General features: G+C 48.5%; 54 protein-coding genes (1 of these 54 cut by a window edge). 31 read left to right on the forward strand and 23 right to left on the reverse strand.

Annotated features, from left to right (window positions below; all coding sequences use genetic code 11):
* Positions 1-127: 127 nt before the first annotated feature.
* The 6 genes from ACN0TT_RS13910 to ACN0TT_RS13935 form a co-directional block, all read right to left on the reverse strand.
* Positions 128-1,270 carry a JmjC domain-containing protein gene (locus ACN0TT_RS13910; protein WP_417762751.1) on the reverse strand — a complete coding sequence of 381 codons (1,143 nt, stop codon included), beginning with the start codon at positions 1,268-1,270 and terminating at the stop codon, positions 128-130.
* Positions 1,271-1,335: 65 nt separating this feature from the next.
* Entirely contained in the window at positions 1,336-2,706 is a 1,371-nt protein-coding gene (gene purB, locus ACN0TT_RS13915) for an adenylosuccinate lyase (RefSeq protein WP_417762752.1), read from the reverse strand.
* A 26-nt stretch (positions 2,707-2,732) separates the two neighbouring features.
* Complete coding sequence (hflD, locus tag ACN0TT_RS13920; protein ID WP_417762753.1) at positions 2,733-3,350, reverse strand: high frequency lysogenization protein HflD; 618 nt, start codon at positions 3,348-3,350, stop codon at positions 2,733-2,735.
* Positions 3,351-3,358: 8 nt separating this feature from the next.
* Positions 3,359-4,474: a tRNA 2-thiouridine(34) synthase MnmA gene (mnmA, locus tag ACN0TT_RS13925; RefSeq protein WP_417762754.1), complete on the reverse strand. Its 1,116-nt coding sequence runs from the start codon at positions 4,472-4,474 to the stop codon at positions 3,359-3,361.
* A 101-nt stretch (positions 4,475-4,575) separates the two neighbouring features.
* On the reverse strand, positions 4,576-5,061 hold the full coding sequence (locus ACN0TT_RS13930; RefSeq protein WP_417762755.1) for an NUDIX hydrolase: 486 nt from the start codon (positions 5,059-5,061) through the stop codon (positions 4,576-4,578).
* Between the two features lie 27 nt (positions 5,062-5,088).
* Entirely contained in the window at positions 5,089-5,802 is a 714-nt protein-coding gene (locus ACN0TT_RS13935; RefSeq protein WP_417762756.1) for a pseudouridine synthase, read from the reverse strand.
* A gap of 256 nt (positions 5,803-6,058) precedes the next feature.
* On the opposite strand from ACN0TT_RS13935, the gene ACN0TT_RS13940 reads away from it, so the two are divergent.
* Positions 6,059-8,284, forward strand: a complete 2,226-nt coding sequence (locus ACN0TT_RS13940) for an NADP-dependent isocitrate dehydrogenase (RefSeq protein ID WP_417762757.1) — start codon at positions 6,059-6,061, stop codon at positions 8,282-8,284.
* Between the two features lie 102 nt (positions 8,285-8,386).
* Here ACN0TT_RS13940 and cspD read toward each other — a convergent pair whose 3' ends face one another.
* Positions 8,387-8,593, reverse strand: coding sequence for a cold shock domain-containing protein CspD (gene cspD / locus ACN0TT_RS13945; protein WP_417762758.1), 207 nt, complete (start codon positions 8,591-8,593; stop codon positions 8,387-8,389).
* Between the two features lie 609 nt (positions 8,594-9,202).
* Here cspD and clpS point away from each other — a divergent pair.
* Together clpS and clpA are read left to right on the forward strand one after the other, a co-directional pair.
* Positions 9,203-9,511 (forward strand): ATP-dependent Clp protease adapter ClpS, encoded by a 309-nt coding sequence (clpS, locus tag ACN0TT_RS13950; protein ID WP_417762759.1) that lies wholly within the window; start codon positions 9,203-9,205, stop codon positions 9,509-9,511.
* A 34-nt stretch (positions 9,512-9,545) separates the two neighbouring features.
* Complete coding sequence (clpA, locus tag ACN0TT_RS13955) at positions 9,546-11,807, forward strand: ATP-dependent Clp protease ATP-binding subunit ClpA (protein WP_417762760.1); 2,262 nt, start codon at positions 9,546-9,548, stop codon at positions 11,805-11,807.
* A gap of 135 nt (positions 11,808-11,942) precedes the next feature.
* On the opposite strand, the gene infA is transcribed toward clpA, so the two are convergent.
* From infA to aat, 3 genes are all read right to left on the reverse strand, one after another.
* Positions 11,943-12,161: a translation initiation factor IF-1 gene (gene infA, locus ACN0TT_RS13960; RefSeq protein WP_037439960.1), complete on the reverse strand. Its 219-nt coding sequence runs from the start codon at positions 12,159-12,161 to the stop codon at positions 11,943-11,945.
* 77 nt (positions 12,162-12,238) lie between these two features.
* Complete coding sequence (locus ACN0TT_RS13965; RefSeq protein WP_417762761.1) at positions 12,239-12,952, reverse strand: arginyltransferase; 714 nt, start codon at positions 12,950-12,952, stop codon at positions 12,239-12,241.
* Entirely contained in the window at positions 12,942-13,652 is a 711-nt protein-coding gene (gene aat, locus ACN0TT_RS13970; RefSeq protein ID WP_417762762.1) for a leucyl/phenylalanyl-tRNA--protein transferase, read from the reverse strand. The genes ACN0TT_RS13965 and aat overlap by 11 nt, the downstream gene beginning before the upstream one ends.
* Positions 13,653-13,704: 52 nt before the next feature.
* Between aat and ACN0TT_RS13975 the strand changes: the two genes are divergently transcribed.
* Complete coding sequence (locus ACN0TT_RS13975; protein ID WP_417762763.1) at positions 13,705-14,181, forward strand: glycine zipper 2TM domain-containing protein; 477 nt, start codon at positions 13,705-13,707, stop codon at positions 14,179-14,181.
* A 36-nt stretch (positions 14,182-14,217) separates the two neighbouring features.
* On the opposite strand, the gene ACN0TT_RS13980 is transcribed toward ACN0TT_RS13975, so the two are convergent.
* Positions 14,218-14,568, reverse strand: coding sequence for a hypothetical protein (locus ACN0TT_RS13980; protein ID WP_417762764.1), 351 nt, complete (start codon positions 14,566-14,568; stop codon positions 14,218-14,220).
* Between the two features lie 193 nt (positions 14,569-14,761).
* On the opposite strand from ACN0TT_RS13980, the gene ACN0TT_RS13985 reads away from it, so the two are divergent.
* Positions 14,762-15,514: a Nif3-like dinuclear metal center hexameric protein gene (locus ACN0TT_RS13985; RefSeq protein ID WP_417762765.1), complete on the forward strand. Its 753-nt coding sequence runs from the start codon at positions 14,762-14,764 to the stop codon at positions 15,512-15,514.
* A 44-nt stretch (positions 15,515-15,558) separates the two neighbouring features.
* On the opposite strand, the gene ACN0TT_RS13990 is transcribed toward ACN0TT_RS13985, so the two are convergent.
* A complete protein-coding gene (locus ACN0TT_RS13990; RefSeq protein WP_417762766.1) occupies positions 15,559-17,160 on the reverse strand; it encodes a putative bifunctional diguanylate cyclase/phosphodiesterase in 1,602 nt (533 codons plus the stop codon).
* Positions 17,161-17,530: 370 nt separating this feature from the next.
* On the opposite strand from ACN0TT_RS13990, the gene ACN0TT_RS13995 reads away from it, so the two are divergent.
* Genes ACN0TT_RS13995 through ACN0TT_RS14015 form a run of 5 tightly spaced genes read left to right on the forward strand, consistent with a single transcriptional unit; the run spans position 17,531 to position 21,097 of the window.
* Positions 17,531-18,313: a DUF4198 domain-containing protein gene (locus ACN0TT_RS13995; protein ID WP_417762767.1), complete on the forward strand. Its 783-nt coding sequence runs from the start codon at positions 17,531-17,533 to the stop codon at positions 18,311-18,313.
* A 9-nt stretch (positions 18,314-18,322) separates the two neighbouring features.
* Positions 18,323-18,991, forward strand: coding sequence for a cobalt transporter CbiM (gene cbiM / locus ACN0TT_RS14000; RefSeq protein WP_417762768.1), 669 nt, complete (start codon positions 18,323-18,325; stop codon positions 18,989-18,991).
* Positions 18,975-19,577: a hypothetical protein gene (locus ACN0TT_RS14005; protein WP_417762769.1), complete on the forward strand. Its 603-nt coding sequence runs from the start codon at positions 18,975-18,977 to the stop codon at positions 19,575-19,577. The genes cbiM and ACN0TT_RS14005 overlap by 17 nt, the downstream gene beginning before the upstream one ends.
* Positions 19,577-20,341, forward strand: coding sequence for a cobalt ECF transporter T component CbiQ (gene cbiQ / locus ACN0TT_RS14010; RefSeq protein WP_417762770.1), 765 nt, complete (start codon positions 19,577-19,579; stop codon positions 20,339-20,341). Before ACN0TT_RS14005 ends, cbiQ begins: the two co-directional genes overlap by 1 nt.
* Entirely contained in the window at positions 20,342-21,097 is a 756-nt protein-coding gene (locus ACN0TT_RS14015; protein WP_417762771.1) for an energy-coupling factor ABC transporter ATP-binding protein, read from the forward strand.
* 200 nt (positions 21,098-21,297) lie between these two features.
* Here ACN0TT_RS14015 and aguA read toward each other — a convergent pair whose 3' ends face one another.
* Together aguA and aguB are read right to left on the reverse strand one after the other, a co-directional pair.
* Positions 21,298-22,392, reverse strand: coding sequence for an agmatine deiminase (gene aguA / locus ACN0TT_RS14020; RefSeq protein ID WP_417762772.1), 1,095 nt, complete (start codon positions 22,390-22,392; stop codon positions 21,298-21,300).
* A 14-nt stretch (positions 22,393-22,406) separates the two neighbouring features.
* Positions 22,407-23,291: an N-carbamoylputrescine amidase gene (aguB, locus tag ACN0TT_RS14025; RefSeq protein WP_417762773.1), complete on the reverse strand. Its 885-nt coding sequence runs from the start codon at positions 23,289-23,291 to the stop codon at positions 22,407-22,409.
* A gap of 263 nt (positions 23,292-23,554) precedes the next feature.
* Between aguB and ACN0TT_RS14030 the strand changes: the two genes are divergently transcribed.
* Genes ACN0TT_RS14030 through ACN0TT_RS14040 form a run of 3 tightly spaced genes read left to right on the forward strand, consistent with a single transcriptional unit; the run spans position 23,555 to position 25,329 of the window.
* Complete coding sequence (locus tag ACN0TT_RS14030; protein WP_417762774.1) at positions 23,555-24,463, forward strand: LysR family transcriptional regulator; 909 nt, start codon at positions 23,555-23,557, stop codon at positions 24,461-24,463.
* Between the two features lie 34 nt (positions 24,464-24,497).
* Positions 24,498-25,001: a GNAT family N-acetyltransferase gene (locus ACN0TT_RS14035; RefSeq protein WP_417762775.1), complete on the forward strand. Its 504-nt coding sequence runs from the start codon at positions 24,498-24,500 to the stop codon at positions 24,999-25,001.
* A 1-nt stretch (position 25,002) separates the two neighbouring features.
* A complete protein-coding gene (locus ACN0TT_RS14040; protein WP_417762776.1) occupies positions 25,003-25,329 on the forward strand; it encodes a hypothetical protein in 327 nt (108 codons plus the stop codon).
* Between the two features lie 179 nt (positions 25,330-25,508).
* Here the strand turns inward: ACN0TT_RS14040 and ACN0TT_RS14045 are convergent, their stop codons facing one another.
* Genes ACN0TT_RS14045 through ACN0TT_RS14060 form a run of 4 tightly spaced genes read right to left on the reverse strand, consistent with a single transcriptional unit; the run spans position 25,509 to position 29,929 of the window.
* A complete protein-coding gene (locus ACN0TT_RS14045) occupies positions 25,509-25,829 on the reverse strand; it encodes a YdbL family protein (RefSeq protein WP_417762777.1) in 321 nt (106 codons plus the stop codon).
* A 27-nt stretch (positions 25,830-25,856) separates the two neighbouring features.
* Positions 25,857-26,054, reverse strand: a complete 198-nt coding sequence (locus ACN0TT_RS14050; RefSeq protein ID WP_417762778.1) for a YnbE family lipoprotein — start codon at positions 26,052-26,054, stop codon at positions 25,857-25,859.
* 15 nt (positions 26,055-26,069) lie between these two features.
* Positions 26,070-29,045, reverse strand: a complete 2,976-nt coding sequence (locus ACN0TT_RS14055; RefSeq protein ID WP_417762779.1) for an intermembrane phospholipid transport protein YdbH family protein — start codon at positions 29,043-29,045, stop codon at positions 26,070-26,072.
* 32 nt (positions 29,046-29,077) lie between these two features.
* Positions 29,078-29,929: a D-hexose-6-phosphate mutarotase gene (locus tag ACN0TT_RS14060; RefSeq protein ID WP_417762780.1), complete on the reverse strand. Its 852-nt coding sequence runs from the start codon at positions 29,927-29,929 to the stop codon at positions 29,078-29,080.
* 145 nt (positions 29,930-30,074) lie between these two features.
* Here ACN0TT_RS14060 and ACN0TT_RS14065 point away from each other — a divergent pair, with 145 nt between their 5' ends.
* From ACN0TT_RS14065 to ACN0TT_RS14095, 7 genes are all read left to right on the forward strand, one after another.
* Positions 30,075-30,530 carry an HIT family protein gene (locus tag ACN0TT_RS14065; RefSeq protein WP_417762781.1) on the forward strand — a complete coding sequence of 152 codons (456 nt, stop codon included), beginning with the start codon at positions 30,075-30,077 and terminating at the stop codon, positions 30,528-30,530.
* Positions 30,531-30,795: 265 nt separating this feature from the next.
* The gene (locus ACN0TT_RS14070) at positions 30,796-31,206 is read left to right on the forward strand and encodes a type IV pilin protein (RefSeq protein ID WP_417762782.1); all 411 of its coding nucleotides are present in this window, start codon (positions 30,796-30,798) and stop codon (positions 31,204-31,206) included.
* Positions 31,185-31,661 (forward strand): pilus assembly FimT family protein, encoded by a 477-nt coding sequence (locus tag ACN0TT_RS14075; protein WP_417762783.1) that lies wholly within the window; start codon positions 31,185-31,187, stop codon positions 31,659-31,661. Before ACN0TT_RS14070 ends, ACN0TT_RS14075 begins: the two co-directional genes overlap by 22 nt.
* Positions 31,639-32,052, forward strand: coding sequence for a PulJ/GspJ family protein (locus ACN0TT_RS14080; RefSeq protein ID WP_417762784.1), 414 nt, complete (start codon positions 31,639-31,641; stop codon positions 32,050-32,052). Before ACN0TT_RS14075 ends, ACN0TT_RS14080 begins: the two co-directional genes overlap by 23 nt.
* Positions 32,030-32,824 (forward strand): type IV pilus modification PilV family protein, encoded by a 795-nt coding sequence (locus tag ACN0TT_RS14085; RefSeq protein WP_417762785.1) that lies wholly within the window; start codon positions 32,030-32,032, stop codon positions 32,822-32,824. The genes ACN0TT_RS14080 and ACN0TT_RS14085 overlap by 23 nt, the downstream gene beginning before the upstream one ends.
* 14 nt (positions 32,825-32,838) lie before the next feature.
* Entirely contained in the window at positions 32,839-34,692 is a 1,854-nt protein-coding gene (locus ACN0TT_RS14090; RefSeq protein WP_417762786.1) for a hypothetical protein, read from the forward strand.
* A 107-nt stretch (positions 34,693-34,799) separates the two neighbouring features.
* On the forward strand, positions 34,800-35,048 hold the full coding sequence (locus tag ACN0TT_RS14095) for a hypothetical protein (RefSeq protein WP_417762787.1): 249 nt from the start codon (positions 34,800-34,802) through the stop codon (positions 35,046-35,048).
* A gap of 162 nt (positions 35,049-35,210) precedes the next feature.
* Here ACN0TT_RS14095 and ACN0TT_RS14100 read toward each other — a convergent pair whose 3' ends face one another.
* Positions 35,211-35,765, reverse strand: a complete 555-nt coding sequence (locus ACN0TT_RS14100; RefSeq protein ID WP_417762788.1) for a flavodoxin family protein — start codon at positions 35,763-35,765, stop codon at positions 35,211-35,213.
* A 151-nt stretch (positions 35,766-35,916) separates the two neighbouring features.
* On the opposite strand from ACN0TT_RS14100, the gene ACN0TT_RS14105 reads away from it, so the two are divergent.
* On the forward strand, positions 35,917-36,348 hold the full coding sequence (locus ACN0TT_RS14105) for a winged helix-turn-helix transcriptional regulator (protein WP_417762789.1): 432 nt from the start codon (positions 35,917-35,919) through the stop codon (positions 36,346-36,348).
* Positions 36,349-36,397: 49 nt separating this feature from the next.
* Here the strand turns inward: ACN0TT_RS14105 and ACN0TT_RS14110 are convergent, their stop codons facing one another.
* Positions 36,398-38,440 carry a bifunctional 2',3'-cyclic-nucleotide 2'-phosphodiesterase/3'-nucleotidase gene (locus tag ACN0TT_RS14110; protein WP_417762790.1) on the reverse strand — a complete coding sequence of 681 codons (2,043 nt, stop codon included), beginning with the start codon at positions 38,438-38,440 and terminating at the stop codon, positions 36,398-36,400.
* A gap of 331 nt (positions 38,441-38,771) precedes the next feature.
* Here ACN0TT_RS14110 and ACN0TT_RS14115 point away from each other — a divergent pair, with 331 nt between their 5' ends.
* The 6 genes from ACN0TT_RS14115 to ACN0TT_RS14140 all read left to right on the forward strand — a co-directional run bounded on the left by ACN0TT_RS14115 (position 38,772) and on the right by ACN0TT_RS14140 (position 46,315).
* Positions 38,772-40,919 (forward strand): M3 family metallopeptidase, encoded by a 2,148-nt coding sequence (locus ACN0TT_RS14115; RefSeq protein WP_417762791.1) that lies wholly within the window; start codon positions 38,772-38,774, stop codon positions 40,917-40,919.
* Between the two features lie 651 nt (positions 40,920-41,570).
* Positions 41,571-42,170 carry a hypothetical protein gene (locus tag ACN0TT_RS14120; protein WP_417762792.1) on the forward strand — a complete coding sequence of 200 codons (600 nt, stop codon included), beginning with the start codon at positions 41,571-41,573 and terminating at the stop codon, positions 42,168-42,170.
* A gap of 114 nt (positions 42,171-42,284) precedes the next feature.
* On the forward strand, positions 42,285-42,788 hold the full coding sequence (locus ACN0TT_RS14125; RefSeq protein ID WP_417762793.1) for a restriction endonuclease: 504 nt from the start codon (positions 42,285-42,287) through the stop codon (positions 42,786-42,788).
* A gap of 477 nt (positions 42,789-43,265) precedes the next feature.
* Positions 43,266-44,189, forward strand: coding sequence for a DnaJ C-terminal domain-containing protein (locus tag ACN0TT_RS14130; RefSeq protein ID WP_417762794.1), 924 nt, complete (start codon positions 43,266-43,268; stop codon positions 44,187-44,189).
* Positions 44,190-44,224: 35 nt separating this feature from the next.
* On the forward strand, positions 44,225-45,127 hold the full coding sequence (locus tag ACN0TT_RS14135; protein WP_417762795.1) for a zinc metalloprotease HtpX: 903 nt from the start codon (positions 44,225-44,227) through the stop codon (positions 45,125-45,127).
* A gap of 186 nt (positions 45,128-45,313) precedes the next feature.
* Complete coding sequence (locus tag ACN0TT_RS14140; RefSeq protein WP_417762796.1) at positions 45,314-46,315, forward strand: family 43 glycosylhydrolase; 1,002 nt, start codon at positions 45,314-45,316, stop codon at positions 46,313-46,315.
* A 77-nt stretch (positions 46,316-46,392) separates the two neighbouring features.
* Here ACN0TT_RS14140 and ACN0TT_RS14145 read toward each other — a convergent pair whose 3' ends face one another.
* Positions 46,393-46,563 carry a hypothetical protein gene (locus tag ACN0TT_RS14145; protein WP_417762797.1) on the reverse strand — a complete coding sequence of 57 codons (171 nt, stop codon included), beginning with the start codon at positions 46,561-46,563 and terminating at the stop codon, positions 46,393-46,395.
* Between the two features lie 136 nt (positions 46,564-46,699).
* Here ACN0TT_RS14145 and ACN0TT_RS14150 point away from each other — a divergent pair, with 136 nt between their 5' ends.
* From ACN0TT_RS14150 to ACN0TT_RS14160, 3 genes are all read left to right on the forward strand, one after another.
* Positions 46,700-49,507 carry a hypothetical protein gene (locus tag ACN0TT_RS14150; RefSeq protein WP_417762798.1) on the forward strand — a complete coding sequence of 936 codons (2,808 nt, stop codon included), beginning with the start codon at positions 46,700-46,702 and terminating at the stop codon, positions 49,505-49,507.
* 27 nt (positions 49,508-49,534) lie between these two features.
* Positions 49,535-50,224 (forward strand): hypothetical protein, encoded by a 690-nt coding sequence (locus ACN0TT_RS14155; protein ID WP_417762799.1) that lies wholly within the window; start codon positions 49,535-49,537, stop codon positions 50,222-50,224.
* 152 nt (positions 50,225-50,376) lie between these two features.
* The gene (locus ACN0TT_RS14160) at positions 50,377-51,531 is read left to right on the forward strand and encodes a hypothetical protein (RefSeq protein WP_417762800.1); all 1,155 of its coding nucleotides are present in this window, start codon (positions 50,377-50,379) and stop codon (positions 51,529-51,531) included.
* A gap of 146 nt (positions 51,532-51,677) precedes the next feature.
* Here ACN0TT_RS14160 and ACN0TT_RS14165 read toward each other — a convergent pair whose 3' ends face one another.
* Complete coding sequence (locus tag ACN0TT_RS14165; protein ID WP_417762801.1) at positions 51,678-53,834, reverse strand: M3 family metallopeptidase; 2,157 nt, start codon at positions 53,832-53,834, stop codon at positions 51,678-51,680.
* Between the two features lie 343 nt (positions 53,835-54,177).
* On the reverse strand, positions 54,178-56,049 hold the full coding sequence (locus tag ACN0TT_RS14170; RefSeq protein ID WP_417762802.1) for a methyl-accepting chemotaxis protein: 1,872 nt from the start codon (positions 56,047-56,049) through the stop codon (positions 54,178-54,180).
* A 452-nt stretch (positions 56,050-56,501) separates the two neighbouring features.
* On the opposite strand from ACN0TT_RS14170, the gene ACN0TT_RS14175 reads away from it, so the two are divergent.
* Positions 56,502-56,974 carry the beginning of a dipeptidyl-peptidase 3 family protein gene (locus tag ACN0TT_RS14175; protein ID WP_417762803.1) on the forward strand. 1,183 nt of this gene lie beyond the right edge of the window, so 473 of the gene's 1,656 nt are visible here — the first part of the coding sequence; the start codon lies at positions 56,502-56,504; its stop codon lies beyond the right edge, outside the window.

Consider the following 56,974-nt stretch of genomic DNA (forward strand, 5'->3'; position numbering starts at 1 on the left):
CGTGAGCCTTCAAATCAACTCACTTCATTAGATCAAAGTCCTAGATTGACGTCCAGGACTTTGTCAGCAGTCTGAAACCGCTCATTTGAGCGGTTTTTATTTGCCTAACGCTGGCTGAACTTGTGGTTTACTCGTCCGCATCAGCCAAGTAGAACCAACCTTTTTCTAGCAGCGAGAGCAATAGGGGTTGCAGACTGCTCGATTGATTTAGCGCTTGTAGTGCCGCACCGCTAAATTCAGTGTTGTCACTCAATTGCTGCGCCAGTTCAGCATCTTGCGCGTCAAACGCAAATGCTTCGCCATTGATAAATAAGCGTTGTTGCAGGTCGTTTTCCAGCAGCAGTACTTTTAAGCCGCCAATACGTTTGAGAACTGCACCTTGGTCAATGGCATCATTGAGGTCGTCGGCAGTGACGGGTTCGCCTTCGCAGATATCTAACTCAAAACGGTTTTGACTGAGCAGTTTACCCAACATGGTTTGGTAGTATTGCGGCTCTTCTGCCAACTGCTTAAGTAACGCCATCATGCCGAGTTGTTGCGCTTCTGCCACTAGGCCTTTGCCTGCAGTATCGGTTGTTGAGGTAAAGCGGCGATGGCCGACGTTTTCATCAATCAGATAATCTGCCAGTTGGTTCATCAGCTCTTGCTGACTTGGCGCGCGGAAACCGATGGAATATGACAGCGCTAAGGTCAGGGTAAAACCTTGGTGTGGGAAGCCTGGTGGAATGTATAACATGTCACCGGGTTCCAAAATGTCATCAATGATTGGGCTGAAGTTTTCAATCAACGGTGACGTGAGGTTACCGCCGCGTTGTTGATGGCTACCGATGTCACCTACCGTCCAACGGCGGCGACCTTCGCCTTGAATGATGAATACATCGTATTGGTCGATATGCGGGCCAACACCGCCGCCCGGTGTGGCAAATGACACCATCAGATCGTCAAAGCGCCAATCCGGCAGAAAGCGGAACGCTTCCACCAAAGGTTGGCTTTCGGGATACCAATGGTTTACGGCTTGTACCAACAACTGCCAGTTTTCTTCGCCGTATTGGTCGTAATCTTCAAATGGGCCATTGACCACTTGCCAATCTTTGCCATCGTTTTGGGTCACGACGATACGTGAGGCCACTTCCTCTTCACAAGCAAGGCCCGCCAGTTCATCGGCAGCGATTGGGTCGGCGAAGTTCTTAAACGCCTGACGGAAAATCATCGGCTTTTTCTGCCAGATGTTGTTAAGAAAATCTTGCTTATCCAGCGTGAGTTGGTACATATTTCTTCCTACAATGAAAAAGGCGGCCACTAAAAGTGCCCGCCCAAGATCTTATTCCGTGACGCTTATTTCAAGTCGTCAACGAAGGCTTCAGCGCGGCCTATATAAGTGGCAGGCGTCAGCTGTTTGAGCTCAGTCTTCACCGTTTCTGGCAGCTCCAGCGTGTCGATAAAGGCGGCCAGCTGTGCGCCATCAATGCGTTTACCGCGAGTCAGCTCTTTCAACTTTTCGTATGGCTTTTCGATACCATAACGACGCATCACGGTTTGTACTGGCTCTGCCAATACTTCCCAGTTGTGATCTAACTCGTCGCGCAGATGTTGTTCGTTCACTTCCAGTTTGCTGATGCCTTTCAATGTGGCTTGATAAGCAATCAGTGAGTGAGCAAACCCGACACCTAAGTTACGCAGCACAGTAGAGTCAGTCAGATCACGCTGCCAACGAGATACTGGCAGTTTGCTGGCTAAGTGTTGCATCAATGCGTTAGCAATCCCCAAGTTACCTTCAGAGTTTTCGAAGTCGATTGGGTTAACTTTGTGCGGCATAGTCGATGAACCGATTTCGCCAGCAATGGTTTTTTGCTTGAAGTGACCCAGTGCAATGTAGCCCCAGATATCACGGTCGAAGTCGATCAAAATGGTGTTGAAGCGGGCAACCGCGTCAAACAGCTCAGCAATATAATCGTGCGGTTCAATCTGGGTGGTGTATGGGTTCCAGTTCAAACCTAGGCTAGTCACAAAGCGTTGTGACAGCGCGTGCCAGTCAACTTCTGGATAGGCAGACAAGTGAGCGTTGTAGTTACCTACGGCACCGTTGATTTTGCCCATGATTTCGACGTTAGCAATCTGCTTCAGTTGACGCTCTAAACGTACAGCAACGTTCGCCATCTCTTTACCTAAGGTAGAAGGTGAGGCGGGTTGACCATGAGTACGTGACATCAATGGCACGGTTTTGTAGTTGTGTGCCAGCGCTTTTACGCCATCAAGGATTTTGTTGAGGTATGGCAGCAATACGTGATCGCGCGCTTCGGTCAACATCAGCCCGTGTGACAGGTTGTTGATGTCTTCAGAGGTACAAGCAAAATGAACGAACTCACCAACAGCGCTCAGTTCAGCGTTATCAGCGATTTTTTCTTTAATGAAGTACTCCACCGCTTTCACATCGTGATTGGTGGTGGCTTCAATGGTTTTTACGCGCTGTGCGTCGTCTACACTGAAGTTGTCGCGAATGTTATCCAGCAGTGCCAATGCGCTTTCGCTAAATGGTGGCACTTCTTCGATTTCTGGGCAGCTAGACAGCAGCTTCAACCAGTTAATTTCGACCTGTACGCGATACTTGGTTAGACCGTACTCGCTGAATATCCCCCGAAGCTCGGTGGTTTTACTACCATAGCGCCCGTCAACCGGGGAGATAGCAGTCAGTGCGGAAAGATCCATTGTAAGCTCCTTGATGAACTCGTTTTTTAATGTAGGGTAAGAAATTTTGTCGCCGCATCGACAATCGCTTTACGGGTGAACACCAGTTGACGGCGTTTACCGCCCAGCTGACGCCAAAGCACGGCGCTGCGCATTGCTGCAAGCAACAAGGCGCGGATTTTATGTTGTACTAAAGGTTGTTTCAGCACGTGTGGATTGCCAGAAATTTGGATTTTCGGGCCAATGTTACTGATCACGTCGCTGTAAATGCTGGCGAAATTATTGATGACTTGTTCATCAGTAATTGAAAAGTGTTGCAGTTGGCGATGAACCTGATTGATGCGCTCTGACAGCACATTGAGCGCGCCATTATTGCGACTGAGTTTGCGCTCTAGCGATAGCAAACCGACGAGATAGCGGGTGATTTCCACATCTTTTTGCTGGCTATCGCCGAGTTGATTAAGCACCCAGCGAAAGCCGTTAGCCAACACTTGTTTGTCGGGATAGATATCGTCAATGGAGTCGGGTTCCGTCACTAGAATGGTATTGAGCGCGGCGGCCAACTGTTGCTCGTCGGTCTCGCCGTGCCGAGCAATATACTGAACTTGGGCGATGGCTTGCAGCGTGGCCGCCAGCGCCATGGTTCTGTTTTCGATACTATCCATTGCGTCCTTTACTCTTTGATTAAGCGGTCAATAATGCCACCGCCAAGACAGACTTCACCGTCATAAAATACTGCTGATTGCCCAGGTGTTACCGCCGCCACAGGCTCATTAAAGCTGACTAATAATTCACCGGCTTCGTTATATTGTACTTGGCAAGGCACATCGGCTTGGCGGTAACGGGTTTTCACCGTGATACGGCTACCTGCTTCCGGGCCTTGGCGATCAACCCAATCAAGTTGATTGGCGACTAACCCGTTGGACATCAACCGCGGGTGATGGCCGCCTTGTGCAACAATCAACACATTACGGGTTAAATCTTTATCAACGACGTACCATGGATCATCGTTGCTGTCTTTCATGCCACCGATACCTAAGCCTTTACGTTGGCCTAGGGTGTGGTACATCAGCCCTTGGTGTTTACCAATCTCTTCGCCGTCCACGGTTTCAATCACACCGGGTTGCGCGGGAAGGTAGCGGCTGAGAAATTCGGTAAACTTGCGCTCGCCGATAAAACAGATTCCGGTGCTATCTTTTTTCGCCGCAGTGACCAAACCTTGCTCAAGTGCGATTTCACGCACACGAGGTTTTTCTAAGTCACCGACTGGGAATAAGCTGCGACCCACTTGCTCATGACTCAAAGTATAGAGGAAGTAGCTTTGATCTTTGTTACCATCGACGCCGCGTAACAGCGTGGCTTTGCCATTGAGTTCACCGCGGCGCACATAGTGGCCCATGGCGATATAGTCGGCATCGAGAATATCTTCAGCAAAGTCGAGAAACGCTTTAAATTTGATCTCTTTGTTGCACATGATATCGGGGTTAGGTGTGCGACCCGCTTTGTATTCTGCCAAGAAGTATTCGAATACGTTGTCCCAATATTCGGCAGCAAAGTTAACTGTGTGCAGTTTGATCCCCAGACGGTTACATACCGCTTGCGCATCTTTCAAATCTTCAGCCGCTGAGCAATATTCGGTGTCATCGTCTTCTTCCCAGTTCTTCATGAACAGGCCTTCCACTTGATATCCTTGCTGCTTTAATAGATACGCAGAGACTGAGGAATCAACACCACCGGACATACCGACGATGACTTTTTTAGCGGATGGATTGGGATCAGTAAAATTCATATGAGGCTAACAACCATTGAACAGCAAATATTAATAGCAACAGGCCAGAACAGTTTGTTCTTAAAAATGACCAATCGCCCGACTTTATTAGGGCGCGTATTCTAGCACGCATCGGCCGCTGGAGCTAATGTCAGAAAGCGTGAATTTAAGTAATCGAGTGGCAATTTTTCCCCACGCAGATAAGCATCAATGGTATCGAGCACGAGCGGGCTGCGTAGTTGGGCGTGCCGTGCAGTTATTTCATCATACGTTAGCCAGTGAGCGGCGCTGATATCGCTATCTTGTGGCTGTGTTGGTTGCGGCTCAGTTAACGAACAGCAAAAGGTAAAACGCAGAAAGGCTAAATCGGCACTGGCGGAGAATTGGTCGATACGTACCAACGCTGCGGGGGTGAGAGTCAAGCCTGTTTCTTCTAGCACTTCGCGTTCACAGGCCATCACTAAACTTTCGTGCGCTTCCAAGTGCCCAGCCGGTTGATTGAATCTTTGCTCGCCGTTGATCCATTCCTCAACCAATAAAAATTTACCCGCAGCTTCAATCACACATGCCACGGTAACATTGGGGCGATAACGTTGTTTTTCGGCCATGATAGGGTCCTGTTCACTTGTTATTAGTTAGCTTTGTAGCAGTTGCGCAATCTCGGCTTGGCTCAGTTCACAATAGCCGCCATTAGCAAGCATGGCACCGTGTTGCAGCAATGATGTGTTACCGATACTAAAGCGGATCAGTCGCAAGGTTGGATAACCTACGTGCGCTGTCATGCGTCTCACTTGACGGTTGCGCCCTTCACGGATGGAGATTGCCAGCCAAGTGGTAGGAATATTGGCGCGTTCGCGAATCGGCGGATTGCGTGGCCAAACATTTGGTGGACTGATACGTGTTACTGTCGCGGGCAAGGACATGCCGTCTTTTAGCTCGACGCCTGTTTCAAGTGCGGTGATGGCGCTATCACTGACATCACCTTCCACCTGCACCCAATAGGTCTTGTAGGTGTGTTTATTGGGGGCGGTGAGTTTCGCTTGTAGTTGACCGTTATTGGTCAATAGCAGTAATCCTTCGCTATCTCGATCAAGCCGACCCGCAGCATAGATATTTTCAATCTCGATAAAATCTTTCAATGTTTGCCGCCCCTGTTCATCAGTGAACTGACACAGCACATCAAACGGCTTGTTAAACAGCATCACACGAGTATCTGTAAGGCTTGGTGGTTTGCTCTGCCGACGACGAGAGGACGCTGGACGGGCGCGCGCCCTTGACGAATTGATAGTTGGTCGTTGGGAGTGACTACGGTTAGTTTTTGATTTTATTGCGGGCTTTTTGGCTGGCATGCTTATCGGTGCTTTCGCTGGTTCGTTTTAAATAAGGGATTTCAATCGGACAATAGTCTAGCGCGATAAAGCATAATGCGGAATTTGAATCTTTGAAAGAATGCACTATGATGATTGCCAAAATGTGATCTATACCCCGCAGTTGATAGGTGTTTTATATATCTAACTTATTGAATCTTAAATCATAAATATTTATGACCAAGTTCTCGGGGCGTAGTTCCTACTTTGTTTCTTGCATGTACGCATAGGACTGAAAATGACTGACAAAACCCCAACTATCATCTACACGGAAACAGATGAAGCGCCTGCGCTGGCCACCTTGTCATTGCTGCCAATCATCAAAACCTTCGTTAAACCTGCCGGTATTGCGGTGGATACACGCGATATCTCTCTGTCAGGCCGCGTCATTGCCGCGTTCCCTGAGCGTCTGACTGATGCGCAAAAAATTGGTGACCATCTGGCTGAGTTGGGCGAACTGGCCACTAAGCCAGAAGCAAATATCATCAAACTGCCGAACATCAGTGCTTCTATTCCGCAGTTGCGCGCCTGTATTAAAGAGTTGCAAGCACAAGGTTACGATCTGCCTAACTATCCTGAAGAGCCTGTAACGGCTGAAGAGAAAGAAGCCAAAGCACGCTACGACAAGATCAAAGGTAGTGCAGTAAACCCTGTGCTGCGTGAAGGTAACTCTGATCGTCGTGCGCCTTTATCAGTTAAAAACTACGCGCGTAAGCATCCACATTCAATGGGCGCTTGGAGCAAAGATAGCAAAACTCACGTATCGCACATGGACGATGGCGATTTCTACGCTAGCGAGCAATCGGTAACGTTAGCTGATGCTGATAGTGTCAATATCGTGCTGGAGCCAACTGCGGGTGCCCCCGTCCGTTTGAAAGCGGATTTAAAACTGTTAGCGGGCGAAATCATCGACGCATCAGTAATGAGTGCGGCAAAATTGCAGGCATTTTTCGAACGAGAAATCGAAGCGGCGAAATCGCAGGATATTTTGGTATCGCTGCACTTGAAAGCCACCATGATGAAAGTATCAGACCCAATTATGTTTGGTCTGGCAGTTAAAGCTTATTATAAAGCGCTGTTTACTAAATATGGCGAGACCTTCAAATCACTGGGCGTGGATGTGAAAAACGGCTTTGGTGATGTGGTTGCGAAAATTGCGGAACTGCCAGCGGCAGAAAAAGCAGCGATTGAAGCTGATATTGCCGCGGTTTATGCGGCACAACCGCCACTGGCAATGGTGAACTCTGATAAAGGTATCACCAACCTGCACGTGCCAAGTGACGTGATCATTGATGCGTCAATGCCAGCAGCAATCCGCGCTGGTGGTCAAATGTGGGGCCCGGATGGTCAGTTAAAAGATATGAAAGCGATGATCCCCGATCGTTGCTATGCCGGTATCTACCAAGAAACCATCGAGTTCTGTAAGGAACATGGTGCGTTTGATCCAGCCACAATGGGTACTGTGCCTAACGTTGGCTTGATGGCGCAAAAAGCCGAAGAGTACGGCAGTCACGATAAAACCTTTGAAATTCCAACTGCCGGTGTAGTGAAAGTCATCAACCAGAAAGGTGATGTGCTGATGCAACATTCAGTGGAGCAGGGCGATATCTGGCGTATGTGCCAAGCTAAAGACGCGCCAATCCGCGATTGGGTGAAACTGGCGGTACGTCGTGCCCGTCTGAGTAACACGCCAGCGGTATTCTGGTTAGATGCACAACGTGCTCACGACGCCCAAGTGATTGCTAAAGTGAACGCTTATCTGCCAGAGGAAGATACCGACGGCTTAGACATCCGCATTCTGTCGCCAAAAGATGCCGCACGTTTCTCGCTCACTCGTATGAAAGCAGGACAGGACACTATCTCGGTAACTGGCAACGTATTACGTGACTACTTGACTGACTTGTTCCCTATTTTGGAACTGGGCACCAGTGCGAAAATGCTCTCTATTGTGCCGTTGATGAATGGTGGCGGTTTGTTCGAAACTGGCGCGGGCGGTAGTGCACCAAAACACGTGCAGCAGTTCGAAGAAGAAAACCACCTGCGTTGGGATTCGCTCGGTGAGTTCTTAGCCCTTGGTGCTTCACTGGAGCACTTGAGCCAAACAACGGGTAACGCCAAAGCGCAGGTATTAGCTGACTGTCTAGATACCGCGATAGGTGAATTCTTGGATAACAATAAATCACCTTCTCGCAAAGTCGGCCAGATTGATAACCGCGGTAGCCACTTCTACCTAGCGCAGTATTGGGCTAAGGCGCTGGCATCTCAAACGGAAGATGGTGATTTAAAAGCAGCCTTTGCTGACTTGGCCAACGCATTAGTCGCGCAAGAAGATAAGATTATTGCTGAGCTAAATGGCGTACAAGGCTGCGCAGTGGATATGGGCGGTTATTATCGTCCGAACGGCGCGAAATCAGCTGCGGCGATGCGCCCCAGTGCGACATTGAATGGCTTGTTAGCCTACTGATGTTGTAGAGTAACAGCGGTAAATCTTGCCGCTGTTAACACAAATTTGAAGCAAATAAAAAGGCGGGAACTTCCCGCCTTTTATTTGAATTTTGGTCTGGTGTTATTTGACAGGAGAAATTGACGAGGCATGCATGCCTTTAGGTCCTTTCTCAACTTCAAACTGAACAGGTTGACCTGCCTTCAGAGTCCTGTAGCCATCCATGTCAATGGTTGAATAATGCGCAAAAACGTCTTCACCACCTAGATCTGGGCAGATAAACCCGAAACCTTTGGCGTTGTTGAACCACTTCACAGTTCCGCTTGCCATACATCTACTTCCTTCTACTGTTGCTCCCATTACACCGATATTCCGTTGTACGAAATATCTACTAACCGTGACAGAATGAGTTTCTCACTCGCTTATGTCAAGCATGAATTAACATAATTACAACATTTATAAGACTAAAGAATAATAAGCACGCTGTTCGGTAAAAAAAAGTAGTGTCTGCCCTTGAAAATGCATTTTCGAACAATATGTAGAGTAAAGACGAGGGTCGATTTGTCAGGGCAGTTTGAATGTTATGTCAATTAGATGAGTTAGCAACTGCGTGTTGAGTAGTCGCGCGTTAACCAAAGGCTAGCCACCTCATGGTTAGATCGCCTATGGGTCGATTTTTTAGTGGTAGACTTTGTTGCTCGAAAGCCTTACAGCACCAGTCTTGCCTAAATCACACTTCGCTCGCTGCAAAAATAACCAGCTGCTGTCAATCGCCCCGCGTTAATCAGAATTATTGATTAATCGGCACTATTTGGTTTAGACAACTTCCTTAAGTTGATCGTATAGTGAATTCATCATCAGTGAAAAATCGCACCGAGATATCGAATCATTCTATTAGAGTGGTTGGTTGAAGTGTGATAGAGATACTAGTATTGAATTATGGGAAAAAGTGGTCAGATTGAAACGGTGGAGAACGGCGTTGAAGAAGCACTGCAGCCACCACCAATGTACAAGGTAATGTTATTCAACGATGACTATACTCCAATGGATTTTGTCGTTGAGATATTGCAACTGTTTTTCAATAAGAATCATCAGGAAGCCACTGACATCATGTTATTGGTCCACCACCAAGGAAAGGCCGTCTGCGGACTCTATCCGTTCGGGATTGCAGAAACCAAAGTGGCTCAGGTGAATCAATTCGCCAGACAACATCAGCACCCACTGCTATGTTCTTTGGAGAAAGCGTAACAAAAATAGCAATCACTGAAGTTAGGGGGTGCTTATGCTGAATAAAGATCTGGAAGTCACGTTAAACTTGGCATTTCAGCAGGCCAGAGATGCACGGCATGAATACATGACCGTAGAACATCTATTGTTAGCGTTGATTGATAACCCCGCCGCGCGTGATGCTTTACTCGCCTGTGGTGCGAACATCGAGAAGTTGCGTGATGATATTGCCAGCTTCATTACGCAAACCACACCTGTGATTTCTGACGTTACTGACGAACGTGAGACTCAGCCTACATTAGGGTTCCAACGCGTACTGCAACGTGCCGTATTCCATGTGCAGTCATCAGGCCGTAATGAAGTGACTGGCGCGAATGTGTTGGTCGCGATTTTTAGCGAGCAGGAATCACAAGCCGTCTACTTGTTACGCCGTTATGACGTGACCCGCCTAGATGTGGTCAACTACATCTCTCATGGTTTCGCCAGAAATAATGATGAGTCAGAAGACAATGCCGCTAATGAAACGTCTGAAGAGCAAGCGGAAACCGTTGAAGATCGCAGCATGCTGAGTCAATTTGCTGCCAACCTTAACGAGCAAGCTGCTCAAGGCAAAATTGACCCGCTCATTGGACGTCATGACGAAATCGAACGTAGTATTCAAATTCTTTGCCGTCGCCGCAAAAACAACCCGCTATTAGTGGGGGAAGCTGGCGTGGGCAAAACTGCCATTGCCGAAGGCCTGGCTTACCGCATTGTTTCTGACGAAGTGCCGGACGTTATTCGTGATGCTACTGTGTATTCGCTCGATATGGGCGCATTGCTGGCTGGTACTAAGTATCGCGGTGACTTTGAGAAGCGGTTGAAAAATCTGCTCAAAGAGTTAACCGCCGATAAACAAGCGATTCTGTTTATTGATGAAATTCACACCATTATCGGTGCGGGCGCCGCGTCTGGCGGTGTGATGGACGCGTCCAACTTGCTTAAGCCACTATTGTCTAGCGGCAAGCTACGTTGCATGGGCTCGACGACTTTCCAAGAATATCAAAGCATTTTTGAGAAAGACCGCGCACTCGCTCGGCGTTTCCAGAAGATTGATGTCAATGAACCTAGCGTAGAAGAAACGACCAAAATTTTGGAAGGGCTGAAATCACGCTACGAAGAGCATCACCATATCCGTTATACCAAAGCTGCGTTAGCGACCGCGGCACGTTTGTCTGACCGCCACATCAATGACCGTCATCTGCCCGATAAAGCGATTGACGTGATTGACGAAGCGGGCGCGCGCATGGCCATGTTGCCAGTAAGCAAACGTAAGAAAACCATCGGTGAAGCGGAAATCGAGGCGGTTATTGCTAAGATGGCGCGCATTCCTGAGAAGTCCGTATCGTCTACCGAGAAAGATGTGCTCAAGAATCTTGAGCGTAATCTGAAGATGACTGTCTTTGGTCAAGACAAAGCCATTGAGACCCTTAGCTCGGCCATCCGTTTAGCGCGTAGCGGTTTAGGTTATGACAATAAGCCTGTGGGTAGCTTCTTGTTTGCAGGCCCAACAGGGGTAGGTAAGACAGAAGTGACAAACCAGTTGGCCCAATGCCTTGGCATGAAGCTGGTACGCTTTGACATGTCCGAGTATATGGAAAGTCACACTGTGTCGCGTTTGATTGGTGCGCCTCCTGGATATGTTGGTTTCGATCAAGGCGGTTTGCTGACCGATGCAGTCATTAAGAACCCACATTGCGTGGTGTTGTTGGATGAGATCGAAAAAGCACACCCGGATATCTATAACTTGCTGTTGCAGGTGATGGATCACGGTACGCTGACGGACAACAACGGCCGCAAAGCTGACTTCCGTCATGTCACCTTAGTGATGACCACCAACGCGGGCGTACAGGAAACAGTGAGAAAATCGATCGGCTTCAAACAGCAAGATCACAGCCACGATGCGTTGTCAGAGATCAACCGCGTGTTCTCACCGGAGTTCCGTAACCGTCTTGATGCCATTGTTTGGTTCAACAGCCTAGATATGACCATCATCGCGAAAGTGGTTGATAAGTTCTTGGTTGAGCTGCAAGCCCAACTGGATGCTAAAGGCGTTATGCTGGACGTTTCCGACGAAGCGCGAACGTTCTTGGCTGAGAAAGGCTACGATAAATCGATGGGTGCACGTCCAATGGCGCGTGTGGTGAAAGACTTGCTGAAACGGCCGTTAGCTGATGAAATTCTGTTTGGTAAATTGGAATTCGGCGGCGTAGCGAAAGTAGATATAGTTGATGGTGAGTTGAATATTCAGGTAGGTACCCCTGAAAAAGTCTCTTAATCGGTAAATCTCATCCATAAAAAATGGCTGCATATGCAGCCATTTTTATTGTGGCATCTTAACAGGCTATAAAGAATAATCCCCTCTGCTCATGCTATGCACCAGCAGTGACCAGTTATTACGTTGGCATGGATTTTAGCGTGCGCGGAAGACGATACGGCCTTTGCTCAAATCGTATGGGGTAAGTTGGACGGTGACTTTATCACCAGTCAGGATACGGATGTAGTTTTTACGCATTTTACCGGAAATATGTGCAGTCACAACGTGACCGTTTTCCAGCTCAACTCGAAACATCGTATTTGGCAAGGTTTCAAGGATCGTCCCTTGCATCTCAATACTGTCTTCTTTCGCCATTAAATTTTTGTCCTGTTAGCCTCTAGGAAATAAAAACCGCCGTATCATGCCGTAATTTTCCTCGAGTGTAAAGGTGTTTAGGGTAACGTATCCTGATTTTGCCAGCCAGCTTGGGTCAAAATTTGGTAGGGTCGATAAAGGCGTTTGTAATTCATCTTACGGTTATCATCTATTTGATATCCCAAATAAAGAAACGCTTTATTCATTGACGCTGCCAATTTGCATTGCTGCAAAATCATAAAACTGCCTAATGACCGTTGGCTGAGATCTGGCTCAAAGAAACTGTATACGGCTGACAAGCTATTTTGCAGTAAATCGGTCACGGCAACGCCGATAAGTTTGCCGTCCAAATGTAGTTCTAGTAACGCAGATTGCATCCAGTCGCAGCCTACAAAACCTTGGTATTGCGCTAAAGTTGGCGGATACATCGGGCCGTCATAATGGCGTGCGCTGATATAACGCTCGTATAAGGCGTAGTGTTCATCACGAAATTGATTGCTCACTGCAATCTCAATGTCATGATTTTTCGCCAAGGTTCGTTTTTGTCGTTTCGATGGCACAAACCGAACGACAGGAATACGTATCGGTTGACATGCCTGGCATTGCGGGCAGCGGGGCTTATAGATCATGCTGCCGCTACGGCGAAATCCCATCGAGAGCAAGCGTTCAAACAGTTGTGATTGCATCAAAGGTTCTTTGATCACCAGCAGTTGTTCCTGCCTGTCTTCGAGGTAGCTACATGGAAATGTTTGGGTTAGACCAACATCAACGGTCTGGTGTTCAGAGTGCAATTGTAACCTCTTGCTTATCCCAGCAGTGAGCGGCAGTAACACCATCGCGCAGTTGCTGTAGTTGGCTAATAAAATCCTCGCGTTTTAACGCTTTTGCCCCTAATGATAGCAGGTGAGGGTTCATCACTTGGGCGTCAATGAGTTGATAGCCTGCTGCTTTTACGTGCTGGCTAAGCATCACAAACGCCGCTTTTGAGGCGTTATTCTCGCGGTGAAACATCGACTCACCACAAAACACTTGGCCGACATTGATGCCATAAAGGCCACCAACGAGACGTTCATTCTGCCATACCTCAATCGAGTGGGCGCGGCCCATTTCATGCAGCTGTTGGTACGCGAGTCGAATCTCGCCAGTGATCCAGGTTCCGGCTTGCTGCTCGCGTGGCATGGCGCAGCCCGCAACTACATCGGCAAAGGCATGGTTGATCGTAAACCGCCACGGTGATTTTTTGATAAACTTACGTAAACTACGGCTGACATTTACCTCATCAGGGAGGAAAATGGCTCTTGGGTCGGGTGACCACCACAAAATAGGATCTTCGTGGTTAAACCAAGGGAAAATGCCTTGGTAATATGCTGATAACAATCGTCGAGGATGCAGATCGCCACCCACTGCCAGTAACCCGTTCGGTTCCGTTAAAGCCAACTCGGGCGCCGGAAACGGGTCAGCAATACCTTGCAGAAAAGAGAGAGTATTCACAGTTTTATAGGGTCACTCAGAGTTGGTTCACTAAGTTAACGGGACTCAGCATATGTGGAAAATATTAATCTTCGTCGTTAGCCTGTCAACGTTAGCGCTTTTCAATAGCATAGCGCAAGCGGAGCAGTTTCCCCGCAATCAGGCTATGCCTGTTGAAAACGTTGTGTATGGCACACTTACATCGATTCGCGATGTTTCTCGTACTGAATTGGAACGGGACAAAAACCGTGGTTGGAAAACCTTTGGTGGTGCCTTGCTCGGTGGGGTGATTGGTAATCAGTTCGGCAGTGGTCATGGCCGAGATATCACCACGGTATTAGGTGCCTTAGTCGGTGGTGGCATTGGACATTACCAATCCAATGATGTGCGCGCGCGGCAGATACCGTTGCAGGAGTTGATGATTCAGCAGGATGATGGACAGCAGGTGATGGTAGTGCAAGAACCCGCAGCAAATATGCCGTTGCAATCAGGCGACAAAGTTCGCGTCGTGTATTTTAAACAAGGCGTGCGAGTAGATAAGGCGATGTAAACGCCGTATTGACGTTCACATCTAAGTCATGACGGATCAGAAACCACGTGGTAACTTGTTGCCGCCCTGTTGTGACAGCTTTTCGCGCCATAACTGCTTAGGTGTTTTACCTTGACCGTTGCTGCTGGCCGCAGTTTTTGGTGCAGCAGTTTTTGCTTTGGCCGCTGGCGCTTTAGTGGTCTTGGTTTTTGCTGCCGCTGTTGGCACCGTCGCTTCGGGCGCATCCAATTCCGCTAACATCTGTTCTAACTCCGCGAAGCGAACCGATTTTTCACCATCGATTTTGTACCAGCTACCGCTTTGTTCGATACTGATAGCTTTTCCCTCGCGCTTTGAAAGAGCTGCTTCCAATTGGCTGATGACATCTTCTTTAGTCAGTTTGGTCATTGAATTAGGCCTATTTATTGTAATGTTGATTTCAAAGTTCGAAGGATTTTATAGAGCAAACTGGGTGAAAGTCCAATTTGAGCGCAAAAACGAGCGCAAAAACGTTAGATTGACACAAATTTTACCCTAAAACAGCGGTTTTAGAGGATTGTGGTACTATGCGCCACACATTGTTGATGAGGGGAGGTCCTACATGCAGCGACAAGCGCTTGACGCCTATTTAAAAGACTATTTACAGAGTGAACGTTTTAGAGATTATGCGCCGAATGGGCTTCAGGTTGAGGGTAAGGATGAGATCCACACCATAGTGACAGGGGTGACCGCTTGCCAAGCACTGATCGAGCGTGCCATCAAGTTAGGTGCTGATGCCTTGTTAGTCCATCATGGTTTTTTTTGGAAAAGCGAACCCGCGACCATCGTTGGTATGAAGCAACGCCGCATTAAGGCACTATTAGCCCACGATATTAGCCTATTTGGTTTCCACTTACCGTTAGATGGTCACCCAGTGATTGGTAATAACGCCCGCTTGGGCGAAGTGATTGGTTTTGAAAATGTGCGAATTGTTGAGCAAGTGCCGCAAAATCTGTTGTGGTGTGCCGAGCTGACCGCGCCAGTCACTCCCTCAGAATTTACCGCGCGTATCACCGAACGACTTGGTCGAGCACCAATTCACTTAGCGGCAGCGAAAGAGATGATAAGTTCTGTGGCGTGGTGTACCGGTGGGGCGCAAGATTATATTGATACCGCTTATGAACTTGGCGTTGATGCCTTTATTAGTGGTGAAGCTTCAGAGCGAACATTCCATAGTGCCGTTGAGCAAAACGTGCATTATTTTGCTGCGGGGCATCATGCGACTGAGCGTTATGGTATTGAAGCGTTAGGTCAGCATCTGGCAGATAAATTTGGTCTGCAGCACTATTTTGTGGATATCGATAATCCAATTTAGCCGTTATGTATGAGTGCGGCCTCAGCGTAACCACTGAGGCTTTGCTATCCCACTAATAAGGTACTGTCACTATCGGTTGCTGGCGTCGCCGCGGGTAATGCTTCTAGTGGCAGTGCTTCTGAATAGAGCCAACCTTGATGCAACTCCGCGCCTAAGCGAATAAGCTCTGCCGCATTCTCTTCGTTTTCAACACCTTCGGCGATAACGCTGCAATTAAGATCACCCGCCAGTGCAATAATATGACAGATAATTGAACGGCTAATTTCGTTAACCAAAAAGTCATTTACAAACGAACGATCAATCTTGATTTGCGAAATTGGCAACTCCCTAAGTAGCACCAGTGATGAAAATCCTGTACCAAAATTATCCACGCAGAACTCAAACCCCATACGACTGATCTTATGCATGACGCGCTTTGCCTTGCTAAGATCTTCCACTAAGTCGCTCTCGGTCAGTTCAAACATCAAATCATGTGGTTTCAACTTATTTTGTTGTTTGAGCGCACGAATTTGTTGCACTAAGGTGTCGCTTTGTAGGTCGCGAGCGGTGAGGTTGATATGGACGCGATTGTTAAACCCGAGCGCTCTTAGTCGCGGTAGATCGGCACAGGTTTGCTCAATCACCCAATAGGTAATAGCGTTGATTAAGGTGCTTTTAGCCGCCATAGGAATAAATTGTTCAGGCAAAAGAATGTTGCCGTTGGCTTGAGGCCAGCGTAGCAGTGCTTCCACATACAAGGTTTGCCCTGATTCCGCATTAATAATTGGCTGATAGAACAACTTAAACTGACTTTTTTGTACAGCGTCAGACAACATTTGCGATAACGCTAGCTTACGTTCGGCACGGATACCGATGTTGTCGTTGTAAAAGGTGAAATTGCCCTGGCGACTCTTACAGTCATACATCGCCATGTCCGCTTTTTTCACTAAGTCGAACATTTCATTCGAGTGTTTTGGGTAACAGGCAATGCCAATACTGGCAGAGGTTTTCATCGAGTGCGTGTTCACTTGGATCGGCGCTAATAAACTCGCGTGCAGGTTATCGATGAGTGCGATCAGTTTATCTTCGCGATACTCACGATAAACCACAGCAAACTCATCGCCACCGATACGGAACAGATTGGCGCACGCAGGAATGATGCTAGACAGCCGCTTAGCAACCGCAATCAGAAATTGGTCGCCATAGTAGTGCCCCAAGCCATCATTGATCTGCTTAAAGTTATTTAAATCGATGAATAAGAGTGAGAACGGCTTGTTACCACCAGACAGGGCGCTGAGAAGCTCAAGTAAGCTCTTACGGTTAGCGAGCTTAGTCATGCTATCGGTGAGGGAATTTTGCCGCTCTGTAATGGCAATCGATTCAATTTTTAGAATGGTTTTGTGCGCTTGTGGAATGATAATCGCCACAAACGTTGCCCCACCAAGTAGCATCAGTGAGATAAGCTGCAGTGTTGTATCAATTTTGCTGTGAAACAGGTTGACCAAAAACAGGCTGTAGCCGATTAAAAATAAGATCAGCAGAGCGATCAATGCCCTCCAACCGATGGCATCATCATTTTTACAGATAAGCGCCGCAGGCCTAATGCTCTGCGTGAGTAACAGCAGCCCTAAGAAAACCACTATGTAAGCGAACCAATCAGCATTCATTGAGTATTCCTTTACTCCTTTTGTCAGGTGAGCGAGAAGCCAGCGTTATTATGGATTAAGGGATTAAATCAAGTGCAGCGATGACTTACGAATATTACCAATAACTCACTTTTGGCCTCCGTGAATACACTCACAGATTGTTTACCTTTTTATCATGAACGTAAGTAATTTGCTGCCGCTTATTCGAAGAAAAATTGTGATTGACGGCAATTGGGCCTTTGTCGAGTTTGTGAGCTAGTTAGCATTCTTATTTATCCCTCACGTTAATCCCCACAGGGCAAGTGCTTCGACCAACATGTGGTGGTATCGTTATTACGATTATTCATTTCGTAATAACTTGAGCCTTTTTGACTCGGTAACCGAGGTCCACATGCCGTTGTTATCTAAAACCAGCTATGGTCGTACATTACTGCTGGCGCTAATGTGCTGTTCAATCAACGCTAGTGCGCACTTTTTAGAATTACTGCCCAGTACCGATATTGTTGCAACTCCGCAACAAGCCAAACTGCAATTCAGTATGAAGTTCACCCATCCAATGTCTCAAGGACCACTGATGAACCTCGTGCACCCCACTCAATTTGGCGTGGTAGGCCCGATGGGTAAACAAGATCTGCTCGCCACCCTGCACGCGCAGCAGCAAGATAAGCAGCAGTTTTTTACTGCGGAATATCAGATAAAACGCCCCGGTGACTATCTGTTTTATGTTGAACCTCAGCCCTACTGGGAACCCGCCGAAGGCAAGATGATTGTGCATTACACCAAGGTAGTGGTTGATGCTTACGACATGGAAGATAGTTGGGACTCAGAGCTTGGTTTGCCAACCGAGATTGTGCCGTTAACTCGTCCTTTTGGCCTGTGGACTGGTAATTTATTTCAGGGGCTGGTGAAACGTAACGGTCAACCCGTGCCATTTGCCGAGGTGGAAGTGGAGTGGCATAACGATGGTTCGGTGACCCCACCATCAGATCCTTACGTGACTCAAGTGGTACACGCCGATGCTAACGGAACGTTCAGTTACGTGATGCCTCGCGCTGGCTGGTGGGGCTTTGCGGCGCTGGTCGAAGGCGAACAGCCGATGAAAAACCCAGAGGGTAAATTAGTGCCAGTAGAGCAGGGCGGGCTGATTTGGGTTAACGCGCGAGACATGAAGTAGGGCACTGACATGGCACATATTCCCGAAGGAGTGGTTTCTGCCCCAGTATTGATGACTGGTGGTATCGTGGCGGTAGCCGCGCTGTGCTATGCAGTGAAAAAGCTCGACTACAGTAAAATTCCTCATGCAGCGGTACTCGCCGCCTGTTTTTTTGTGGCCTCGTTAGTGGCCGTGCCTGCTGGACCAAGTAGTGTCCACTTACTCCTTAACGGATTGATGGGCTTGTTATTAGGCTGGACAGCCGTTCCCGCCATTGTGGTGGCGCTGGCGCTGCAAGCGGTATTTTTTGGCTTTGGTGGCCCGCTGGTGTTGGGCGTTAACGCCGTGAATATGGCTCTACCAGCGTTGATGGTGGGCGGTCTGATTCGCCACGGGCTGGCACATGCGGTTCTGGCTCAGCAACGTAAGCAGATCTATCTATGGGGTGGTGCTGCGGGGCTAATTGGCGTTGCTGGTACTGGCACCATGGTGTGTTTGTCATTGGTCGCGAGCTCTGCCGCCTATGCATCAGCGGCCAAGATTATTGCAATCACTTATCTGCCTTTGGCAATCGTTGAGATGTTGATCACCGCTATTGTCGTGGGCTTTATTGCCAAAGTGGCTCCTGAGATGTTACTTCAAGGGCAAACGCAGACCGAACCACTGGCGGAGGAGCAGACCAATGTCGAAGTGCTTTAGTTATCTGCCGCTGGTGCTGTTGCTGCTCAGCTCGTCCGCATCAGCGCACCTACTTAAAGTGTTTGCATGGATGGAAGGACAACAGATTGTCGGCAATGCCTATTTTGCTGGCGGTATTGCAGCGGGTGGTGCCAACATCTTGATCTTTGGTCGCCAGCAGCAACCTCTGGCGCAGCTGCACCCCGAGGCGGATGGTAGTTTCCGTGTCACCGTACCCTACAGCGAGGGTTATGCGATTGAAGCCAACACGGGTGATGGCCATGTGGCGCATTGGCAAATTCCCGCAGCAGAGGTTACCAGTGGCAAAACCGCTGCTACGCCAAAGACCACCAAGCAACCAACGAGCTTGCCGGCCAAGCCGTTCAATATTCTCGCCGAGCCGCCATCTACAGCGTCGGCTCAGGGCGTTGATTGCGCGCAATTGACCGACGCGATTCAAACTGCGGTAGCTAAAGAGATCGGCCCACTGAGGATGGAGTTACAACAAGCGGAATCTCGCGCTAAGTTATCAGATGTGATTGGTGGCCTCGGATTTATTTTTGGCATCGCCGGCATTGCGCTGTGGTGGCAGAGTCGTAAACGCTGATGCTGGCTTCTCAACTACAAGCGCAACATCAGTTGCGTTGGTTATCGCAAACTGACCCGAGGGTTAACATGCTCACTGCGGGGGTGTTTGCGTTAGCGGCGGTACTGCTGCATTCGTTAACGGCTTTAGCACTGCTGTTAGGCATCGCGCTAACACTCAATGGGTTGGCGGGTACACAATGGCGCTCAGTCGGCAAACGCTTGTTGGCGTTTGAAACCTTTATGTTGCTGTTAGTTGTGCTGTTGCCATTTTCTATCAGTGGTCAACCTTGGTTTAGCCTTTGGGGGATGACGGCCTCGATGGAAGGTGGGCTGCAAGCCCTGGCGATTATCTTGCGCGCCAACGCAGTGGTGCTGGCATTACTGGCGTTACTGGCGATTCGCGAGCCAATCAATTTAGGTTATGGCGCTGCGGCATTGGGCTTTTCGCCCAAGCTTATTCATCTATTTATGATGACCGTGCGTTACATTCAAGTGTTGGGCGAGGAGTTTCAGCGCTTACGTAATGCCATGAAAGCCCGAGCCTTTGTGCCAGCGAGTAATTGGCACACTTGGCGCAGTTATGGTTGGATGATGGGAATGCTATTGGTGCGCAGCATGGAACGGGGGCAACGTATTGTTGATGCGATGCGCTGTCGTGGTTTTGATGGCAGCTTGTATCTTAACCAGCAGTTACGTTGGGTAAAGGCTGATAGTGTCGCGTTGTCCTTATTACTGTTGTTATCGCTGTTGCCGCTTGGCTTGCAGCTGTTGTTGGAGAGTTAAATGGACGCCGCTGCAGTGATTAAAGTGCCGTTGTTGTCAGTACATCAATTATCGGTCGGCTACCTCAACCGCAAAGTGTTGAGCAACGTCAGTTTCGATCTCTATGCCGCAGAGCGCTTAGCATTAGTGGGGGCCAACGGTGCGGGTAAATCTACCTTGCTGCGGACATTAGTGGGATTACAAGCTGCACAAGGCGGACAGATCGTAGGCTTTGGCCAACACTGTCGGCAAGAGCGCGACTTTCAGCAACTGCGCAAGCAGGTTGGCTTTTTGTTTCAAGATTCTGATGACCAGTTATTTTGCCCCACGGTGCTAGAAGATATCGCTTTCGGTCCACTAAATCTCGGGCTATCGGCCGATGAGGCACGGCAGAAGGCGTTGCAGGTTTTGGCCTCGCTAGGGATGGAGAGTTTTGCCGAGCGTATTACCTATCGATTATCTGGCGGTGAAAAACGCATGATAGCATTAGCCACGGTACTGGCGATGGAGCCACAAGTGCTGTTGCTCGATGAGCCCACCAACGGTTTGGATGAAGCTGCACAACAGCGTTTGCTGCGTCATCTCGATAGTCTGCCGCAAGCGATGATTGTGGTGTCGCACGATCGCCGCGTATTGGAGCGTTTAGCCACGCGGGCCGTGATGTTGGAAGCGGGGCAGTTGAGTAACGCTGTCATGCATCGCCACCCGCATGAACATCTGCATGTGCATGCTGAAACCCGTGTGATTGGCGGGGCGCACGAGCAAGAACATCAGTAACTGTAGTGAGTCTGTGACATCAATAATTCGATTACGTGGCGGGTGCTGCCATTAAAAAAGCCGATGAATATCATCGGCTTTTGTCGTTTAGCTGTCCCGTCCTGAACTTAGTTGCCTCCCGTTTGCTTAGTTGACTAAGCGTCACTGGCTGCGCCTTGTTCATAATGCGGTTAATTTGAACAAAAATTAAACCCTAAAGATCAACAGCCCTTAGGGATCTGCTGGGTAATGCAGTGAATGTTACCGCCGCCGAGCAGAATTTCGCGGGCGGGTACGCCAACAATCTCATACTCAGGGAAGATAGCTTGCAGCTTTTTAGCAGCAATATCGTCCATCGCTTCGTCCAACAGTGGATAAACGATGCGGTTATTGGTGATTAAGAAATTCACATAAGAACCCGCTAACCGTTCACCCGCGGTACGTGGCACACCCGTACCTGTTGCAACGCCAGCGGCTTCTTCTGCGGTGCAGCACAGTGGGCCTGGTTGTGGCAACAGATGTACTTTTAGTGTGCGTCCTTTGGCATCAGTGGTATTTTGCAATACATCTAATGAGGCTTTAGAACGCGGATACTGCGGGTCGTTTTCATCATCGGTCCAGTGCAGGATCACTTCACCTGGACGGGCAAAACAGCACATATTGTCTACGTGGCCGTCAGTTTCGTCCATGTAAACACCTTCTGGCAACCAGATTATTTTTTCCACGTTGAGATACTGTTTTAAGTACTCTTCAATCTGTTCGCGGCTCAAGTCTGGGTTGCGATTAGGGTTTAACAAACACTCTTCAGTGGTCAAACCGGTGCCTTCACCATCGACGTGAATCGAGCCACCTTCAAGAATCAACGGCGCGACATAACGTTTAAAGCCGTGATGCTGAAGAATGTTGTTAGCGACTAACTCATCTTTATCCCATGGAAAGTACAAACCGCCTTGCAGGCCGCCCCATGCATTAAAGCCCCAATCGACACCACGACATTCGCCTTCATCGTTGATCACCATGGTTGGGCCTGAGTCGCGCGTCCAGCAGTCATTGCTTTCCATTGGCACCAGCGTCACTTCCGCTGGCATAACGCTTTGTGCTTGTGCTATCTGTGCAGCAGGCACCGCCATAAATACAGGTGTGGCGCCAGCAATCACTTTAGCAACGCCAGCAAACGTACGTTGAGCAATACTGGCGTTTTCACGCCAGTTATCTGGGCGGTATGGCCAAATCATCCAAACCGCTTGTTGTGGTGCCCACTCGGCAGGCATATAAAAGCCAGTGAGTTTCGGCAAACTGTGCAGGGTGTTAGACATATCTGCTTATTCCCTTACCAGCTGGTTTCGCCATCTGAGGTCAATACCGCTTCGTACATCGCTGGACGGCGATCGCGGAACAAACCCCAAGAGATACGTTGTTTGTCGATTTCAGTCAGATCGAACTCATGCACCAATACACATTCACTGGTCTTGTCAGCTTGAGCAACCAACGCGCCAGTTTGGTCGGCAATGAATGAAGAACCGTAGAAGGTCATCTCTAGGCCTTCAATAAACTTGCTCTTTTCTGTGCCGATACGGTTTGAGGCAATGACGGGGACCAAGTTGGCACCTGCATGGCCTTGCTGTACGCGGGTCCAATGGGGTTGTGAGTCAATTTCTGGGTATGCTGGCTCTGAACCGATAGCGGTTGGGAAGAAAATAAATTCTGCGCCCATCAATGCCAAGCTGCGTGCAGTTTCTGGGAACCATTGATCCCAGCAAATGCCCACACCGACTTTGGCGTAACGGGTTTGCCATACCATAAAGCCAGTATCACCAGGGGTGAAAAACTGCTTTTCTTGATACGCAGGGCCGTTAGGAATATGGGTTTTACGGTACACGTCCAGCAGACTGCCATCGGCATCAATCATTACCAATGAGTTGTAGTGGGCGTTACCGCGACGTTCAAAGAATGACAGTGGCAGTACCACTTCCAGCTCTTTCGCCACAGCTTGGAAGTGTTTGATCAACTTGCTGTCTTCAACGGTTTGTGCCAAAGCAAAGTGTTCAGGGCTTTGGTCGATACAAAAATAAGGCGCTTCAAACAGCTCTTGGATCAAAATAATTTGCGCACCTTGGGCTGCCGCTTGACGCACCAGCTTTTCGGCGTTGTTGATGTTGGCTTCAATATCCCAAGAACAAGCCATTTGGGTCGCAGCGACGGTAACTTTTGCCATGAACTCATCTCCAGTGTTGATGGACGGGTAGGGCGAGCTGCCCAAGCATAACAAAAGTTTAAGGAGTTGCTCAAAATCCATCAAATGAATAATATTAATCTCACTATTTGCACGGTGAATATTTGGAGCGGCTGACCTTTGACTCATCATCTTTGCAGTAGCCAGAGTGAGAATTCGGCCTTACCGCTGATGCGTCATATCGTCATGCGCCGTAAGCCCCTAATGCGGAATAAAAAGTACACATAAAAGGTCAATAGCCCCTAATGAAGCTGCACCAGTTAGATCTCAACTTGTTGTTGGCGTTTGATGTCTTAATGATTGAACGTAACGTCACGCGCGCCGCGCAGCGTATTTTCCTAAGTCAACCTGCCATGAGCCATGCGCTCAATCGTTTACGGCAGGCATTTAGCGACCCGTTGCTGGTGCGTTCACCGCAAGGGATGCTGCCGACACAGCGTGCGTTATCGCTGCACGCTGGCGTGCAGCAGGCACTGCAATTACTGGAACAACAGCTAGATGCACCGGAACAATTTGACGCTGCCAGTTCTAATCGCCGCTTTGTGATTAGCACTACCGATTACGTTGAATGTGTGTTGATCCCCCCGTTGATTAGCAAGCTCAAACAACTTGCCCCCGGTGTGCATATTGAGATTGAGATCTTGCGCGAAAAAATCCCTGAGGCCGAACTCGCCAATGGCGATATCGATTTAGTGCTCGGCTTTGACGAATATATGCAGGTGCCTGCTTATCTGGCGCGGGAAACGTGGCTTACCGAACCATTGGCTGGCTTGGTACGTCGTCATCATCCGACCATCAAACAGCAACTCACGTTAGCGCAGCTGGTGGATACACCGCATGTGTTTCATTCGCCGCTGGGCACACATGAATCGATAATCGATCGTTATTTAAAGGGCAAAGGCTTAGCGCGGCAGATTTCAGTTAACAGCCAAAGTTATATGTCGGCGGCGGCGATTGTCAGCCAAACCGATCATCTGTTAGTTTTGCCTCAGCGGGTGGCGGCCATGTTATGTATTAGCGGTTTACTCCAACAAGTGGCGCTGCCAGCCGATATGCCCAACTACCAGCTTAACTGTGTCTGGCATCCCGTGCATGAGGGCTTGGCGTCGTTAAATTGGTTAAAGGGATTGATGCGGAGCTTAGTTCATCAGTAAGCTAACCGTGACGATCAAGCGAGAAGGAGCGGTTGTGAGTAACGTTGAAATTAACATCGTAAAAGTTAATTATCGCCACCCCAAGCAGGGGGCAGATCTATTGGAGTTAATGCAGCACTACGCCAAAGATCCCATGGGTGGGGCGCGGCCACTGCCTGATCGTGTGATTGAACAGTTATTACCAACCTTAGCCTCTACGCCAACAGCGTTGAGCTTACTGGCATACCAAGGTGAACGCGCTGTTGGTTTAGCCAACTGCTTTTTAGCGTTTTCTACCTTCAACTGCGCACCTATTCTTAATATTCATGACTTAGTGGTACACAGCAGTATGCGGCGGCAGGGCATTGGTCAACAATTGCTAGCGGTAGCGGCGCAACATGCGAAAGCTGTAGGATGTTGTAAGATTACTCTTGAGGTGTTATCACAAAACCTCACGGCTCGTGAAGCTTACGTCAAAGCGGGCTTTGCGCCATATCAATTGCGAGCGGATACCGGTATCGCAGAGTTTTGGCAAAAGCGTTTGGATCAAGGACAATGATGTGAAAAATTTAGTAGGTGTATTGTTGTTACTCTTCTTAGCAGCATGCGATCTGGTGCCAAACCCTGCCAACAACGATGATGCTGGCAATTGTGAAGCTACCGCTGATTATCAATTAGAGCTGCCACGCATGGATGAAACGTTGCAACAGATTGCTCACGGTACGGGCTGCTTTATTGAAGCGGATTTAGCCCAAATTGGTGCTATTAAACCTAAGCCAGTGATTGGCCATTATTCGATTCGTGCGGCGGTTGAAATCGCCATAGCGGGTACTGGGCTAGAGAGTGAACAAACGGCGCTGAATAATATCACCGTGACGGAAAAGTAACCGTCGCTAAATTGCAGGCAAAAAAAAGCCTCCACATACGCGAGGAGGCCAAATAAAAGCACTTCAGAGCCACAAATTCTACGGATTTTTAGCTAAATGGCTCATGAATTAACGCCATAGATTCATGCAGTAACGGAATGTTTGCCGCAATTATCAGCGTTGTAGGTTATCGCTGCGGCTTACTTCTTAATCCAGTTACCGCTGCCATCTTGTACCATGTGCCCCTTTTCAGCTTTTTCAATAATCTTTTTTGCTGCCAGTTTGGCTACGTCAGTGACGCTGATGCCATTTTTGGCGGCAATCTGTTCATAGGCGGCGGTACGTTTAGCATTCACTTCTTTTACTAACGCGGTCACGTCAGCACTGGTTTGTAGCGGTGCCAAATAGCCGTTGGCTTGTTCGCCCACAAGGCCCTGATCTTTCGCCTGTTGTAAATCCAATGCGGCGGCGGCAAAGCTCAATGAAAGCGCTGTTAAAAAGGTGATGAGTCGTAGTTTCATTATCGGTTCCTTACCACGTGAGTCGCTCTAAAATAGCTCTTGGTTGGTCAGCAGATCGTCTAACGCTTTATCCACTTTGATACGGATTTCATGCTCAATTTTAACGTTCAAATTAATCACGATCGGTTTATCAGGTGGCTCGATTTTTACCGTAGGTGTGCATCCTGCCAAGGTATAACTGGCAAGCACCAGCGCCACTGTTAATACGTGTTTCAATAGCTTCATTGCAGCTCCCTGTGTTTACTGCATCGATGCTTCCAGCCCTGATTGCAAGCGTTCGCCGATAGTGAGGCTTTGCAATAGCTGAAGCAGATTTTCCTCGTGAGAGTAGTTTAAGTGTACTGGGCGATCGATGCCTTGACCATGCCCTTTGATTTTTAACTCAATATTGGTGTCGCCTAGGCCATTCATATCCAGTTTGCCCAAGATTTCTTGATACTGTAAGTGCTGCATAAAATCGAGCACATAATCGAGATATGGCTGACTTTGGCGCATCTGTGCAATGGCGGGGGTGTTGTGTATCTCAATGACACCTTCATTACGCGCGGCGAGGTGACCGCCGCTAATACTGACTTGGCGGTTTTCCATGGTCATGGGCAGTACGCCGTCAAAAATGCCGGTGGCGCTGATGCTCTCTTGCGGATGCTGCGCGAGTAATTGCTCAATATCCATGCCTTGCACCAGCAGTACCCCGCGGGACTTACCTTGCAGATCGAGATTAAAATCGGGAATGATGATCATGCCGTTGAGAGCCGCCGCTGACGCGCGCAGCTGCAATTTGGCGTCTTTGACGCCGGGTAGTAGCCAGCTGTCTACTTTTGTGTTCAGTGCCATCGGCACTAAGTCGCCACGGCCGCGAATATCTATCTGGCTCAACTGTAAGCCGGGGTTAAAACTGCTGGCGTTGAGGGCAAACTGCTGACAGCCAATATTACTGGAGTCCAGCGTATCGGCGGCCAATCGGAGACGATAGTGACAGTTAGCGCTGAGGTTGAGATCAGCAAATGGTAGTTGCAGATATTGCCCCGCGGCACCAATCAGTTGAGGTTGCATATCAACATCCAACGCCAGTTGCCGCCCCTGCTGTGACAGCGCAACTTGCGCATCAAACTGACTCTGTCCCGTGATTTGCCAGTTGTCTTCTAGCTGGAAGTTTTTGGCGGCAATCTGCTGCAGCGCCGTCAAAGCGGTTTGCATCTGCCAATTGGCTTGCATCTGGTAGCCATGGGGTTGCAGCGCCAGCTGATGTTTACTATGCAACGTGACGTTATCAATCTGCCACGTTTCCTGACTGTGCAACTGGCTGTTATGCCAATCAAGCTGTTGCGCTAAACTCACGCGGCTTAGGTTAAGCAAACTCTCATCACTGTTACCACCAAAGCGCGATTTCTTGGTGGTGGAGATATGCGGCAGCTCAAGCGCTAGGGTAAGTTCGCCTTTAAGCGCTTGCTGAGTTAACTGTGGTAATAGCGCTTGTTGGCTATCAAGCGTGAGTGAACTAATCGCCGCAAGGCTGGCATCTAACTGCTGTAAACTCAATTTTTGCGGTGGCAGTTCGGCTTGGATTTGCTGCCACCGATGCGATGTCGCTGGTAAGTTAAACTGCCATACGCCGTTGTGCCAACGGGCTTTTGCCTCGCCTTGCTGTGCGGTGTGTAAATGCGCCATGCTAAAGTGCTGCGCACCGAACTGCGCCATGAGCTTATCAACGCTGAGCGCGGCATCTGCGGCCAGTGATAGCTCGGCTTGGTTGTTGCTGCCATGCCAACTCAACTCACCGGGTAACTGTAATGCTAAGGCGCTGCCACTGGCAGACCAACTGCCACTATCTAGTTTCAAGCCTTGCGGCAACGCTAAGTTGAATTGGTAAGCGCTGCGCAAAGACAGCTGTTGTAGATCCGCCGCTGGCAGGGTGGCTTGAGTCTGTTCAAACGCTAATGTCAGCACTGCCACATCATTGACATTGAGCCACTGGAATAACCTTGGTTTTATCATCAATGTAGGTAGCGTCGCTCGCCAATCATTATTGGCGTTACGCCGCAGTTGCACCCCTTGCGCGACATCGAATTGCACACCGACATCATGGTTATTCGGTAACGTTTGATTGGGCAGCGACAGTTGCTGATGCAGTTGCGTCAGCGCTTGTTCCACGGCAGGAAGTGTTGATGATGCAGCTGGTAACCACTGTTGCCACGCTGTGCGTTGTTGCTCGGTCAGAGACACATTCAGACGCAACGGTGCTAGTGCTATCTCGCTACCATCTGCCTGTTGGGCATAATGCAGGGCAATGGCATCGCGAGGACATGATTGGCTAGCGCTGGCCGTGCCCTGCAGTTGAATAGCCGTGTCTGCCGCTTGCGGAAAGCTTATCGCCGGTGCTTGCCAGCACACATCGCCCGCAAGTGCGCCAGTTTTGCGTGATAAATTTACCGCAGCGCTGATGTTGCCATGGACTTTCGCGCCAGCAACGAGCCAGTCCGGTGCTAACCAAGGGTAAGCAACTAATAGTGGTTCTGCCTCTTGGCTGTCGGCCAACTGTTGTTGCACCTGATACAGCGGGGCAAAGTTGACCTGAGTCTGCAGTTGCCAATCTGCCGTACCATGCAGTGGCAACATACCTTGTAAGCGCCATATCGGCGTATCACTGTTGAGGCTGGCTAACTCGCTGGTTAACTGGCCCGATTCATCAAACGTCAATTGTCGCAGTTGTAACCCCAGCGGCTGACTGGTGTCTTTTAACCTGAGTTGAGTGGGGCCGAAATCGATATGCGGTATGGTGCCTGCAATCGGCAGCCATAAAGGCTCAGTGCTGGTGGATGGCAATAATTGGTTGATGGGCAACTCAATAACAGCATCCTGATAACTTACTGATTCAATCGCATTGACCAGCGATTGCTGCAGCGTATGGCTATCTTGCTGTTGATACCAGCCCCATAATTGGGACACAGATAAAGGTTGTTTCAACGTGAGTTGAATGTCGTTAAAACTGAGCTGGTTGTCAGCATAGTCGAGCACTAATTCGGGCAGTTGCAAGGTACGCATATCCGGCAACTGCCAGCGGATTTGCTGAATGTGCATTTGGTAGGGCGCTAACGCTTGGTTGACATGTTTCAGCACCCACTGCGGATGTTGCAGTAGATAAGCAACCGTCGCTACCAATATCGCCAGTAGCAGTACGAGGCTAACACTTCCCCAAAGCAACATCCTTTTTAGCACGCGCAATCGACTCCTTACTGCGGTGGTCGTGATTAATCCAACCAGCGAATACTGGTGGATAACGTATGGCTTTGACCCGGCGCCAGATTTACCGCGTCTTCGCGCACATTGGCGGCTTCTAAACACACCATCTGTAAGTAATCGTCATCGTTAAAGCGTGATAACCGTTGTGATTTTTCTATCCAAGGGTTCCACAGCACCGCTGATTGGCTGTTGTTACGGCTGATTTCAATCGTGCCGTTGACGCTGTGCAACTGTTGTACAGCTCCTAGTTGGGTATAGACGCGATCAGTTTCTTTATCAAAGCTGACGCTATCATCCTCTTGCGGATAGGGCCCTGCGCCAAATTCAACATACTTAGCATTAGCAAAGCCGCTGGCTTGCAGTTGATGGATATCACCAATCGGGAAATAGCTATGTAGCGCTTGGGTGAAGGTAACGGTTCTATTGCCGAGGTTGATGTTGGTCAGTTTGAGTGTCAGTGTCTCTGACAACACCACTTCCAGTTCAACGCGGGTGTCGTGCGGCCAGTATTGGCGCTCAAATTGTGCCGGTGCCAAGGTGAAACGGAGGCTGACCACTTCATCTTCAACTTGAGTACCAACCCAATCCCATACTTTGTTGCGGGCAAAACCATGGGCAGGCCAATCGCTGTTTTCATGGTTACCGAACCATGGCCAACATACCGGAATGCCACCTCGAATACCGCCAGTACCCGGCTGATATTCGTCGGCGCTTGATACCCACAATAACGGGGCTTTGCCGGTGGGCTTAAAATGCTCGACTTGAGCGCCTTGCAGAAAGATCCGTGCTTCACTGCGGGCAGAGTTAATCTGCAAATATTCTAAGCCGTTAGTATGTGTCAGTTGACGAATGGTCGCCATGATGTCGTCCTCAAATCATTGCCAAATGATAATGGCGCATAGCTTAACCGCTTTTACGCGCTGATTTAAGTTGTTATCAGCAATGCTGTTCAATTCTGTTGAGTTCTGCAACACTGTGGCAACTCAAAAAATAGAGAATTGCATCATGGATTTAAATTACGACACTAACAATATTTTCGCCCGCATTATTCGCGGCGAGCTACCTGCTATCAAAGTATATGAAGATGAACATACCTTGGCGTTTATGGATATCATGCCGCAAATGCCGGGGCACCTGTTGGTGTTACCCAAAGTAGAGGTGGTGACCCTGTACCAGCTGCCGGACGAAGCCGCTACCGCGGTATTAGCTACCATTAAAAAAGTGGGTAAAGCACTTGAGCAGGCTATGGGTGTTGATGGCAGCAGCGTGTTCCAACATAACGGCAGTTATGCTGGACAAACCGTACCGCATCTGCATTTTCATCTGCTGCCAGGGCCGCTCAAAATGGCGGGCGCGCACGCTACTGTACCCGTGGAAACGCCGCAATTAGAGAAGATTGCTGCGCAGATTCGTGATGCAATCGCGTATCCAAATAGTCCCCATTCCGATACATTAGCTTAGTTTGCTTAAATCTAGATAGGCTTCAGACCGATTGGGGATATGTCGAGATGAAACACGCAGGATAAATCGGCTTCTCATTAACTAAATATGTTTTGCTGTTGCCGCGCGCACCGCATATTAGAGGTAATGGCATGCTGCTTGCCGCTCTATTTATTCAACTAAATTAGCTTCTTATTTGCATTTTTGTTGGAGAATTCACTCGCTTTTAAAATCTATTCTTAGTATTTTAACAAAAATCCCTATTGTCTCTTGAAGGTTTTAACAAATGGAAGTGAAACGTTTTTGCAGAGGTTTCACATTAGTAGAACTAATGATTGTGGTGGCCATTGTGGCAATTTTAGCCGCGATCGCAATGCCATCATATCGATATTTTATTATCACCAGCCGTGCACGAGCGGCGAGCACTGATTTGGTGGGGTTGGCCATGGAGATGGAATCTATCTACAAAAATCAGTTGCAATATCCAACAAATGCAGCGGGAACAGTCGCCAGCGCTAGCAGTTTTACTGGATGGTCGCCATCTGAGTCTCAATATTTTCAATATAGTTTGAAGAGCGATAGTACGAGTTACCTGCTGAAAGCCACAGGAGAGCAAAATTTGGCTGGCTGTGTGTTGACGTTGGATAACAAGAACAATCGTACTGCAACAGAAGCGTGCGGATTTTCATCATGGTAAAGCGGATAGGTGGGCTGTCACTTATTGAGTTGATGGTCACTTTAGTTGTGGCGACAATTATAGCGCTTTATGGCGGTTCTCTCACGGCTCGCTGGCTTGGAAAGCAAAAACTTCATGCTGCGGTGGAAATGATGCAGCAAGGTTACGCTAGAGCGCGTGCTGAGGCGTTGTCCAATGGCGCGTCATCGAACGGTGTCGCCAGTATATTGGTTCTTGCCAATAAGCAACTATGCGTTCAGCCGAGCGATTATACGGCCTTAGATTGTCAAGAGCCAAACTGGTTGGCCGATTTGGCCGTGGATAGCGCAACAATAGCGCAAGCAAACACTCAGTGTATCGTATTTAATTCGTCTGGATTACCCACAGCAGGGATTGTTGCTGGGGCTAACTGTGTGACATCAACACAGTATTCACTTAGCAAAGGAAGCGATAATGTCGATGGATATTTGGAGTAAGCAACAAGGTTTTTCTTTATTAGAGGGGATGATTAGCATCTTGTTAGTTGCCATTTCGGGGCTTGGGGTCGCTTATACGTTATCGGCATCAATGAAGGCACAAGTTGGCGATCATGTACAAAATATCGTTTTAGCTGAATTGCGAGGGCAACTGGCGTCTATCGGCATTCAAAGTGATTGCTCTTCTGCTGGTCAGGATAGTCAAGGCGATATCATGATTATGAATCATGATTTACAGTCAACTAGCAATGTCAGTTTTTCTAAGCACTGTTACTACCAGCAGATAGCGGTAACTGTTGGCGATATTAGTCAAACGGTTTCGTTTCCTAAATTGAACATTACAGTGTCGGATAACAGGCTTGGCCATTATGATATGGTTATCAACAATTGAGCGTATGGACATGCCTCCTTTCACAGCTAAACAACGTGGGTTTTCCTTAATCAGTCTGATGATTGGGGTGTTGGTGACATCATTTGCGCTATTAGCCATGATGGCACTTTATAAATCTGCTGTGTTTCATATCTACAATCCTAATTCGGGAAGTGAAACATTTTCTATTCGAAATCAGCAAAATATGTCTGGCTTGCTAACCATGCAATCGGTATTGCAAAACGCTGGCTTTGGTATCAGTGATGCAACAACCAGTAGCCAGTTTTTATTGGTAGCTGGCGTGGCATTGGTCTCGGAGGTTGGAAGTAGCGCTTTGTTGCCCGCTGGAACGCCACTGACCATCAATCACTCTGTTCAAGAGGGAAATGCGGTATTTTGGGAAGAAAATAGTGGGTTAAGTGATGCGCCCGCTGATTATATTTGTCGCGGATTGCTATCTGATTCAACAAGTTTTGCGGTTTACCAACTGGTTACTTCTGGCAATTGTCATCCAATTGCTAACCAATGGGCCAACAAAACGTGGACAGTTACGCGAATCATTAAACCCAACGTGCTCACTGGCGCTGTTCGTTTTGAAGTATCAATAAATCCAAGCAAGTGTTCGCCTTTTGATAGTGAGCTGCCAAGTAGCATGCTGCCTTCATTAGTGAGTAGTCTTGCGGGACTGAAAAGTGATGCAGCCACCAAAGCGGGGTTGCAAGTTGATCTCAATTGGAGCCAGTCAGTGAGTTATACACCTTGGCGTTCGTGTTTAATCAATTTTAGTCATTAGGTGAGGGACCACTGATGCAGATACGTGTTCAGCGAGGTTTTGCTGGCATTCTTATGTTGACCATTTTTGGCATTGTTATGGTGATGATGGTCAGCGGCGCCATGCGTTACATTCAATCTTCACAACAAGCTGGTACCACCGCGCATGCAGTCACGCAAGCGCAGATTCGGGCTTGGGAAGGTGTCGAAGCGATGCGTCAGTTTTTCTATCAAACCGATCCCAACGAATTGACCTTGTTATCGGTAGGGCAAACCATCACTTTTCCATCTGAATCCGGTTTAAGTGGTCGTATAGTTGCTATTTCCACGCTAGCGACTACTTGCGTTGATGGCACACAAGTAACCTTGGATATTTTTGGTACTGCTGCCAAGACATCCTCAGGTGTGCAAAGTATATTTTGTGTTAAATCCGGTAAGTCATTAGTGACTTATGAACTCACTAACGCGGTTATCATTAAAGGCGGGCTTGATCTCGGGGGCGATCTCAATATCGTGAATGGCGATAATAGCAATACGTCATTTTATGTAGAAGGTGATGTTGATGGCGGTGGTAGTCTTTCCGGTTTTAGTTTGTTGTATTCAACGGGTAATGTCAGTTTAAGTGGCGCACAAAATGATATTGGCACGGTGGCCGCTGAGGGGGATGTAACGCTCACTGGCAGTGGTGCCTATGGTACTGTGAATGCAATGGGTTCAATCAGTATGTCTGGCGGCATCAATACGCTATCAGCCAAAGCCAATGGTGATGTTGTTCTTCACAGCAGTGCAGCGGTGTCTGGCAGGTTAACTGCCATAGGTAATGTGACGATGGAAGCGGGAACTAATGCTGGTGAAGTGTATACCCAAGGGAACATAGATGCTATCAATGCCCATATTGGCAATGTGCTGGCTGAGGGCAATTTCACCGAATCCAGTAATGGAAGTGCTGACAGTGGACAAGTTGGTGGAGACATCAATTACCCTGAATGGAATAACCAAGTTAAGGTGAGTCGCCTATCTGGGCTTAAGGTTCCGATTACACTTCTCAAGCCAGCTGAACAACAGGCTTTACGAGTCGATGCTTGGCCACTCAGATCAGCCTCAAACTTAGCATTTGACGTGGATGCGGCGGGGAACATTTTGGTGCAAGTACGCAACATGAGTGGCATCAATAATGGTAACTATTACCTTACAGGTAACGGAAATAAACAAGATTATCTTTGTGACGGCCCAATTTACTCAGAGTCAACCTGCCACAAGAAGGTCTGCGTTGGCTATTCAGACAGTAACAGCTGTTTTAAATACGTAAGCAAAGACAAAGAATGGCAACTTAATGGCAAACAGTTTGTGCCTGCGGTTTTATGGTTTAATGGTTCGGTTGATATTGGCGTGGGGTCTTACATTGATACCATAATTGCTACTCAGAATATCATGACTAGCGGTAGCCATACGATTAAATCGATTAATTTCGCTGGTTATGAGGCAAGTTGTAAAACCACCAACTTCTTGACCTTCTATGCCACAAATCTGTGCTCAGTTAACGAACTCGAATATAATGCTCTGGCGAACGTGGCCCTCATCGCAGGAGGCTATGTTAACGATGAATTTGAAGGCGGTGATATCTCACTGGGGGCGTCTACCGAAGTTTATGGTAGCGTGATTGCTGGTAATCTGCTCTTTAGCGGCGGTAGCAGCAAGATCTATGGCTACGTGACGGTCGCCAATCAGGGAGACAATACAGAAGGTTCGGACTTTCACGGTTCAACCACCATAGATTTGTCTAACCTACCGGACATTTATAACCCGGCGGAGGTTATCACCGGTAGTACAGAGGAGAATAATGGCAGCGTGAACCCACAAGTGACTCAACTCTGGTCTCGCTATTTGTAGCCATAAAAAAGCGATCTCGCACCTTTTGTAACTAAGCGTAGCTTACCTGCTAACCCTCGGGGTTTATACAATAGCCCTCAAGCTGTAATGACAGAATGAGGGTTAGCATGAGCAGCAAATTTACTGTTGAACAATCAATGCGAGAACATACCACCGCGGAGCGCGTTATCTGGTGTGCCGCCAATGATCAGTGCGATTATGTGGTGATGAAAGATGACGAAGAGGTGCACTTTACCCATTTCTCCGAACCTGGTCGTTTAAAGTTGTTACAGGCCAGTGCGCCGATCAGCACGGCAGATGAATTGCTCGCCTTTGCTGAGCAGGATTTTGCCCATCGCGTGCAACAAAGCCACTAATCAGGCAGTTGTAGCAAGATAAAAAATCCTAGTGCTTAATAACACTCGGATTTTTATTTGGCGGTAGACTTTGGTTGACTAAGCGTCACTGGCTGCGCCTTGTTCATAATGCGTTTAACTTGAACAACAACTAAACACTAAAGATCAACAGCTCCTAGCGAACTAACCAACAAATTTTGCAGCAATGGCCGCTACACGGGCACCGTAGTTACGGGCGGTGATCAAATCACCTTCTGGGATCACTTCGGCGCCAGCGTCAGAGGGCGATTGCACCAGTACGCCAACAGAGGCGCCTAGGTTGTTTTCGTCATTGCGAGTTGCGGCTTGAGTGTTAGCCGGTAGTACGCCTAAGCTTACCCAAATACCACCATGTTGTGATGCTAAGGTTTGCATATATTGCAGTGTAACTTGTTTATCACCGTTAAGGCTGGCGCTGTTAGTAAAACCACCAAAGATTTTGTCTTTCCACGCTTGGGTAAACCAAGGTTTTGAAGTGGCATCAGCAAATTTTTTGAATTGCCAAGGTGCGCCCCCCATGTAAGTCGGGGCACCGAAGATAATAGCGTCGGCTTTGCCCAGCGTTTCAAAATCCTCTGCGGTAATATCACCTTCAGGGCTGATAGCAATCAGCGGTGCTTTAGCGCCTTCAGCAACATATTCAGCAACGCGTTTGGTGTGACCATATCCAGAAAAATAAACCACTACAGTATTTGCCATATATTCCTCTCTTAGTTACGAACCATATTGAGGCCGTCCAATGGTGGGCAGCTACCTAATGAGTTGGTGTCATAGTATATTTTAGAAACCAGGTTTACAATCAGTGGCCAAAAGGTGCGTTAGTTACTTGGAGGAAACCATGGAGTCATCAATGACTTACAATGTTTACTCACGCAATTGTCCTACTCGCGTGTTCTTCGACCGTGTCGCAGAGCGTTGGATTCTGCTCATTATAGGTCTATTACGGGATGGACGCCCACGCCGTTTTAGCGAGTTGAAGCGACAAGTGGAGGGAATTTCACAAAAAGTATTGTCGCAAAAGCTAAAGTGGCTGGAGCGCGATGGTTTAGTGACGCGACAAGTGTTTGCCACTATGCCGTTAACAGTGGAATACCAATTAACCCCACTGGGATTGTCCTTTGCCGAAACCATAGAGCGGGTTAGCCATTGGGCCGAAAACAACTTTGAGCAAGTGTGCCAATCGCAGCAGCAGTATGATGCATTGCATGTAAACACCAAGACGGATGCCCCGTATAAGGTGGGGATGAGTGGCATCTCGCCTCAAGTCTATCTGCCTAAATAAAAACGCCCCAATCGATAACTAGGGCGTTTTTTACGGTTTAGCTAAGCGTTTACTTACCGCTGAGGTCGATGCGATATTCCGCAAAACCGTTCTCTTTAACGCCGATTTTAGTCATCGGGCGGCGGTGGTTAGCTTTAATAAAGCTCTCGGCCTTGGCGCTGTCTTGGGTTGAGAAGCGAATATCCAGCGGTGTTGCACTGTGAATATCGACAAAGTCCCAGTTGTAATCAGCTTCAGGTTTTACGGTCGCTTTAAAACCGCCGTGCCCGTCAGCCTGTGACATCATGCTGATGTAATCCACTAACGCTTTACGGTTGGTGTCTGGCAGCTCCATGACTACGTGGTCAGCACCTGTGCCAGCAAACTTAGCACCAAAGGCACGGTAGTTGTTGGTCGCGACGATAAACTCCATCTTATCCAGTGCCTTGCCAGTGAACATATGGCCGTCACCAGATTGATACGCCAATTTAGTAATACGTGACGCGTTCGGGTTAACCACTTGGCAGTTATCGTCAAACTTGCTTGGTTGGGTAATATCGATGCGGTAACTCACGCCATCAATCACGTCAAAGTTATAGGTTGGGTGATTGAAGTTGATCAGCGGCTGTGGTGCGCTGCTGTTCGGGTCGATCTGGTTGAACTGGTTAGCAGAACACTCCAGCCAATCTTTCAGCTCAGCACCTGTCACTTTTACCGCCACCAAGGTGTTGGGGAACAGATACAGATCTGCTGCGTTTTTAAACGTCAGCGTGCCTTTGCTGACTTCAATATATTGGTTGGCATCGCTAGCCGAGGTTTGACGGGCACCGGCTTTAAATGGTGCAGCAGCAGACAACACCGGCATGTTGCTCAACTCGGCGGGCAGCATTTGTGCAACTTTCATATGTTGCGCGTCAGCCACAATCTGCACCGTTGGGTCATCTTGCACTTGTGATAAAAAACTGTACATATTGCCAGATGCACGGCCGATAGGGCGTGACATAAAGTCGATAGTGCCTTGGTGTTCTTTTGCTACCGCTTGATGCACTTGCTCATCAGCCGCCACTAGCGACTTGTGCGCCGTGCTATCGTAAATCGGTACTGATTTAGCGGTAGCATCAACCACTCGCCATTTACCGTCTTCCAACGCTAAGGTGAAATCAACTTGCCCCATATTATCGCCCCAACGGCCTGGCATCACGGCAGGAATGCCGTTCATCAAACCTTTAGCAATATCGGTATTGGGCAGATCTTTGTAGCGTGGATCGGGGAAGATAGAGTGGCTGTGGCCAAACAAAATGGCGTTGATACCCGCTACGCGAGTGAGCGAATAGACCGCGTTCTCTGCGTTTGGATCGCCGGGGTTTTCACTTGAACCAATACCAGAGTGTGGCACCGCGATAATGATATCCGCGCCTTTGGCTTTCATCTCTGGCACTAACTTCTGTGCGGTGTTAAGAATGCTATCTGCCCGCACTTTATTGCGCAGGTTTTGCTTATCCCACAGCATGATTTGCGGCGGCACAAAACCGATATAACCGATGTTAAGCGTATGCTCTTGGCCCGTTTCATCCTTCACTTTAGTTGGTTTAATAATGTACGGAGTGAACAGGTGTTCGCCGCGCTTTTTACCATCCCAACACTCATCGGCATCGCAATACACGTTAGCGTTGATATAGGGAAACTTCGCGCCTGCCAGTGACTGATGCAGAAACTCTAAACCGTAGTTAAATTCGTGGTTACCAATGTTACCTACGGCGTAACCGAGCTGATTCATCGCCTTGTACACTGGATGAATCTCGCCCTTATCAATGCCGTGGTGCGCCATGTAGTCGCCCATTGGGCTGCCTTGCAACAAATCGCCGTTATCAACCAACACGCTGTTTGTGGCTTCGGCACGCGCGGCTTTGACTAAGCTGGCAGTACGAGCCAAGCCAATGGTGGGATCTACCGTATCAGCGTAATAGTTGTAATCCATGATATTGGTGTGCAGATCAGAGGTTTCCAACACACGTAATTTCACTTCAGTGGCTGCGGCCGCAGCATTAAATACCACACTGCTACCAACCAGTAGTGTCAGTGCAGCAAGCATTGAGGGTTTATTCAGGACCATTAAACAGTTTTTCTTGGTGGAATCTTGGGTGCGCATAGTTTGCCGTGTGTCATCGCAAGAGTGAATTAAAAAAGCCGCCGGAGTTGTAACAAAAGCCAGAATTGGCGGTAATTAAATCAGTTAGCATCATGGCTCGCGCTAGAAATGTCGGCAATTTGCTCGAAACGGCGATTTATTAGTGTAACGCAGAAATTCTTACAACTCTGAGTTGTTTCTTGGCGGCGAATATTGCTATGGTTTGCAGCGGTCTAACCTTGGATTACCGCCAACTGTAGTGACGGCACTGAAGCCTATAATGAAGCGGTAACCTGCCATAATAAACGGAGTCAAGATGCGTAAAACTATGATTGCGACAGCAATTGGTGCATCACTGGTGCTGAGCGCCTGTGGTGAGTCAAAAGCCCCAGTAGCAGAAACTAAAGCACCTGTTGCACAAACTAAAGCTGCTGCGCCTACTACTGCTGAAAACGTCCTGCTGAAAAAAAGCCCACTGGACTACGAAGCACCACAATACGACAAAATCAAAATCAGCGACTTTTTACCCGCGTTTGATGCAGGTTTAAAACAACACAACGAACAGATCCAAGCGATTATCAATAACAGCGAAGCTGCTAACTTTGATAACACCATCGTAGCGATGGAAAAAAGCGGTGAGATCTTAGATCGTACCGTACGCGCCTTCTTCCAATATTCTGGTTTGTTGTCAAACGACGAAGTACAGAAAATTGAAGGCGACATCATGCCACGTCTGACTGAACACTCAGACAACATCCACATGGATCCCAAACTGTTTGCCCGCGTAAAAGCCGTATACGACGCGAAAGAGAGCCTCGGTGACGTTGAGCAACGTCTGGTAACTAAGTACTACGACGATTTTGTACGTGCTGGTGCGCAACTGTCTGATGCAGATAAAGCCAAACTGCGTGAGCTCAATGGTGAACTGTCTAAACTGTCTACTGAATTTGGTCAGAACATTCTGAAGTCATTCAAAGACGACACCATCTTAGTCACTGACAAAGCGGAACTGGCAGGTTTGAGCGACGATGAAATAGCTTCACTGGCCGATGCAGCGAAAGCCGCAGGCAAAGAAGGTTACATGATCACTTTGGTGAACACGACGCGCCAACCTATCATGATGAGCCTAGAAAACCGCGAACTGCGTAAGAAAATCTGGGAAACCTCAGCTAACCGCGCCAAAGACACCAACGGTCCTATCGTTATCAAAGAAGCTGAGCTACGCGCTGATAAAGCAAAACTGCTCGGTTATGACACCTGGGCTGATTACAAACTGGCTGACCAAATGGCCGGTAACCCAGCAGCCGTATTTGGCATTCTGGATGACCTAGCACCCAAAGCTGTGGCAAAAGCTAAAGTAGAAGCGGCTGATATCCAAGCTGAAATCAAAGCCACAGGCGGTGATTTTGAACTGCAACCTTGGGATTGGAACTACTACGCTGAAAAAGTACGTAAAGCTAAGTACGACTTGGACGAAAGCCAAATCAAACCATACTTTGAGTTCAACACCGTACTAAACGACGGTCTGTTCTTTGCCATGAACAAACTGTACGGCATCAGCTTTACACCACGTCCAGACTTACCAGTATGGGAAGAAAACGTCAAAGCGTGGGAAGTACACGATAAAGACGGCAGCGTTATTGGCCTGTTCTACGTTGACCCATACGCACGTACCGGTAAAAACGGTGGCGCATGGATGGACGAAATTGTTACCCAAAACTTCCTTAACAACCAAAAACCAGTGGTTTACAACGCGCTGAACATTCCAAAACCAGCCGAAGGTCAACCAACACTGATGACCTTTGATGAAGTGATCACCATGTTCCACGAATTTGGTCACGGTATTCACGGTCTGTTCTCACAAGTGAAATACCCAAGCTTGGCCGGTACCTCTACTGCACGTGACTTCGTAGAGTTCCCATCACAAGCCAACGAAGATTGGGCATTGGACCCAGCAGTATTGGCTAACTACGCCAAACACTACAAAACTGGTGAGCAAATCCCAGCTGAACTGCTGAAGAAAATCCAAGCTGCAGCTAGCTTCAACCAAGGCTACAACACCGTTGAATACTTGGGCGCAGCACTGTTGGATATGGAATGGCACTCAATCAAACCAGGCACCGAAATCAAAGACGCACAAGCCTTTGAAGCCGAAGCACTGGCAAAACACGGTATGGACTACGCGCCAATCATGCCACGCTACCGTTCAACTTACTTCAGCCACGCCTTCTCAGGTGGTTACAACGCAGGTTACTACGCGTACCTGTGGACTGAAGTGTTTGCCGCAGACTCATTTGCACACATGATGGAAATGGGCGGCCTGAAAGCCGAAAACGGCGAAAAATACCGTAAAGCAGTATTGTCACAAGGTAACAGCCACGACTTGATGCAAGATTACATCAACTTCCGTGGTCATAAGCCAACTGTTGATGCACTGTTGAAACGCCGTGGTTTAGTTAACTAAGCAATTGCGATAGTTGACGCTTTTTCTGAAAAACACTCGCTTCGGCGAGTGTTTTTTTATGTCTGAAATTTGGCAATTTCAGACTAGTTAGGGGAGGTTGCTTGCCATTTTTGTGGCTCAGGCGACTGCGAATTCGCTCGATGGTTTAATTGTGGTTAATCGCCTGCGGCGGGGACGTGCATGGATGCACTAATGGCGCGAAGGACAGGACGTCCTAGAGCGCCCTCATGCACAGGCATGCTTGTGGCACGCTGCAAGCTCATCCCTGAGCGCTCGGCCTCGGCATCGACGTACAGGATGTACTAATGCCGTGGAGCACATGGATGTGCGTGAACGGCCATGCCTCGGACGGCCACAAGCCTGTCTGTGCTGGGTAATCTCGGCGTTATCCTGTGAATTGCTGGGTGTTTGTGACTAAATGAAATGAACAATGCTACCCATGTTTCCCCATGTCATTTTTTCTGCAACTGCATCGAAAATGTCGTTATTCATTCGGAAAGCTTTAATGCTGGTTGATGATTTTTCTATTGTGTTCAGTGAGGTATGCGCTTAAATTGAGAATTTACTTTTTACGAAAAACGACATGGTTCCGTGTGAAATTACGACATCATGTCGTCTAATATACTGTTATATTTCACAAGGAAACTCATCATGGGATTTAAGATCGGATGGATTGCTGTAAAAGATTCTGAACCTGCGGCAATCCACAAAATGCTATCCCTCTCACCCAGTGGAGAGCGCGAGGAATTTCCTGACTCTCCGATAGCTGGCGTGGAGCTGCCTAATGGCTGGTACCTGGTTCACTTCAACGATTTTCTGGCTCCAGCACTAGAAGAAGAATCCGTATCAAGAGTTTCATCTCTTGGTGATGTGGTTGCTTGCCAAGTTCACGAAGGCATCATGGTCAGCATGGCATCTGGCTATAAATCGGGTCAGCTTGTCTGGAGCGTAGTTCACAATGCGCAAGAGGCACTAGAGCACTTAGAAACAAGGGGCAGTTTGCCTGGTGAGTTCGAGGGAATCAAATCAAAAAAAATCCAAGAGCAAGCTCAAGATGACGAGGGAATGGTTGATTATATATTTGATATTCCCGTAGATATGGCAAGGGCCTATGTAGGCTATCGCTATGATCAAGCGCTTCCCAATGAAAGCGAACTACCCTTCCAAGTGTTAGAGCAAAAGCAATCAATCCCCGGCCCAGAACTCAAAGAAACGTCAAAAACCCCTGCTTGGATGTTCTGGAAAAAGTGAAATATAACAATGCCTTGCAGTCGACCCGATTTCCGCTACTTCCCTCCGGTCATTCGCTACAAGCGGGCGGCTGAAGGCAGGCGTTATGTTTCTAAATCAAACAATGGAGTATGTATGTCTCAAGCTCAATGGGAAACGTATGAAGAAGTAGCTGTTTACCTACTAAATCAATTTTCAGAAAATTTCGAGCTAGAAGGTTTTAGCGGAAAGGAAACTATCTCAGGAAATAGAAGTGGAACGAGCTGGGAGATTGATGGAAAAGGTTTTTCTGAAGGTAATGATCGATTTGTAATCGTCGAATGCCGTAGATATACAACAAGCAGGCAATCTCAAGAAAAAATAGGAGCTTTAGCATATCGAATTATTGATGCAGGGGCTTCTGGTGGAATTATAGTGAGCCCTCTTGGGCTTCAGTCTGGTGCAGAGAAAGTAGCGCAAGCTGAAAATATAACATCAGTTAAATTAACTCCAGAAAGTACCACGCAAGAGTACATGTTAGAGTTTCTTAATAATATTTGTATTGGAATCGTTGATAATATTAACGTGAGTATGTCCGACTCTCTAAGTATTACAATCATGGATGCTGATGGAAATATTATTGAGCAACGTAACGAGTAAGCAAAACATAACAAGGGTTTTCAAGTCGGACTCATAACAGCTTGCTCGGTTCCACTTCGTTACACATATTAGCAAGCTATTACTCGCCACTTAAAACGGCGTTAGTAAGGTCGCAATATGGAATGACCAAAAAATCCGGCATCACCGCAATCGATGCGCGATTGCGAAAAAAGCCTTCTACCAAAGGTAAGAGGGCTTTTTGTTAAAGGCTGAATGACATTCAGCAGTAATGTCGCTTAGTAGTGGAACATCACTGATTTTAGTTCGGCGTAATCTTCGATAACTACTGCGACAGATGCACTGCCGATGCCTGCACCTTTGGCGCTAAATTGCGCGCCAGAAAGTGGCTAATATTTGGTGTCTCAGCCTCTTGAAATCTCTTTGCTAACACCCATATAAATAGTGCAACAGCCGTTCTGTTAAGACGACTGAAGTTGAGCAACTTTTAACTTCAACAGGGCAAAGGCAGAGAGCATTATGGCGTTCAAAGATTATTATCAAATCATGGGCGTTGCTCGTGACGCAACCGAGCAAGAGATCAAAAAAGCCTACAAACGTTTGGCACGTAAATACCATCCTGATGTTAACAAAGCCGCTGATGCTGAAGCCCGCTTTAAAGAGCTGGGCGAGGCATACGACGTGCTGCGCGATCCTAAAAAACGTGCAGCTTATGACCAGTTTGGTGCGGATTGGCAAACGGCACGGCACGCGCAAGCGGATGGCTTTGCCGGACAGCAATATGAGCAAGCCGGGCCAGACATGCACCATTTTGAAGATATCTTCAGCTCCTTTTTCGGGGGGCAAGGTTTTGGTGCTGGCCGTAGCAGTCGCCGCGGGTTCGAGTCGTTCGATCTGCACGGCGATAATGTGCGAGCCAAAATTCAAATTGACCTTGCCGACAGTTATCACGGCGCCACTCGCACGCTGACCATAACCGATGCACAAGGCCAACCTAAAACCTTGAATGTGCGCATTCCTAAAGGTGTGGTGGCGGGGCAATACATCCGCTTGGCGGGACAGGGCGCTGCGGGCTTAGGTAACGGCAAGGCGGGCGATCTATTGCTGGAAGTCGCTTTCAAGCCGCATTCACTGTACCGAGTAGAAGGTAAAGACGTCTATCTCAGTTTGCCCGTCGCGCCGTGGGAGGCTGCACTTGGCGCGCAGGTGAGTGTGCCGCTGCCGACTGGCAATATCGACCTGAAGATCCCGGCAAACTCCGCCAACGGCCGCCGTTTACGTTTGGCTGGCAAAGGGCTGCCAGCCAAACAGCCGGGCGACTTTTATGTTGAGCTAAATGTGGTATTGCCACCCGCCACATCAGCTAAGGCTAAACAGGCCTATGAAGCGTTCAAAGCGGCAACAGATTTTTTACCGCGAGCAGGTTGGGGGCAAAGCCGTTAACAGCGACGAGTGTCCTGAGCATTGGGGAGGAATACATGGTAGTTAGCCGAATTGATACCGACCGTTGGTATGAAAACGCCCAGCGCAATCGGTTACAGACTGTGAGTTTATTGTGCTTCATGGCCGGATTTTTAGCGCTGTTGGGCTGGTTGTTGGCGGGCACGTTTGGTTTAGTGGTGTTGTTGGTGGTCGGTTTACTGTTGTCGTTGTGGACCAACAACATCTCACCACAAACCATCATGCGCCGTTATGGCGCACGGCCGCTGTACCCACAGCAATCACCCGCGTTGTGGCAAAGCGTTTCTGAGCTGAGTGAACGCGCTGGCTTACCCGTAACGCCGCAGCTCTATCTGCTGGACAATGCATTAATTAATGCTTTTGCGGTGGGCCGCGCCGAGCAACCAGCGATTGCGGTTACTACGGGCGCACTTAATCAATTGGATTGGCGTGAGCTAACCGGCGTGTTAGCGCATGAAATTAGCCATATACGCAACAACGATCTGCAGGTCATGCAGTTGGCGCAGATGATGAGCCAAGGCACATCGCTGTTATCCACCCTGGGGCAACTGCTGCTATTGATCAATTTGCCGCTGATTTTATTGGGCATGACCACGCTGAGTTGGTGGGCGATTCTGCTATTACTGTTTGCACCAACCTTTAGCGCCTTGGCCCAGTTAGCCTTGTCACGCACGCGTGAATACGATGCTGACTTAAACGCCGTGGCATTAACTAGCGACCCCAGCGGCTTAGCCTCAGCGCTAAGTAAAATTGAATGGCAACAGCAGGGTTGGTTGCGGCGTATGGTGTTACCCGGTGTACGCAATGCGATACCTGAACTGTTAAAAACGCATCCTAATACCGATGCCCGTATTGCGCGTTTGCGGGCGTTGCAGCGGCGGCAACAGTGGCAGCCGTTTTTCGGTGGCCTGCTGCGCTAGGGCGGAGTGCGCTTTCGCATACACGGCGTGTTGGCAACGACCCTCGGGGAATAACCACCTGTGAGTTAGTTCGCACTGTGATTAAGTTTGCACCATCTCAAGCTATTGAAATGCATCTACTACTTTGAGTGTTGCATTAAAAGTAATACAATTGCGCAATTAACCCATCAGCAAACAGGTTGACCGATGACAGTAGCAACAAACAGCCCGTTAGTAGAACAACGCGCCGATCCTTTCGTGTATAAACATACCGATGGTTTTTATTATTTTACTGGCTCTGTGCCAACTTATGACCGTATCGAGCTGAGAAGATCTAAATCGCTCGAAGGTTTAAAAGATGCACAAACCTTTGATGTGTGGTTTAAGCACGATTCCGGCCCAATGAGCCGCCACGTATGGGCACCAGAAATTCATTACTTGGATGGCAAATGGTATGTCTACTTTGCCGCCAGTGAAGAAGATGATATTTGGGCGCTGCGTCCTTATGTGCTTGAGTGCCAAGGCCAAGATCCATTGAATGATGAATGGGTCGAGCTGGGCATGATGCAAGCGGCCGATGGCGATAACAAATCGTTTATCGACTTCTCATTGGATGCCACCATTTTTGAAAACCAAGGCAAACGTTATTTCTGCTGGGCAGAGAAAACGGGCGGCCAGTTTGCGGCATCTAACCTGTATTTGGCAGAAATGGAATCGCCGATCAAACTGAAAACCGTACAGTTTATGTTGACTACCCCAGATTACGATTGGGAACGTGTCGATTTTTGGGTGAACGAAGGCCCGGCTGTATTGAAACACGATGGCAAAATCTTTATCACCTTCTCTGCCAGTGCTACCGGTGCTTGTTACTGCATGGGCTACATGGAAGCGGACGAAAATGCTGATCTGCTTGACCGTAATTCTTGGAAGAAAACCCGCCAGCCAGTATTGGGTACCGATTACGACAAGAAGATTTATGGCCCTGGTCACAACAGCTTTACCATTGCCGAAGACGGCGTTACGCCAATGTGTATTTACCACGCCCGTGATTATGAAACGGCTGTGGGTGACCCAGCGGTAGTGCCTAAGTCAGACAAGCGTCCGCTGGAAGAGATCAAAGCTGACCCACTGTATGATCCAAACCGCCATGCGCGTATGTTGGAAGTGAAGTTTGATAGCAACGGCAAGCCGCTGTTTGAACTGTACTAAGCCAGCTGTTTAGCCAATGAAAGGCCAACCCAGTGAGGTTGGCTTTTTTGTGGCCGTAGTTGGTTGGATTTATCGAACTACCGAAACGCTTTTAGCGCTACTAAGCGCATGGTCTTATTGGTCGGAATGCTAAAATCTGCCCGCAGCTGGTTAGTGGTCACGGCAGCAAAATGGTCAGCGCTTACCCCATCGGCTAACGGCGCGACATTATTACGTTTAACTTCGTGCGCAGCAGATCTGGCTTTCATCTCTGGTTTATTTCAAATTTCTCACAATTTAACGCGGCTTGAATTCGACAGGCTTGTTTCGTATTTGTTATTATTCGCGCTCATTTGGCGTCTCTAGCGTCAAGCTGTTGATTATTGAAAGGAAGTCATTGTCACTATGTCTTATCGCTATCGCGAACTTGTCACCCTGTTACAACAAAGCCAGCCCGTTCAGCAAACCCTGCAAACATTGGATAGTTATGATGATCCCTGTTTTGTGGTGATGGATTGCGGCAAATTACCCCCTACCGATCTGCATGAGTTCCTTACAGAGCAACTATCTATCGAGTTGTACACTTCGGATTGGCAAATCATTAATGGGCGATTGTTGTTTGTTTATATCGACATGGATAAAGACGATGCACTGATCCTCGTCGATGAACTAACCGCCCATTTAGCCGAGCAGCAAGCGCTAGAGACTAAGGTGTCGGTGTTCCGTCACAATCCTATCGGCAATGCCGCAGACACGCTGATCATGACCATCATGCAGCTCGATGAACTGCTGCAGAATGCTGAGCAATCTGTGGCGCTCAATGACTATAAAGATCGCCGTAATTGGCCGGGTATTGATAACTACCGTGCGCGCATGAAAGCGGAGGCTGAAGCGGCATCGGGCGGTTTTATCAAACGTGGCTTAGGCAAACTGTTTGGCCGCAAAGCTGCTGCACCAGAGGCGGCTGATGATGTAGATGAATGTGACAGTGAGGAATCTAGCGCCACGCCTGCGCGCACCGGCAATGAAACGCCAGCCGAGGCGCTGGCGTGGGAATTACTGCCGTTTGCACCGCAGCAAGCGTTACTCGACTTGGCACCATTTATCTACTATCTGCCCAACGGCGAGGCGCTATGGCGCTATGTGCTAACGGGCGAGCGTCGTGCCGAGTTGCTGGCGGATAACAGCCTGCTTAATTTGGATCGCGTGCTGGTGGTGCTGCACGCTAAGCAATATGCCCCAGCGTTTTTGGCTCAGATTCAGGAGGAAGTATCCGCTAGTGATCTGTCAGAACAACAAGCAGTGGCTAAACAGCTGTATTTTATTCTTCAGCCGCTCGCTGAAGAACTGCTTGATAAGCGGGATCACACCAAAGCGCGCGAGCAGTGTTACCTCGGCGTGCTGGATATTTTTTTCCACCTGTTTGATGAGCAACTTGTCTCTAAGCTGATTTATCAACAGTTGGTATTAGAGGAGACCGCATTTTTACTGCAAAGTGAATATGACGCCTATTTCACCAGTTCTGCGGACAAAGCCCATCACAGTAGTAACAGCACTGAAGACATCGATACGCCATTGAACAGCAGCCAACAGCAACTCATCAATGAGTTGTTGGAAAGCCTCGAAGATAGTGCATTTGTCGATGCCGATAATTTGCGCGACATTCGCAATTTACATGATCAAGGGCGCCATGTATGTAACCCCGCCAAATGGCCGCTGACCGATGAATATCAAGATCAGCTGTTGGCCGCTATTCTGCTGGCGCTTGATAGCGAGCAGGGCATTGATGATGAGTACACCGCCAAACTGGCTGCCTTTGTCGATGATAAATTACCAGCACAGGTTGCTGCAGAGCTGAGTGACTATTATCACCTCGCCGATAAGAAAACCTTACCAGAATCGGTAATGACGTGGCTCAAGGGTGACGGGGATTTTGCGCAAGTGTCCAGTATGGCGTCAGTGCTCGATGAGTGTTTAGGGCGTTCCTATCACTCGAGCGCGGAGGCACAAACTGAATACCATATTTTTGGTTCAGTGAAAGATTTTCACATTGTGCTGCGTACCTGCTTTTGGCGCGAATTGGCTGGTGGTACGCCACTATCTGCACGGTTAATCGCCATCGCTCTGCAATTGGCACCAATAGCGAGTTTGGTGAGCTTTGCCAAATTATATGCTGGCTTCTTTGGCAAGTTTGCTGATGAACAAGCGGAAAAAGCCTTTTACGCCGCGTTGCAGACCATCAAGGTTGCGCCGGAATGGGTATTTGCCTTTAAAGTACGCACTTCACAGCAACATGATGCCGAGCAATATTCGGGCTTAATTGAACAATATTATCAAGCAGATGCGACCCAGCAAACGGCGTATAACCAAGCGCTTCGTCGCGTAAAACCTAAAGTGTATCAACGTTTTTATGCGGATGTGCACACGCTACATGAGGACTTTGTTTATCCGTTCGCCGATGAATGGCAACAGGTGTTAGCGTTGCTGAACATTCATGTATCGCATACCGATGAAAAAGCCTTTGCCGCACACTTCGCCAAAGATGAAGTGCTGTTTGCTGGCTATAGCGACTTTTGCCCTCAAAAATATCAGTTACCGATTATCGTCACCGAACATACCCAGCACGATCCTGAGGCTTGGCACTATGCGGTGTTGCGCTTAGAAGGGGAACAGTTGGTCGCGGTGCGTGCCTGTGTTGACGCTGAGCGAGAAGAGGGCATTCGCGCCCGCGACTTAGTGATTATGTGCGATAGCGTCAGCGACGAGCAGATTTTGGCGGTCGTCCCCAAAGTGTTAACGCGAGAAGCTCGGTTGGCGTTGCTCAATCGTGTCAGCCAACAATTTATCAACGGTGAAATCAGCTTTGCGGAGTATGCGCAGCAGATTGAATATCAAGTTGCTGTTAAAGACTATGCTATTGATTTTGAAAGCTACGACAGTTTTATCGGTACTTTGCTGCCGTTGATTGAAGTCGAGCGCGATCCGGCGCGCCAATTACGCTTTATCAAACTGCTCACCATCCACCCTAGCAAAGGCAAACGTATTCTCGAACAGATCTGCTTGCAGCTGTTTTTAGGGCAGGCTTGCCGTCGTGGCGAGCTGCCACTCGCCAAAAAATACGACGTTGAAGTCGCCGATTTATCGGCTGAGGCCAAACAAGCACTGCGCGCACTGCTAAAGGATTTTCAACAGCAACTGGCAGCCTTGGTATAGGCCACATTGATATAAGGAATTACGCAAATGAAAGATTGCAGCGGCATTTTGCAAGACTACGAGCCATTAAGCTTTGCTAATGTGGATTGCGTGCTAACCGATGATCCTGCCAGTGGCGAAGAGATCGGCATACTGAGCGGTTATCACTTTTACTGGCAAGGGCAGGATGACGACGAGCTTTATGCGGGCGATACCACTGTGGCGATTGCGCCTAACGAACAGGTAAACAGCAAAACCAAAGCGCTGTTACTGCATCAGTTAGCCGGTGACCCATTACGTCTCCCTGACGTTAGCAGTTGTAATCGCAATGGCATGCTTATCACTGCTGATTTAGCCGAAGCGCTAACATTTGATGCCGGGCTTGGCGTGACCTGTTCACCGGCCAATTTGACCGATGCAATGGGCGCAGCACGTAGCGGCTATAGCGTGTTGACGTTTCATAAAGCGCTCACACCAACGCGGTTCGACTACCGCTTTGCCGAGGTGCCAGTCGAGCAGCGGCAGCTGGTTCACTTAACGATGAACTCGGGTAAAACCGTGTGCTTTATCCATAAAACGCTGCAACAAACTTGGCTTGATGCGGGAGTGACTGGGTTCTCCAGTGATATTGATGAGCAATATTTGGAGCTGGCGCACTTAACTAAGCAGAAATTCCTGTTTGAACTGTATCCAGAAAAATATTATCGCTCTTTGCAGGCTTACCAAGCCAACGAGTGAGTAACCGCCAAGGGATAGCATTAACGCTATCCCTTTTACATTGCAGATACGGCAGCGGATTGTGCACGGTGTGTGAACATCGCTGTCAGCGCAGAATAATTTCCTATACTTGATTCAGCCCATAGTCCCGTGGGTGGTATAGGGAACCCGCAATGACGCAAGCATTTTCTCTCGCTTTAGCGCGCCAAATAGCACTGGCGCAGGATTTTACCCAACTGGATTTTGAACACTTACTGCGACACATCAGCGATGATCAGCAGCTTAAACTGTTTGCCCCTGACGGCGTGTGTCAAATCGACCCTCGCAATGGCAATTTGGTGGTGTATAACTCCGCCCGTGCGAAACGACCGCAAACTACCGCTGTCGCGCCTGTTGTTGCGGATAACAAACCGTGCCCAATATGCGAGGGCAACAGTGCCGATATTCTCGACATTGCCGAACAAAGCGAAGGTTTTACCTTTATCAGCAAAAACCTGTACCCGATTTTTCATCCCATCGAATATGTACCGCAGGAGTTGCCGGATTATTTTCAGCATCAAGACCCGTACCACCATGGACGCGCATCCTACGGTTTCCATCTATTACAGTGGACGTCATCGCTGCATGACCGTGACTGGCACAATCTGCCATTAGCCGATGCGCGGATCTGCTTACAACGCTTGGCCGCAGTGGAATCTTCCTTGCTGCATCAACCCACTGATTTTATGGCGCAATCGGGCCAGCAGATTGGAGAGCGGCAGGTGAGTGGCTATGTCTCGATTATCAAAAACTACGGCAGTAGCGCTGGCGCCTCGCTAAGCCATGGTCACCAACAAATTGCCTACAGCAATATTTTACCGCAGCACTTTTTTAATAATTTGTGTTTTCGTAAACGCCATGAACGCTCATTTAGCCGGTTTATGATTGAGGAAAACCCCAAAGAGTTACTGATTAAAGATTACGGTGCAGTGCAACTCATGGTGCCGTACTTTATGAAACGTCCGTTAGATATGCTGCTGATTTTTAAAGACAGCAACAAACGTTATCTGCACCAACTGGATAACGAGGAACTGACTCAGCTCGCGCGCGGTATTCAGCAGGCGATTTGCGCCATTATCACCATGATGACGCAAATGGGCTTAATGCCCGCCTATAACATGATCATCAACAACGGCCCCGGCTGCGGCTTGTACGTGGAGTTTTTGCCGAAAACCCAATTGATGGGGGGCTATGAGCAGATTGGTTTGTATGTGTGTCAGGCCAACCCCTATGAGATTGCCAAGTCGGTTAGGCAACACATCACCACGGAAACAGTGGCTGTGATCTGACAGCGCTAGCGCGTAGTCTCGACAACCAAGTTAGTGGAATGCCCAAAGATCAGCGCATAGCCTTTAGGAACAAAAAAACGCTGGCCCCATCGGACGCCAGCGTTTTGCTATCTCAATCTGTCAACGATTGCTTATTTTGTGTTGCGTTACAGCAAGCCGCGGCTTTCCAGCAGCGGTTTGATGTCAGCATCTTTACCACGAAAATCGCGGTACATCTGCATCGGATCGCGGCTGCCACCTTTCGACAATAGCTTGTAGCGAAACGCGTCAGCGGTGGCTTTATCGAAAATGCCATGTTCTTTAAAGGCTTCGAACGCGTCGGCACCGAGAATATCCGCCCAAATGTAAGAGTAGTAACCCGCTGAGTAACCACTAGAGAAGATGTGGCCGAAGTAGGTACTGCGATAACGTGGCGGTATTTCGTCAATTAAGCCCATTTTTTTCAGCGATGCTTGTTCGAACTTGGCGGCATCACGCAACTTAGTGTCAGTGAGGCTGTGCCAGTCTAAATCGAGTTTAGTGGCGGCTAAGTATTCCACGGTATTAAAGCCTTGGTTGAACTTACCTGCGGCCAGTGCTTTATCAACCAACGCTTGTGGAATGACTTCGCCGGTATCGACGTGGTGGGCAAATTGCGCCAGCACTTCGGGTTGGGTCATCCAGTTTTCGTTAACCTGTGACGGAAACTCCACGTAATCGGTCGGCACTGCAGTGCCCGCTTGTGAGGTGTATTGCACGTTGGACAACATGTGGTGCAGTGCGTGACCAAATTCATGGAAGACGGTGCTGGCTTCGTCAAAAGTCAGCAGTGTCGGCTTGCCATCAATCGGTGCGGCGAGGTTAAGCACGTTGACCACGATTGGTGGTACCCGTTGACCGTCTTTCATCTGCTGTTTGCGGTATGGGCTGGCCCATGCGCCACTGCGCTTGTTGTCGCGGACGAAGTAGTCACCCATAAAGATGCCTAACACGCTGCCATCTTTATCGTGTACCTCAAACGTGCGCACATCTGGATGGTACTTTGGCAGATCATCACGTTCGACAAAAGTTAGGCCGTACAAGCGGTTAGCTGTGTAGAACATGCCCTTGATGGTGTTATTTAGTGAGAAATACGGCTTGGTTTGTTGCTCGTCAAAATCGTATTTTTCGGCGCGAACTTTGTTGGCGTAATAGCGCCAGTCCCACGCTTTTAATTTGAAATGGTTATCGCTGCTATCAATCATCGCCTGCATTTGTGCCCTTTCATCTTTGGCTTTGGCTAATGCGGCTGGCCACAGTTTATCTAGCAGGTCGTAAACGTTTTCTGGCTTCTTGGCGGTGCGTTGTTCCATCACGTAATCGGCATGGCTGCGATAGCCGAGCAGGTGGGCGCGTTCGACGCGCATTGAGGCTATTTTTGCCAACAGCTTTTTGTTGTCGTGCTCGTCGTCGTGATCGGCTTGCGTGGTGTACGCCTGATACATCTGCTGGCGCAACTCGCGGTTGTCAGCATAAGTCATAAACGGAATATATGACGGCTTTTGAATGGTAAACACCCACTTACCCTCAAGCCCTTTACTGCGGGCGGTGGCTGTGGCAGTGGCGATAATATCGTCCGGTAAACCTGCCAAATCGGCCTTGTTATCAATCACTAATTTGAATTTGTTGGTGTCCGCTAAAATGTTTTCGCGGAATGTCAAACTCAACTCGCTGATCGCTTTATTGATGCCGCGGAATTTCTCTTTGTCTTGCTGATTCAGGTTGGCACCGCCACGGCTAAAGCTCAGATAGGTGTCTTCTAGCAAGCGTTGCTGTGCTTCGTTGAGCTTGAGCGTCTCGCGCTGGTCATACACGGCTTTGACGCGCTGAAACAACTTGTCGTTCAGATAAATATCATCGCGCGCGCTGGAGAGAATCGGTGCTAGCTCTTTAGATAATGCGGTAATTGCTGGCGTTGGGTTAGCGGAACGTTGACCGTAAAACACCAACGAGACTTTTTGCAGCAGTGGTGCGGCATTTTCCATCGCTAAAATGGTGTTGTAGAACGACGCTGGCGCGCGGTTTTCTAGAACAGCGTTAATGTTTAAACGCTGCTCTTCAATACCACGCTGAAATGCTGGCAGGTAGTCACTGGTTTGAATACGGGCAAAGTCGGGGATGTCAAGATAAGTGCCCCAAGGATGAAAAAATGGATTCACACGGACGAGCCCAGGGCGCTCGGCGGTCATGCTTTGTTGTTTGTCCGCGGCATGGGTTGGCAGCACTGTCGCACATCCGAGTGCAAGCAGAATGCTGGTGGCAAAAAGGGGATAGCTGGCTTTCATTCGTTCCTCGTTTCGATAGCGCAATGGCAGCACATACTTAACATGTCGGCCTTGCCGCTGACGAGCATTGCTGCGTTAAAGTTGTAACAAGGTTTTTACTTTGGCGGAACCAGTGGGCTGGTGTTAGTTTTCGGCAACTTAGGCTATTGAATGTTCAAATACCGTCTGCTTGCCGTTGCTCAGAGGTGCGATATTTATCTGCGTGCTCAACTTTGGTACGTTCAACGGGATTAATTGATTAACGGTTATGATCGTGCTTGGTTGGTAGCATGATCAACCGTCAAAATATAAAAAAGCGGTTGTGGTGAAAACCCCACAACCGCTTTTTTTAAACGGTTTGTCGTTACACGCGGAAACCCGATACCGCTTTTTGCATCTCTTTGCTCAAGCCAGCCAACTCTTGGCTAGATTGGGCCGTTTGAATGTTAGCAGCGGCAGTTTGTTCGGTGTCTTCACGTACGTGCATAATGTTGCGGTTGATCTCTTCTGCCACGCTGTTTTGTTCTTCAGCGGCAGTAGCGATCTGTTGCTCCATATCGCGAATTTCACTGGTCAAGTTAGTGATGTTGGCTAACGCCCCGCCAACGCTCTCAATCAGTTCTACCAGCTTGTTTGTCGTGGCTTCACTGTTGTTCACTTGTTTCGCTGCTGTACCAGCCTCTTGTTGCAGACGGACAATCAACTGCTCAATCTCAGTGGTGGATTCTTGTGTACGTTGTGCAAGGTTACGTACTTCGTCAGCAACTACCGCAAAACCACGGCCTGATTCGCCCGCCCGCGCGGCTTCAATGGCGGCGTTAAGTGCCAGCAGATTGGTTTGCTCTGCCACACTTTTAATCACATCCATGATAGTTCCGATGTGGTTCGAGCTTTCTACCACGGCACTCATTGACGCAGAAGACTGCAGCATCTCTTTGCTTAGGTCTTGCACCTGCGCCACAGTATCAAGTACCACTTGGTTCGCTTTGGTGGTTTCGTCATCGGCTCGGCGTACAGCATCAACGGCGTATTCGGTGTTACGAGCCACTTCAGCTACGGTCAGCGTCATTTGGTGCATGGCGGTAGCCACTTGCTCGGTATCTTGTTTCTGACGGTTGGAGCTCGCACTGGTTTGTTCGGTCACGGCCGACAAATCGGTGGCAGATGATGACACCTGATGAGCACTGTTTTGAATGCGACTGACCACATCGCGCAGGTTATCGCGCATGGTGTCCATAGCATCCAGCAACTGACCAAATTCATCTTTGCGTGGGTTGATGTGGGTTTTAGTTAAATCGCCAGAGCTGATGCGTCTCGCTAGGTTCAGCGACTCATTCAGTGGGCCAATTAAGCGGCTGGTAATCATGGTGGTGGCCATAATACCGATAATGACCGAAATGGCTAAGGCACTTACTACGGCGATATAAACGCGCTCAGTGACTTGATCACGACGGTTTTGCAGCTCATCAGCCAGTTGGGTGCCAACATCTAACAAACGTTGTGCTTGGCCGCTCAAGGTTTCTTGATCGTCTTTGAGCATGTCACGAATGTCGTGCACGTCGGTGACTTTGTCCAAGTAATCCTCAAACGCGCCTTGCTCCTCTTCCAACGCAGCTACATGGTCTTCGTTGGTTAACATGCCGTGCAGTTGCTCGTAACTGGTATTGTATTGCTCAACGGCAGCATCAACCGACTGTTGTGAGACGTCTATCACCGCCATTGATGCCAACAGATAACGTGCTTGATAAAAGTCACGAGCAACGGTCAGATTGGCTGTGTGGATTTCGGCAGACTCATTAGCCAGTATGGTATCAAGGTTGTGTACGGCTTGATTAGCTCGTTGCACATCTTTGACTAAGCCAGCTTCGGTTTTCTGTTTTTCTTGTACGCCATCGCGTACATCGCCAAACAGCAATTTATAGTCTTCAATCATTTTTAGATTTTCGACCATCATTTCGCTTAGCGCTTCATCGTTGATGCTGTCTTTGGTTTCGTTGATCATGCCCACAGCGGTTTCTAAGCGAGCGAGTGACTTGTCAGCGTATTTGAAGTCAAAACTGCTAACGAACTCTCGACCTGCGCCATCCGCCTCGGTGATCATCTGGCTAAATTTAGACACCATTTCCTGTTGGCGACTATGTGCCTCAATCGTTGAAATTGCCCAGATTGCAATACCGCCCACAAGCAAGGTCAACACGAGTACGGCGCCAAAGCCCAGACCAAGTTTGTATTTCATTGCTAAATCGCGTAGCACTTTCGCCTCCCTGACAGTTCGTTCGAAGCTGAAAAATTAATATGATGTTGTGTTGTTGAAATTTTTGTAACCGTAGCAGGATATTGGATCTTGCAAGTGATCGGAACGCGCTATTTCGGTTAAAGGCGTATTATGCCTGCTGAATGCGGAAAAAAACGCCGTAATTTACAATTGCATACAAGTATTATCATTTTTAACTCGTTGTTGACGGTTATTTGTATAAAAATTCACCAAATATTGAAATGTTAATTCACATCGGTCATGGCGTTGGCCATTAAACTTGGTTAATCGAGCGGGATGTGACTGGACAGCAGACAGTGGCTTCTCAATAATGAGGCGCTGCGATGTGACTCTGGGTCACATCTTTACCATTATAAGAACGTAGAAACGACTGTGGCGGAAACCTTAAGGTGCCGTTATTAAGGAAGTTATCCATGAAAAAATCGCTTATTTCTCTCACGCTGGCGGGATTGCTGGCGCTGCCGAGCGCTATGACGCTCGCCGAACCCACCACCGAAAATTACAACCTGCAACTGCAGCGCGATAAAATTGTGCCAGTGACCATGCCTGTAAAAACGGCATTTCTCAGCGGGGAAGAAAAACAGGTCGTCAACAAACTCATTCAAGCTGCAAAATTGATGAGTGAAATCTATCTGCGTCAGGTGAACGAAAAAAACCCGCAGATCCGCCAAAAAATTGCAGCGTCTGATGCGGAAAACAAAGACCTGCTGTTAAATATGTTTGATGAGCATTTTGGTCCGTGGGATAGCTTAGCGGCAGGTCGTCCTTTCTATGGCGACAAAGAAAATCCAGCAGGTGCGGGGTTCTATCCGCAAGACATCACCAAACAAGAATTTAATGATTGGATTGCCAAGCATCCACAAGACAAGGCGGCTTTCACTAGCTT

This window comes from Shewanella sp. (assembly GCF_048265805.1).
GTDB lineage: Bacteria > Pseudomonadota > Gammaproteobacteria > Enterobacterales > Shewanellaceae > Shewanella.

What these genes read in the sequence shown, in the direction of transcription:
- ACN0TT_RS14060 (WP_417762780.1), bottom strand. Translation starts at nt 29,929, where the DNA reads ATGGCGACCATTCGTCAACTGACACATACTAACGGCTTAGAATATTTG.
- ACN0TT_RS13980 (WP_417762764.1), bottom strand. Translation starts at nt 14,568, where the DNA reads ATGACCAAACTGACTAAAGAAGATGTCATCAGCCAATTGGAAGCAGCT.
- hflD (WP_417762753.1), bottom strand. Translation starts at nt 3,350, where the DNA reads ATGGATAGTATCGAAAACAGAACCATGGCGCTGGCGGCCACGCTGCAA.
- cspD (WP_417762758.1), bottom strand. Translation starts at nt 8,593, where the DNA reads ATGGCAAGCGGAACTGTGAAGTGGTTCAACAACGCCAAAGGTTTCGGG.
- cbiM (WP_417762768.1), top strand. Translation starts at nt 18,323, where the DNA reads ATGGCACATATTCCCGAAGGAGTGGTTTCTGCCCCAGTATTGATGACT.
- ACN0TT_RS14030 (WP_417762774.1), top strand. Translation starts at nt 23,555, where the DNA reads ATGAAGCTGCACCAGTTAGATCTCAACTTGTTGTTGGCGTTTGATGTC.
- ACN0TT_RS13930 (WP_417762755.1), bottom strand. Translation starts at nt 5,061, where the DNA reads ATGGCCGAAAAACAACGTTATCGCCCCAATGTTACCGTGGCATGTGTG.
- ACN0TT_RS14135 (WP_417762795.1), top strand. Translation starts at nt 44,225, where the DNA reads ATGGTAGTTAGCCGAATTGATACCGACCGTTGGTATGAAAACGCCCAG.
- ACN0TT_RS14065 (WP_417762781.1), top strand. Translation starts at nt 30,075, where the DNA reads ATGGATTTAAATTACGACACTAACAATATTTTCGCCCGCATTATTCGC.
- ACN0TT_RS14100 (WP_417762788.1), bottom strand. Translation starts at nt 35,765, where the DNA reads ATGGCAAATACTGTAGTGGTTTATTTTTCTGGATATGGTCACACCAAA.
- ACN0TT_RS13935 (WP_417762756.1), bottom strand. Translation starts at nt 5,802, where the DNA reads ATGCCAGCCAAAAAGCCCGCAATAAAATCAAAAACTAACCGTAGTCAC.
- ACN0TT_RS14110 (WP_417762790.1), bottom strand. Translation starts at nt 38,440, where the DNA reads ATGGTCCTGAATAAACCCTCAATGCTTGCTGCACTGACACTACTGGTT.
- ACN0TT_RS14090 (WP_417762786.1), top strand. Translation starts at nt 32,839, where the DNA reads ATGCAGATACGTGTTCAGCGAGGTTTTGCTGGCATTCTTATGTTGACC.
- ACN0TT_RS14080 (WP_417762784.1), top strand. Translation starts at nt 31,639, where the DNA reads ATGTCGATGGATATTTGGAGTAAGCAACAAGGTTTTTCTTTATTAGAG.
- ACN0TT_RS14170 (WP_417762802.1), bottom strand. Translation starts at nt 56,049, where the DNA reads ATGAAATACAAACTTGGTCTGGGCTTTGGCGCCGTACTCGTGTTGACC.
- ACN0TT_RS13940 (WP_417762757.1), top strand. Translation starts at nt 6,059, where the DNA reads ATGACTGACAAAACCCCAACTATCATCTACACGGAAACAGATGAAGCG.
- ACN0TT_RS14045 (WP_417762777.1), bottom strand. Translation starts at nt 25,829, where the DNA reads ATGAAACTACGACTCATCACCTTTTTAACAGCGCTTTCATTGAGCTTT.
- aguA (WP_417762772.1), bottom strand. Translation starts at nt 22,392, where the DNA reads ATGTCTAACACCCTGCACAGTTTGCCGAAACTCACTGGCTTTTATATG.
- ACN0TT_RS14155 (WP_417762799.1), top strand. Translation starts at nt 49,535, where the DNA reads ATGAAAGATTGCAGCGGCATTTTGCAAGACTACGAGCCATTAAGCTTT.
- ACN0TT_RS14085 (WP_417762785.1), top strand. Translation starts at nt 32,030, where the DNA reads ATGATATGGTTATCAACAATTGAGCGTATGGACATGCCTCCTTTCACA.
- ACN0TT_RS14070 (WP_417762782.1), top strand. Translation starts at nt 30,796, where the DNA reads ATGGAAGTGAAACGTTTTTGCAGAGGTTTCACATTAGTAGAACTAATG.
- aguB (WP_417762773.1), bottom strand. Translation starts at nt 23,291, where the DNA reads ATGGCAAAAGTTACCGTCGCTGCGACCCAAATGGCTTGTTCTTGGGAT.
- ACN0TT_RS14150 (WP_417762798.1), top strand. Translation starts at nt 46,700, where the DNA reads ATGTCTTATCGCTATCGCGAACTTGTCACCCTGTTACAACAAAGCCAG.
- ACN0TT_RS13995 (WP_417762767.1), top strand. Translation starts at nt 17,531, where the DNA reads ATGCCGTTGTTATCTAAAACCAGCTATGGTCGTACATTACTGCTGGCG.
- ACN0TT_RS14105 (WP_417762789.1), top strand. Translation starts at nt 35,917, where the DNA reads ATGACTTACAATGTTTACTCACGCAATTGTCCTACTCGCGTGTTCTTC.
- clpA (WP_417762760.1), top strand. Translation starts at nt 9,546, where the DNA reads ATGCTGAATAAAGATCTGGAAGTCACGTTAAACTTGGCATTTCAGCAG.
- mnmA (WP_417762754.1), bottom strand. Translation starts at nt 4,474, where the DNA reads ATGAATTTTACTGATCCCAATCCATCCGCTAAAAAAGTCATCGTCGGT.
- ACN0TT_RS14005 (WP_417762769.1), top strand. Translation starts at nt 18,975, where the DNA reads ATGTCGAAGTGCTTTAGTTATCTGCCGCTGGTGCTGTTGCTGCTCAGC.
- ACN0TT_RS14050 (WP_417762778.1), bottom strand. Translation starts at nt 26,054, where the DNA reads ATGAAGCTATTGAAACACGTATTAACAGTGGCGCTGGTGCTTGCCAGT.
- ACN0TT_RS14140 (WP_417762796.1), top strand. Translation starts at nt 45,314, where the DNA reads ATGACAGTAGCAACAAACAGCCCGTTAGTAGAACAACGCGCCGATCCT.
- ACN0TT_RS13975 (WP_417762763.1), top strand. Translation starts at nt 13,705, where the DNA reads ATGTGGAAAATATTAATCTTCGTCGTTAGCCTGTCAACGTTAGCGCTT.
- ACN0TT_RS13910 (WP_417762751.1), bottom strand. Translation starts at nt 1,270, where the DNA reads ATGTACCAACTCACGCTGGATAAGCAAGATTTTCTTAACAACATCTGG.
- ACN0TT_RS14145 (WP_417762797.1), bottom strand. Translation starts at nt 46,563, where the DNA reads ATGAAAGCCAGATCTGCTGCGCACGAAGTTAAACGTAATAATGTCGCG.
- ACN0TT_RS14015 (WP_417762771.1), top strand. Translation starts at nt 20,342, where the DNA reads ATGGACGCCGCTGCAGTGATTAAAGTGCCGTTGTTGTCAGTACATCAA.
- ACN0TT_RS14120 (WP_417762792.1), top strand. Translation starts at nt 41,571, where the DNA reads ATGGGATTTAAGATCGGATGGATTGCTGTAAAAGATTCTGAACCTGCG.
- ACN0TT_RS14160 (WP_417762800.1), top strand. Translation starts at nt 50,377, where the DNA reads ATGACGCAAGCATTTTCTCTCGCTTTAGCGCGCCAAATAGCACTGGCG.
- clpS (WP_417762759.1), top strand. Translation starts at nt 9,203, where the DNA reads ATGGGAAAAAGTGGTCAGATTGAAACGGTGGAGAACGGCGTTGAAGAA.
- ACN0TT_RS14095 (WP_417762787.1), top strand. Translation starts at nt 34,800, where the DNA reads ATGAGCAGCAAATTTACTGTTGAACAATCAATGCGAGAACATACCACC.
- ACN0TT_RS13985 (WP_417762765.1), top strand. Translation starts at nt 14,762, where the DNA reads ATGCAGCGACAAGCGCTTGACGCCTATTTAAAAGACTATTTACAGAGT.
- ACN0TT_RS14125 (WP_417762793.1), top strand. Translation starts at nt 42,285, where the DNA reads ATGTCTCAAGCTCAATGGGAAACGTATGAAGAAGTAGCTGTTTACCTA.
- ACN0TT_RS14115 (WP_417762791.1), top strand. Translation starts at nt 38,772, where the DNA reads ATGCGTAAAACTATGATTGCGACAGCAATTGGTGCATCACTGGTGCTG.
- cbiQ (WP_417762770.1), top strand. Translation starts at nt 19,577, where the DNA reads ATGCTGGCTTCTCAACTACAAGCGCAACATCAGTTGCGTTGGTTATCG.
- purB (WP_417762752.1), bottom strand. Translation starts at nt 2,706, where the DNA reads ATGGATCTTTCCGCACTGACTGCTATCTCCCCGGTTGACGGGCGCTAT.
- infA (WP_037439960.1), bottom strand. Translation starts at nt 12,161, where the DNA reads ATGGCGAAAGAAGACAGTATTGAGATGCAAGGGACGATCCTTGAAACC.
- ACN0TT_RS14165 (WP_417762801.1), bottom strand. Translation starts at nt 53,834, where the DNA reads ATGAAAGCCAGCTATCCCCTTTTTGCCACCAGCATTCTGCTTGCACTC.
- ACN0TT_RS14130 (WP_417762794.1), top strand. Translation starts at nt 43,266, where the DNA reads ATGGCGTTCAAAGATTATTATCAAATCATGGGCGTTGCTCGTGACGCA.
- ACN0TT_RS13990 (WP_417762766.1), bottom strand. Translation starts at nt 17,160, where the DNA reads ATGAATGCTGATTGGTTCGCTTACATAGTGGTTTTCTTAGGGCTGCTG.